At 66.0% G+C, this 56,652-nt stretch carries 52 protein-coding genes (1 of these 52 cut by a window edge); 30 read left to right on the top strand and 22 right to left on the bottom strand.

Annotated features, from left to right (window positions below):
* Positions 1 to 33: 33 nt before the first annotated feature.
* Entirely contained in the window at positions 34 to 1,470 is a 1,437-nt protein-coding gene (locus E2L08_RS11595) for a sugar ABC transporter ATP-binding protein (protein ID WP_240758216.1), read from the bottom strand.
* A gap of 263 nt (positions 1,471 to 1,733) precedes the next feature.
* Here E2L08_RS11595 and E2L08_RS11590 point away from each other — a divergent pair, with 263 nt between their 5' ends.
* On the top strand, positions 1,734 to 2,708 hold the full coding sequence (locus tag E2L08_RS11590; protein WP_206077007.1) for a sugar-binding transcriptional regulator: 975 nt from the start codon (positions 1,734 to 1,736) through the stop codon (positions 2,706 to 2,708).
* Between the two features lie 25 nt (positions 2,709 to 2,733).
* Here the strand turns inward: E2L08_RS11590 and E2L08_RS11585 are convergent, their stop codons facing one another.
* Positions 2,734 to 3,354, bottom strand: a complete 621-nt coding sequence (locus E2L08_RS11585) for a helix-turn-helix transcriptional regulator (protein WP_168771130.1) — start codon at positions 3,352 to 3,354, stop codon at positions 2,734 to 2,736.
* A gap of 115 nt (positions 3,355 to 3,469) precedes the next feature.
* Between E2L08_RS11585 and hslU the strand changes: the two genes are divergently transcribed.
* Both hslU and E2L08_RS11575 read left to right on the top strand, forming a co-directional pair.
* A complete protein-coding gene (gene hslU / locus E2L08_RS11580) occupies positions 3,470 to 4,780 on the top strand; it encodes an ATP-dependent protease ATPase subunit HslU (protein WP_133397245.1) in 1,311 nt (436 codons plus the stop codon).
* 59 nt (positions 4,781 to 4,839) lie between these two features.
* The gene (locus E2L08_RS11575) at positions 4,840 to 6,069 is read left to right on the top strand and encodes an MFS transporter (protein ID WP_133397244.1); all 1,230 of its coding nucleotides are present in this window, start codon (positions 4,840 to 4,842) and stop codon (positions 6,067 to 6,069) included.
* On the opposite strand, the gene E2L08_RS11570 is transcribed toward E2L08_RS11575, so the two are convergent.
* From E2L08_RS11570 to E2L08_RS11560, 3 genes are read right to left on the bottom strand one after another with little or no spacing between them, the layout of a single operon-like run.
* A complete protein-coding gene (locus E2L08_RS11570; RefSeq protein ID WP_133397243.1) occupies positions 6,046 to 6,642 on the bottom strand; it encodes a Smr/MutS family protein in 597 nt (198 codons plus the stop codon). The genes E2L08_RS11575 and E2L08_RS11570 overlap by 24 nt on opposite strands.
* The gene (mltA, locus tag E2L08_RS11565; RefSeq protein ID WP_133397242.1) at positions 6,642 to 7,676 is read right to left on the bottom strand and encodes a murein transglycosylase A; all 1,035 of its coding nucleotides are present in this window, start codon (positions 7,674 to 7,676) and stop codon (positions 6,642 to 6,644) included. Before mltA ends, E2L08_RS11570 begins: the two co-directional genes overlap by 1 nt.
* Positions 7,676 to 8,335, bottom strand: coding sequence for a Tim44/TimA family putative adaptor protein (locus E2L08_RS11560; RefSeq protein ID WP_133397241.1), 660 nt, complete (start codon positions 8,333 to 8,335; stop codon positions 7,676 to 7,678). Before E2L08_RS11560 ends, mltA begins: the two co-directional genes overlap by 1 nt.
* 103 nt (positions 8,336 to 8,438) lie before the next feature.
* On the opposite strand from E2L08_RS11560, the gene E2L08_RS11555 reads away from it, so the two are divergent.
* Both E2L08_RS11555 and secB read left to right on the top strand, forming a co-directional pair.
* Positions 8,439 to 8,960: an FxsA family protein gene (locus E2L08_RS11555; RefSeq protein ID WP_133397240.1), complete on the top strand. Its 522-nt coding sequence runs from the start codon at positions 8,439 to 8,441 to the stop codon at positions 8,958 to 8,960.
* 66 nt (positions 8,961 to 9,026) lie between these two features.
* Positions 9,027 to 9,560 (top strand): protein-export chaperone SecB, encoded by a 534-nt coding sequence (secB, locus tag E2L08_RS11550; RefSeq protein WP_133397239.1) that lies wholly within the window; start codon positions 9,027 to 9,029, stop codon positions 9,558 to 9,560.
* Here the strand turns inward: secB and dnaQ are convergent.
* From dnaQ to E2L08_RS11530, 4 genes are read right to left on the bottom strand one after another with little or no spacing between them, the layout of a single operon-like run.
* Entirely contained in the window at positions 9,551 to 10,243 is a 693-nt protein-coding gene (gene dnaQ / locus E2L08_RS11545; RefSeq protein ID WP_133397238.1) for a DNA polymerase III subunit epsilon, read from the bottom strand. The two genes, secB and dnaQ, sit on opposite strands and share 10 nt — an antisense overlap.
* A complete protein-coding gene (gene coaE, locus E2L08_RS11540; protein WP_133397237.1) occupies positions 10,236 to 10,832 on the bottom strand; it encodes a dephospho-CoA kinase in 597 nt (198 codons plus the stop codon). Before coaE ends, dnaQ begins: the two co-directional genes overlap by 8 nt.
* On the bottom strand, positions 10,832 to 11,668 hold the full coding sequence (locus E2L08_RS11535; protein WP_133397236.1) for a shikimate dehydrogenase: 837 nt from the start codon (positions 11,666 to 11,668) through the stop codon (positions 10,832 to 10,834). The genes coaE and E2L08_RS11535 overlap by 1 nt, the downstream gene beginning before the upstream one ends.
* Positions 11,665 to 12,258 (bottom strand): Maf family protein, encoded by a 594-nt coding sequence (locus E2L08_RS11530; protein ID WP_133397235.1) that lies wholly within the window; start codon positions 12,256 to 12,258, stop codon positions 11,665 to 11,667. Before E2L08_RS11530 ends, E2L08_RS11535 begins: the two co-directional genes overlap by 4 nt.
* A gap of 360 nt (positions 12,259 to 12,618) precedes the next feature.
* On the opposite strand from E2L08_RS11530, the gene hemJ reads away from it, so the two are divergent.
* The 7 genes from hemJ to E2L08_RS11495 all read left to right on the top strand — a co-directional run bounded on the left by hemJ (position 12,619) and on the right by E2L08_RS11495 (position 19,894).
* Positions 12,619 to 13,071, top strand: coding sequence for a protoporphyrinogen oxidase HemJ (gene hemJ, locus E2L08_RS11525; RefSeq protein ID WP_133397234.1), 453 nt, complete (start codon positions 12,619 to 12,621; stop codon positions 13,069 to 13,071).
* A gap of 119 nt (positions 13,072 to 13,190) precedes the next feature.
* A complete protein-coding gene (rho, locus tag E2L08_RS11520; RefSeq protein WP_133397233.1) occupies positions 13,191 to 14,462 on the top strand; it encodes a transcription termination factor Rho in 1,272 nt (423 codons plus the stop codon).
* 4 nt (positions 14,463 to 14,466) lie between these two features.
* On the top strand, positions 14,467 to 15,741 hold the full coding sequence (gene mnmE, locus E2L08_RS11515; protein ID WP_133397232.1) for a tRNA uridine-5-carboxymethylaminomethyl(34) synthesis GTPase MnmE: 1,275 nt from the start codon (positions 14,467 to 14,469) through the stop codon (positions 15,739 to 15,741).
* A gap of 2 nt (positions 15,742 to 15,743) precedes the next feature.
* Complete coding sequence (gene mnmG, locus E2L08_RS11510) at positions 15,744 to 17,618, top strand: tRNA uridine-5-carboxymethylaminomethyl(34) synthesis enzyme MnmG (protein WP_133397231.1); 1,875 nt, start codon at positions 15,744 to 15,746, stop codon at positions 17,616 to 17,618.
* Positions 17,615 to 18,202: a 16S rRNA (guanine(527)-N(7))-methyltransferase RsmG gene (gene rsmG / locus E2L08_RS11505; protein WP_133397230.1), complete on the top strand. Its 588-nt coding sequence runs from the start codon at positions 17,615 to 17,617 to the stop codon at positions 18,200 to 18,202. The genes mnmG and rsmG overlap by 4 nt, the downstream gene beginning before the upstream one ends.
* Positions 18,183 to 19,004, top strand: a complete 822-nt coding sequence (locus E2L08_RS11500; RefSeq protein ID WP_133397229.1) for a ParA family protein — start codon at positions 18,183 to 18,185, stop codon at positions 19,002 to 19,004. The genes rsmG and E2L08_RS11500 overlap by 20 nt, the downstream gene beginning before the upstream one ends.
* Positions 19,001 to 19,894: a ParB/RepB/Spo0J family partition protein gene (locus E2L08_RS11495; RefSeq protein ID WP_240758213.1), complete on the top strand. Its 894-nt coding sequence runs from the start codon at positions 19,001 to 19,003 to the stop codon at positions 19,892 to 19,894. Before E2L08_RS11500 ends, E2L08_RS11495 begins: the two co-directional genes overlap by 4 nt.
* A gap of 10 nt (positions 19,895 to 19,904) precedes the next feature.
* Here E2L08_RS11495 and E2L08_RS11490 read toward each other — a convergent pair whose 3' ends face one another.
* Both E2L08_RS11490 and E2L08_RS11485 read right to left on the bottom strand, forming a co-directional pair.
* Entirely contained in the window at positions 19,905 to 20,291 is a 387-nt protein-coding gene (locus E2L08_RS11490) for a rhodanese-like domain-containing protein (protein WP_206077006.1), read from the bottom strand.
* Between the two features lie 14 nt (positions 20,292 to 20,305).
* Positions 20,306 to 21,217 carry an MBL fold metallo-hydrolase gene (locus tag E2L08_RS11485; protein ID WP_133397228.1) on the bottom strand — a complete coding sequence of 304 codons (912 nt, stop codon included), beginning with the start codon at positions 21,215 to 21,217 and terminating at the stop codon, positions 20,306 to 20,308.
* Positions 21,218 to 21,409: 192 nt separating this feature from the next.
* On the opposite strand from E2L08_RS11485, the gene E2L08_RS11480 reads away from it, so the two are divergent.
* The 4 genes from E2L08_RS11480 (at position 21,410) to E2L08_RS11465 (ending at position 26,661) form a co-directional block, all read left to right on the top strand.
* Complete coding sequence (locus tag E2L08_RS11480) at positions 21,410 to 21,724, top strand: ArsR/SmtB family transcription factor (protein WP_133397227.1); 315 nt, start codon at positions 21,410 to 21,412, stop codon at positions 21,722 to 21,724.
* Positions 21,725 to 21,796: 72 nt separating this feature from the next.
* Positions 21,797 to 22,276, top strand: coding sequence for an EF-hand domain-containing protein (locus tag E2L08_RS11475; protein WP_133397226.1), 480 nt, complete (start codon positions 21,797 to 21,799; stop codon positions 22,274 to 22,276).
* Positions 22,277 to 22,417: 141 nt separating this feature from the next.
* Positions 22,418 to 23,551, top strand: a complete 1,134-nt coding sequence (locus E2L08_RS11470) for an efflux RND transporter periplasmic adaptor subunit (protein ID WP_133397225.1) — start codon at positions 22,418 to 22,420, stop codon at positions 23,549 to 23,551.
* A complete protein-coding gene (locus tag E2L08_RS11465) occupies positions 23,548 to 26,661 on the top strand; it encodes an efflux RND transporter permease subunit (RefSeq protein WP_133397224.1) in 3,114 nt (1,037 codons plus the stop codon). Before E2L08_RS11470 ends, E2L08_RS11465 begins: the two co-directional genes overlap by 4 nt.
* 31 nt (positions 26,662 to 26,692) lie before the next feature.
* Here the strand turns inward: E2L08_RS11465 and E2L08_RS11460 are convergent, their stop codons facing one another.
* The 5 genes from E2L08_RS11460 to otsB all read right to left on the bottom strand — a co-directional run bounded on the left by E2L08_RS11460 (position 26,693) and on the right by otsB (position 32,994).
* On the bottom strand, positions 26,693 to 28,681 hold the full coding sequence (locus tag E2L08_RS11460; RefSeq protein WP_133397223.1) for a tripartite tricarboxylate transporter permease: 1,989 nt from the start codon (positions 28,679 to 28,681) through the stop codon (positions 26,693 to 26,695).
* Between the two features lie 70 nt (positions 28,682 to 28,751).
* Positions 28,752 to 29,699, bottom strand: a complete 948-nt coding sequence (locus E2L08_RS11455) for a tripartite tricarboxylate transporter substrate binding protein (protein WP_133397222.1) — start codon at positions 29,697 to 29,699, stop codon at positions 28,752 to 28,754.
* A 76-nt stretch (positions 29,700 to 29,775) separates the two neighbouring features.
* The gene (locus E2L08_RS11450; protein ID WP_240758212.1) at positions 29,776 to 30,813 is read right to left on the bottom strand and encodes a hydroxyacid dehydrogenase; all 1,038 of its coding nucleotides are present in this window, start codon (positions 30,811 to 30,813) and stop codon (positions 29,776 to 29,778) included.
* A 130-nt stretch (positions 30,814 to 30,943) separates the two neighbouring features.
* A complete protein-coding gene (locus E2L08_RS11445) occupies positions 30,944 to 32,296 on the bottom strand; it encodes an alpha,alpha-trehalose-phosphate synthase (UDP-forming) (RefSeq protein ID WP_133397221.1) in 1,353 nt (450 codons plus the stop codon).
* A complete protein-coding gene (gene otsB, locus E2L08_RS11440) occupies positions 32,293 to 32,994 on the bottom strand; it encodes a trehalose-phosphatase (protein WP_168771129.1) in 702 nt (233 codons plus the stop codon). The genes E2L08_RS11445 and otsB overlap by 4 nt, the downstream gene beginning before the upstream one ends.
* Before the next feature lie 277 nt (positions 32,995 to 33,271).
* Here otsB and E2L08_RS11435 point away from each other — a divergent pair, with 277 nt between their 5' ends.
* The 10 genes from E2L08_RS11435 (at position 33,272) to E2L08_RS11390 (ending at position 47,578) form a co-directional block, all read left to right on the top strand.
* Positions 33,272 to 35,236: an alpha-1,4-glucan--maltose-1-phosphate maltosyltransferase gene (locus E2L08_RS11435; protein ID WP_133397219.1), complete on the top strand. Its 1,965-nt coding sequence runs from the start codon at positions 33,272 to 33,274 to the stop codon at positions 35,234 to 35,236.
* Positions 35,233 to 38,535, top strand: a complete 3,303-nt coding sequence (gene treS, locus E2L08_RS11430; RefSeq protein ID WP_240758211.1) for a maltose alpha-D-glucosyltransferase — start codon at positions 35,233 to 35,235, stop codon at positions 38,533 to 38,535. The genes E2L08_RS11435 and treS overlap by 4 nt, the downstream gene beginning before the upstream one ends.
* A gap of 363 nt (positions 38,536 to 38,898) precedes the next feature.
* Positions 38,899 to 39,723 carry an oxamate carbamoyltransferase subunit AllH family protein gene (locus E2L08_RS11425; RefSeq protein WP_168771128.1) on the top strand — a complete coding sequence of 275 codons (825 nt, stop codon included), beginning with the start codon at positions 38,899 to 38,901 and terminating at the stop codon, positions 39,721 to 39,723.
* The gene (gene fdrA / locus E2L08_RS11420) at positions 39,723 to 41,276 is read left to right on the top strand and encodes an acyl-CoA synthetase FdrA (RefSeq protein ID WP_133397217.1); all 1,554 of its coding nucleotides are present in this window, start codon (positions 39,723 to 39,725) and stop codon (positions 41,274 to 41,276) included. Before E2L08_RS11425 ends, fdrA begins: the two co-directional genes overlap by 1 nt.
* Before the next feature lie 60 nt (positions 41,277 to 41,336).
* Positions 41,337 to 42,704 carry a YlbE family protein gene (locus E2L08_RS11415; protein ID WP_206077004.1) on the top strand — a complete coding sequence of 456 codons (1,368 nt, stop codon included), beginning with the start codon at positions 41,337 to 41,339 and terminating at the stop codon, positions 42,702 to 42,704.
* Between the two features lie 53 nt (positions 42,705 to 42,757).
* Entirely contained in the window at positions 42,758 to 43,744 is a 987-nt protein-coding gene (arcC, locus tag E2L08_RS11410) for a carbamate kinase (RefSeq protein WP_133397215.1), read from the top strand.
* A 170-nt stretch (positions 43,745 to 43,914) separates the two neighbouring features.
* Positions 43,915 to 44,838, top strand: coding sequence for a LysR substrate-binding domain-containing protein (locus E2L08_RS11405; RefSeq protein ID WP_133397214.1), 924 nt, complete (start codon positions 43,915 to 43,917; stop codon positions 44,836 to 44,838).
* 268 nt (positions 44,839 to 45,106) lie between these two features.
* Positions 45,107 to 45,772, top strand: coding sequence for a cysteine hydrolase family protein (locus tag E2L08_RS11400; RefSeq protein WP_133397213.1), 666 nt, complete (start codon positions 45,107 to 45,109; stop codon positions 45,770 to 45,772).
* Positions 45,773 to 45,855: 83 nt separating this feature from the next.
* On the top strand, positions 45,856 to 46,239 hold the full coding sequence (locus E2L08_RS11395; RefSeq protein WP_133397212.1) for an allophanate hydrolase-related protein: 384 nt from the start codon (positions 45,856 to 45,858) through the stop codon (positions 46,237 to 46,239).
* An 82-nt stretch (positions 46,240 to 46,321) separates the two neighbouring features.
* Positions 46,322 to 47,578, top strand: coding sequence for a cytosine permease (locus E2L08_RS11390; RefSeq protein ID WP_133397211.1), 1,257 nt, complete (start codon positions 46,322 to 46,324; stop codon positions 47,576 to 47,578).
* A 95-nt stretch (positions 47,579 to 47,673) separates the two neighbouring features.
* On the opposite strand, the gene E2L08_RS11385 is transcribed toward E2L08_RS11390, so the two are convergent.
* From E2L08_RS11385 to nikB, 4 genes are all read right to left on the bottom strand, one after another.
* Complete coding sequence (locus E2L08_RS11385) at positions 47,674 to 48,435, bottom strand: glutamine amidotransferase (protein WP_133397210.1); 762 nt, start codon at positions 48,433 to 48,435, stop codon at positions 47,674 to 47,676.
* Between the two features lie 92 nt (positions 48,436 to 48,527).
* Positions 48,528 to 50,033: an ABC transporter substrate-binding protein gene (locus E2L08_RS11380; RefSeq protein ID WP_168771127.1), complete on the bottom strand. Its 1,506-nt coding sequence runs from the start codon at positions 50,031 to 50,033 to the stop codon at positions 48,528 to 48,530.
* A 28-nt stretch (positions 50,034 to 50,061) separates the two neighbouring features.
* Entirely contained in the window at positions 50,062 to 50,913 is an 852-nt protein-coding gene (locus tag E2L08_RS11375) for an ABC transporter permease (protein ID WP_133397208.1), read from the bottom strand.
* A complete protein-coding gene (gene nikB, locus E2L08_RS11370; protein WP_168771126.1) occupies positions 50,910 to 51,854 on the bottom strand; it encodes a nickel ABC transporter permease in 945 nt (314 codons plus the stop codon). Before nikB ends, E2L08_RS11375 begins: the two co-directional genes overlap by 4 nt.
* Before the next feature lie 134 nt (positions 51,855 to 51,988).
* On the opposite strand from nikB, the gene E2L08_RS11365 reads away from it, so the two are divergent.
* Positions 51,989 to 53,005: an ABC transporter ATP-binding protein gene (locus E2L08_RS11365; RefSeq protein WP_133397262.1), complete on the top strand. Its 1,017-nt coding sequence runs from the start codon at positions 51,989 to 51,991 to the stop codon at positions 53,003 to 53,005.
* On the top strand, positions 53,002 to 54,078 hold the full coding sequence (locus E2L08_RS11360) for an ABC transporter ATP-binding protein (RefSeq protein WP_133397206.1): 1,077 nt from the start codon (positions 53,002 to 53,004) through the stop codon (positions 54,076 to 54,078). The genes E2L08_RS11365 and E2L08_RS11360 overlap by 4 nt, the downstream gene beginning before the upstream one ends.
* Positions 54,079 to 54,084: 6 nt before the next feature.
* Here the strand turns inward: E2L08_RS11360 and rbsK are convergent, their stop codons facing one another.
* Positions 54,085 to 55,017 (bottom strand): ribokinase, encoded by a 933-nt coding sequence (gene rbsK / locus E2L08_RS11355; protein WP_133397205.1) that lies wholly within the window; start codon positions 55,015 to 55,017, stop codon positions 54,085 to 54,087.
* Between the two features lie 206 nt (positions 55,018 to 55,223).
* On the opposite strand from rbsK, the gene E2L08_RS11350 reads away from it, so the two are divergent.
* Positions 55,224 to 55,646, top strand: coding sequence for a DUF2383 domain-containing protein (locus E2L08_RS11350; RefSeq protein ID WP_133397204.1), 423 nt, complete (start codon positions 55,224 to 55,226; stop codon positions 55,644 to 55,646).
* A gap of 41 nt (positions 55,647 to 55,687) precedes the next feature.
* On the opposite strand, the gene E2L08_RS17025 is transcribed toward E2L08_RS11350, so the two are convergent.
* A complete protein-coding gene (locus E2L08_RS17025; RefSeq protein WP_168771125.1) occupies positions 55,688 to 55,864 on the bottom strand; it encodes a hypothetical protein in 177 nt (58 codons plus the stop codon).
* A gap of 100 nt (positions 55,865 to 55,964) precedes the next feature.
* Between E2L08_RS17025 and E2L08_RS11345 the strand changes: the two genes are divergently transcribed.
* Positions 55,965 to 56,652, top strand: the 5' portion of a protein-coding gene (locus E2L08_RS11345) for a LysR substrate-binding domain-containing protein (RefSeq protein WP_133397203.1). Its footprint extends 212 nt past the window's final position; only the first 688 of its 900 coding nucleotides appear in the window; it begins with the start codon at positions 55,965 to 55,967; its stop codon lies off the right edge, out of view.

Genomic DNA, 56,652 nt, shown 5'->3' with positions numbered 1-56,652 from the left:
GGATCGGTCCGGTCCGTCATTCGATGATCTCCGTCATGCGGCTAAATGCAATAGCGCGGGCGCGGTCATCTCCGCCCCGTCGAGGATGCCGGCCACTCGTCCGTCGCGCATGACCAATGTCCTGTCGGCCATGCCAAGCACCTCTTCGATCTCGGACGAGACGAGGATGACCGCCCCGCCCTCCGAAGCGAAATCCGAGACGATCTGATAGATCTCGCGTTTGGCGCCGACATCGACACCGCGCGTCGGCTCGTCGAGCAAAAGGATCCGGGGCTCGGTCAGGTACCATTTGCCCAAGACCACCTTTTGTTGATTACCGCCCGAAAGGTTCGACACGCCGAGGCGGTCGGATGCCGTTTTGATGCCGAAAAGGTCGATGACACGGCGGGCGGCATCACGCTCGGCCGAGGTCGACATCATCAGGGGCGAGGCCTGCAGCTTTTCCAGTCGCGCGAGGCAGGCATTGGCCCGCACGTCCTGCGTCATGACCAGCCCCGAGCCCTTGCGATCCTCGGTCACGAGGGCAAGCCCGGCACGGATGGCATCGCGAGGCGCTCGCGCGGCAAGATTGCGCCCCTCGATGGTGATCCGCCCGGCTACGGAATCGGGGGAAAGGCCAAAAATACGTTCCAGAATCTCGGTTCGGCCCGAGCCCATCAGACCGTAGAACCCAAGGATCTCGCCGCGTCGCAATTCGAAGGAAACGTCGCGCACGCCATGCGCGGCGTCGATGCCCTCGACCTTGAGCACGATTTCGTTTTGTGGCTTGTTTCCCTTGGCGAACTCTTCGGTCAGGGGACGGCCGACGATCAGCTCGACGAGGCGGGTCTTGTCGATATCCTCGATCCGTCCCTCCTCGACGAATGCCCCGTCGCGCAGCACGGTATAGGTGTCGGCCACGCCGAAGATCTCGGTCAGACGGTGCGAGACGTAGATCACGCCCTTGCCCTCGTTCTTCATGACCTTGATCGCCTCGAAAAGGTGATCGGCCTCGGCCTCACCCAGCGCCGAGGTCGGTTCATCCATGATGATGACCTCGGCATCGTAGGAAATAGCCTTGGCGATCTCGACGAGCTGCACCTGTGCCACAGTCAGGTCCATCATCAGCGCGGTCGGTGCTATGGAAAAGCCGAGCCGATCCATCAGGTCGCTTGTCGCGGCATTCATCTTCGCGAAATCGATCCGCCCGAACAGGCCCACCGGTTCGCGCCCGAGAAAGACGTTCTCGGCCACGGTCATGGCGGGGACGGGGCTCAACTCCTGCTCGATGATCGAGATACCCGCTGCAAGCGCGTCGCGGGGCGAAGTAAAGGAAACCGCGCGCCCGTTCAGTCGGATAGTGCCGCCGTCTCGTGGCAGAATACCCATGACGATCTTGAGGAAGGTGGACTTTCCCGCACCGTTGCCCCCGCAAAAGGCATGAACCGACCCGCGTTCGAGGCGGAATCGTCCGTCGCGCAGGGCAGACACACCGCCGAACGACTTTCGTAACCCTTCGACTTCAAGCAACGGTGACGACACGAAACCCCCTTTCGATTGATCCGACCGTTGTTCATCTGCACAGAGTCGTCAATGGAAAGTTTTCGCTGCGCATGCGAAACAAATGTCTGCTTTAATGGCGCCGGAACGATATCTTTCGCCCGCCCGTCCGTTTCGTGCTAGCGATGACCCGTGCATTCGGGCGATCTTCTGATCGTCGAGACCCGTTCGACGGTCATTGAGGAGGGCGCCTCATGTCAGAGCGTGTATTCGATCCCGCGGCGCGACCCGATGGCGGTCTGTTGTCCGAGGTCGCGCGCCGCTATCACATCGAGGGCGAAACCCAGGATGCGATCGCCCGGTCGCTTTCCATGTCACGCATGAAGGTGAACAGGCTTCTGCGTCAGGCTCTCTCGGAAGGCGTAGTCGAGGTTCGGGTGAGGTATCACTCGTCGCGGACCCGCGAGATCGAGGAAGCGTTCCGCGAGGCTTTCGGGTTGCGCCATCTTCTGGTCGCGCCGACCGTTGGCGCGCCTGAACGACAGCGTCGAGCCGTCGCGACGGTCGTCAGCGCCTATCTTGAAACCAACCTCAGGGAGGGGCTCGTCTTGGCGGTGGGTATGGGGCGCAACGTGGCCGAGATCGCCCGCGTCCAGACGCAGGTGCGGTTCGACAACCTGGTTTTCGTTGCAGGCTCCGGCGGTGCGACCGAGGCTGGCGCACTCGGCAATGCGGACCATATATGCCGCGCTCTTGCCGAGCGATTCGGAGGACGGGCCGAAACGCTCTATGCCCCGGCCTTCGTCCCCGATGCCGAACTGCGCGAACGTTTGATGAGCCATGACACCGTTCGCCGAACCCTCAACCTCGCACGCAGCGCGGATCTGGCCCTTGTCGGCGTCGGCGATCTCGGGGCCGATAGTCATATGGCGCGAATGGGCTGGTTCTCGGTGGACGAATTGCAGGCGGTGCAGGCCGCGGGCGCGACCGGCGACCTTTTGGGATACGACTTCTACGACGATGCCGGTCAGCCCACCGGCGGCAACCTCTCAGGCCGGGTGGTCGGCCTCTGTCGCGAGGATCTCAAGCGGATCAGCACGACGATCGCGATCGCATCGGAGGAAAGCAAGGCGCGCGCCATTCTGGGCGCGCTCAGGACCGGCGTGATCGACGTTCTGGCCACCAGCCTCGCCAACTGCGAGACGGTGATGCGCCTGGCAAGGATCTGACGGGTCGGCCGAAAACACGGCCATGTCAGACCCCGGCCCCACCCTCGAGCAGCTCGTCGATCAACGCCTCGCGGCGGTGGGCGAAACTGTCGTCGTGGATCGCAAGGTCGCTCATCGCGTGGAGGAAGAACTTGCGATGCGCGTGGCGCAGGTCGCACCATGCCAGCAGCAGGATGCCCGAGGGCGGGTGGACGACCTCGATGGGCAGGACGCGGCGGCGGGTCTCGCGCCCGGCGAGGTCACGATAGGCGAAGGAGATCGGGCGCGAGCGGTGGGCCGCGCCGTGGATCAGCGCCGCATCGACCGCCAATTCGGGGCGAAAGCCGCGATCGGACATGTTGCGCGGATAGTCGCGATGCAGGGCGCAGAGCTTGCGCGCCAGCGGCGTCTCGGCCTCGAGCCGGTCGAGCGCGGCCTCGATCGTCGCGGCAAAGGCGGGGTCGGCCCCGCGCGACAGGGCCGCCAACCCGCGGATCGCGGCCGAGAGATCGACGGGCGTCATCGGCGCGGGGGGCGGCGCGGCCCGTGCCGCGACCGGCAGCAAGACCCCTGCCCCGGCCAGCCGCACCAACTCGCGTCGACCGATCAGCGCGCCGCTTTCGCGGGCGGATGCGGGGCGGAAGATGGCTTTCAATCGGGCGAGCATGGTGGGTCCTGTCTGGCCGGGGAACGTCTGTAGATCCCCGGCCGCCCTTGCGTCAAGCGGCGCGACACCGGCAATCGGGATTGCGAATCCGCGCGGGGGTCTTACATGCGCTCGCATGACAGACCTGACCCCCCGCGAGATCGTCTCGGAACTCGACCGTTTCATCATCGGCCAGAAGGACGCCAAGCGGGCCGTGGCCGTCGCCCTGCGCAACCGTTGGCGCCGCAGGCAGCTTCCTCCCGAGCTTCAGGAGGAGGTGTATCCCAAGAACATCCTGATGATCGGCCCCACCGGCGTCGGCAAGACCGAGATCAGCCGCAGGCTGGCCCGACTGGCGCGCGCGCCCTTTCTCAAGGTCGAGGCGACCAAGTTCACCGAGGTCGGCTATGTCGGCCGCGATGTCGAGCAGATCGTGCGCGACCTGGTCGAGCAGTCGATCACCATGACGCGCGACCACATGCGCAAAACCGTCAAGGCCAAGGCCGAGGCCAATGCAGAAGAGCGCGTGATCGAGGCCATCGCCGGCGAGAACGCGCGCGAGGGCACGCGCGACATGTTCCGCCACAAGCTGCGCGCGGGCGAGTTGAACGAGACCAAGGTGACGCTGGACATCGCCGACACGTCGAACCCCATGGGCGGGATGATGGACATTCCGGGGATGCCGCCCGGCCAGGGCGGCATGATGAACCTGGGCGACCTGTTCGGAAAGGCGATGGGCGGGCGCAAGGTGCGCAAGACGCTGACCGTCGCTGAAAGCTACGACATCCTCGTCAGCGAAGAGGCCGACAAGCTGCTCGACGACGAGACCGTGACCAAGGCCGCCATCGAGGCGGTCGAGGAAAACGGCATCGTGTTCCTGGACGAGATCGACAAGGTCTGCGCGCGGCAGGATTCGCGCGGGGGCGAGGTCAGCCGCGAGGGCGTGCAGCGCGACCTGCTGCCCCTGATCGAGGGTACGACCGTCGCCACCAAGCACGGTTCGGTCCGCACCGATCATATCCTGTTCATCGCCAGCGGGGCGTTCCACGTCGCCAAGCCCAGCGATCTGCTGCCCGAGCTTCAGGGGCGTCTGCCGATCCGGGTCGAACTGCGGGATCTGACCGAGGACGATTTCGTGCGTATCCTGACCGAGACCGACAACGCGCTGACACGGCAATACAGCGCGCTTCTGGGCACCGAGAACGTCACCGTCGAGTTCACCGAGAACGGCATCGCGGCGCTGGCCCGGATCGCCGCCGAGGTGAACCGGTCGGTAGAGAATATCGGCGCGCGCCGGCTCTACACGGTGATGGAGCGCGTGTTCGAAGAGCTGTCCTTTGCCGCGCCCGATCGCGGGGGACAGACGGTCACGGTGGACGATGCCTTTGTCGAAACCCACCTGGGCGAACTCAGCCGCTCGGTCGACATGAGCCGCTACGTGCTCTGACGCGCGTGGGGCGCCGATTGCCCCTTTCCATCGGCGCGGCTTGGCGCAAATGAAGGCGGATGAGTTTCTTCGCCTTCCTCCGCGCCAATGCGCCCTTTCTGCTTGTCGGCGTGCTGCTGACCTTTTGTTCGTCCTTCGGGCAGACGTTCTTCATCTCGGTCTTTGCCGGCGAGATCCGCGCCGAGTTCGGCCTGTCGCATGGCGACTGGGGCGCGGTCTATTCCATCGGAACGCTGGCCTCGGCGGCGGTGATGGTCTGGGCCGGGGGGCTTACCGACCGGTTCCGCGTCCGCAGCGTCGGGCCGGCCGTTCTGGGGTGCCTCGTGCTGGCCTGCGTCGGCATGGCGCTGACCCCCAATGTCGCGCTCTTGACGGTCGCGGTGTTCGGGTTGCGGTTTTTTGGCCAGGGTATGTCGATCCTGATCTCGACCGTGGCGATGGCACGGTGGTTCGTCAGGTCGCGCGGCAAGGCGCTGTCGGTGTCGATGGTCGGCATCGAGATGGGGCAGGCGTTCCTGCCGATGATCTTCGTCGCTGCCATGGGGGCCCTGTCCTGGCGCAGCCTGTGGCTTGTCTGCGCGCTGATCGTCGCAGCGATCCTGCCGCTGCTCTGGCCGCTTCTGAGGCTTGAACGGACGCCGCAATCCATCGCCGCCGGGCCGCAGGGCATGGGGATGGGGGGGCGCGAGTGGCGCCGCCCCGACATGCTGCGGCATTACCTTTACTGGCTCCTGATCCCGGCGCTGCTGGGTCCGGCGGCTTTCGGCACGGCGCTGTTCTTTCACCAGGTCCACCTGGCCGAGACAAAGGGGTGGGAGCATCTGAACCTCGTCACCCTGTTCCCGGTCTTTACCGCCGCGGCCATCGTGTCGGTCTTTACCTCGGGTTTCGTGATCGACCGGATCGGCACCGCGCGGATGATGCCGCTCTACCAGCTTCCCATGGCAGCGGGGTTCGTCGTCTTCGGCCTGACCGATACGCTGGGCGGGGCGGCGGTGGCGCTGGGGCTCATGGGGCTGTCGCAGGGGATGAACTCGACCGTGCCCAACGCCTTCTGGGCCGAGTTCTACGGCACGCGGCACATGGGCGCGATCCGGGCTCTGGCGCAGGCCGTCATGGTGATGGGAACCGCCATCGGGCCGGCCCTGACCGGGGTGCTGATCGACATGGGCGTTCCGTTCGAGGACCAGTTGACCGGGATCGCGGTCTATTTCGTCCTCGCGGCGATCTGCACGGGAATCGGCATCGCGCGGGCCAAGCCCACGCTACCGCGGCCGTCCGAGGCGTAGGACCAACGCACCGTCGCCGCCGAGATTGGCAGGCGCGATATGCCAATCCCGCACGGCCTGCGCCAGCGGCGGCTGCGCCAGCCAGACCGGGGTGAACCGGCGCAGGATGCCCGCCGGTCCCTCGCCCCGCGGCGGTCCCGAGCGGCCTTTGCCGGTGATGACGAGAATCCGCGTCAGCCCCCGTTGCTGCGAGCCGAGGACGAAGCTCGTCAATTCGGGGCGCGCCTCGGCCAGCGTATAGCCGTGCAGGTCGAGCCGTGCCTCGATCCGGTGCTTTCCCCGCCCAAGGCGCGGCGGCTTCTTGGACCCCGGCCGCGGCTGGCCCGCATCCGCGGACGGTGCCGTGAACTGCGTCACCGGCGCCCCGGCGCGCACGCCGATGCCGAAATCGGTGGGAATGGCGGTGCCGGCGCGGGCTGCGGCGGGGGGCGCGGGGCGCGACGGGCGCGGCGCCGGTTTCGGCGCCGCGGGGGCGGGGCGGCCCGGCGCGCTGGTGACGTGCCGGGTATAGCGGTGCCATTCCTCGACATCGTCGCGGCTGAGCCCGCGGGTCCGTCGTCCACCCCCCGCCATCACAACCCCGTGGCGAGCGAATAGGCCCTCTGGATCGGGAGGAGGACGACCATGCGCCCGCCGTCGCGGATCGTCCCGGCCTTGCGCCCGGCGCTTTCGCCCGTGCCGAAAAAGATATCCGCCCGCTGCGCGCCCTTGATCGCGGCGCCGGTATCCTGGGCGACCATGAGGCGGCGCATCGGCTCGGCGCCGTCCTTTTCGATCCAGACCGGCGCCCCGAGCTTGACGATATCGGGGTCGATGGCAACGGATCGCATCGCCGTCAGGGAACGGTTCATCGCCCCGAGCGGCCCGCGCGACCACGGAACCTCGTTCACCTCGCGAAAGAAGACGTAGGAGGGGTTGTGATGCAGCGCGCGGCGGCCTTCGTCGCCGCGCTCGCGGACCCATTGGCGGATGGCGCTGGCCGACACCTTGTGCGGCTCCATGTCGCCGCGGCGGATCAGCTCCTTGCCGACCGAGCGGTAAGAATGGCCGTTCTTGCCGGCATAGCCGACGCGCAGCGCGGTCCCGTCGGTCAGGCGGATGCGCCCCGAGCCCTGAACCTGGAGGAAATAGACATCGACCGGGTCCGAGAGCCACGCGATCTCGAGCCCGCGCCCGTCGAGCAGGCCCAGCTCCTCGATCTCGGCCCGGCTGGCGAACGATCCCTCGGCGGCCTCGGGCGGCAGACGATAGAGAGGGTAGCGATAGAACGGCGTCTGGACCCGCGAACCGCGCAGTTCGGGCTCGTAATAGCCGGTGAACAGCATCTCGGCCCCGTCCTCGATGAGGACCGGGCGGAAAAAGGCGCGGAAATAGGTGTCGCCGTCCAGCCCCTCAGCCGCGCCGGTCTTGCCCACGCGGCAAACGGCCCGCCAGTCGGGATCGCGCAGATCGCCGCAGGTCTCGAGAAAGACGCGCATCGCCTCGTCGAGATCGTCCTGGGACCACCCGTCGATCTCGGACCAGTCCAGAACGTCATGCACGGTCCCGGCCCTGAGCGGGCCGGCGGTCGCGGCCAGCAGCGCGAGGACCGCAACCAGGTAACGCATCACTCGCCCGTGGCGACAAGCAGCCAGTTCGGATCCTGCGCGCCCATCTCGCGCGCAAAGGACCAGGTGTCGCGTTGCCGCTTGATCTCGTTCGGATCGCCCTCGACGATGCGGTTCTCGGCATCCTTGACGACCGTGGTCAGCTCGGCCTCGAAACGGACCGTCAGTTCGCCCTCGCGGCTGTCGCGGTCAAAGCTCGCGCTGCGCAGCACGACATCGCGCACGCCGACGATGGAGCTTTCGATGGTCAGGCCCTTTTCCGCGCGCTCGGCGATCACGGCATCGAAGGCCTGCGCCACCTCGGGGTCGAGGAAATCGCGCACACCCGAGATATCGCCCCGCTCGAAGGCCATGAGGATCATTTCGTAGGCCTGGCGCGCGCCGGTAAGGAACTCGCTCACGTTGAAGCCCGGCTCGGCCAGTTTCATCGCGGCAAGCGCCTTGGCGCTTTCCGAGCCGTCGGGAACATGGTCGGTTATGTCATGATCCGGCCCGCCCTCGATCACTTCGAGTTCGGGACGGCCGGGGCGGGCGGGGGCATTGACCTTGTCGGGCGCCTTTTCGAACCCTTCGCGCGTGCCGAGCACGCTGCGCAGGCGCAAGATCAGGAAGACGGCAATGCCCGCCAGGACAAGAAGCTGAATGGCAGCGGAACTCATGGCGCCTCGCGGGACTGGAAATGGTATCGGGCTCGGTTCGTCCCTATCTAGGAACCATCAGGGGCCAAGTCCACTGTTCAGCCCACCTATGGAGGGAATGCCCATGTGGCTGCTCGCCGCATTCATATTGATCCCGCTGATCGAGATCGGCCTGTTCATCCAGGTCGGCGGGGCCATCGGCCTCTGGCCCACGTTGCTGATCGTGGTGCTGACCGCCATCGTCGGCACCTCGCTCGTGCGCTCGCAAGGCGCCGCGGCGATGTCCGACCTGCGCCGGTCCATGAACGAGCTACGCGATCCCAGCGAGCCGCTGGCCAACGGGGCGATGATCCTTGCCGCGGGGCTGCTGCTGCTTACGCCCGGCTTTTTCACCGATGCCGTCGGTCTGTCGCTGCTCATACCCGGCGTGCGCCGCTACATCTTTCGAGAGGCGCGCAAGCGTATCCGCGTGCAGACCTTTACCTATGGCACCGCCACGCACGGCGCGGGCACCATCGACCCGCGCGGGCCGCGGCCCCGGCCGGGGGCGCGGGGCGATGTGATCGAGGGCGAGGCCGAAGAGGTCGAGACCGGCCCCCGCGACCCCCGCGCGCCCCGATCCGGCTGGGAGACGCGGAACGATTGAGGCGCCGCCGCCGCTCTGATACGTCCGGGCGGCAGTCGAGACGACAGACACAGCACGGAGAGCCCCATGGCCGAAGACGATCAGACCCCGACAGAGACGCCGCAGCCCGCCGCCCAGAACGGAAGCGCCCCGGCCTCGCCGCAGATGCGCCCGCTGGGCCAGTATGTCCGCGACATGTCGTTCGAGAATATCGTGTCGCGCAAGGGCGTTCAGGGGCAGGTGACGCCCGACGTATCGGTGCAGGTGTCGCTCGACGCGAAAAAGCGGGCCGAAGAGAACCGTTTCGAGGTGATCGGAAAATTCACCATCACGTCCAGGAACAAGGAATCGCAGGACACGCTGTTCCTGCTCGAGCTCGAATATGGCGGCATCTTCGAGGTGTCGAACGTGCCCGAGAACCAGCTTCACCCGTTTTTGCTGATCGAGGGGCCGCGGTTGATGTTCCCCTACATCCGGCGGATCGTAAGCGACATCACCTCGGATGGCGGGTTCCCAGCGCTCAATCTCGAGCCGATCGATTTCGTCCAGATCTATCGCCAGGGCATCGCCAAGCGCCAGCAGGCGCAGGCCGAGGCGGCCGAGGGCGCCGGTCAGGCCTGATATCGCCTCCAGACCGCGTTTTCTCCAAGGCCCGCGACAAAGGCGTCGTGGGCCTTTTTCTCGTCCTCGGTAAGGCGCGAAGGCAGCGGGGCAGGGCGGGGCTGCGGGCGCCAGGCGGGATCGGGGCCCGAGACCGCCGCCTTGGCCGGTCCGCCAAGCCCGAAATCGGGCTGACGGCCGCCGACGAGCTCGAGATAGACCTCGGCCAGGATCTCGCTGTCGAGAAGCGCACCGTGCAGCGTGCGCGAGGTGTTGTCGATCCCGAAGCGGCGGCACAGCGCGTCGAGCGAGACCGGCGCGCCGGGAAACCGCCCCTTTGCAATGGCCAGCGTGTCTATCGCCTGCTCCCAGGGAAGCTGGCGGAAACCGGCCCATTTCAGTTCGGCATTGAGGAATTTCATGTCGAAGCTGGCATTGTGGATCACCAGCTTGGCGTCGCCCACGAAATCGAGGAAGGCGCGCGCGACATCCTTGAACAGCGGCTTTCCGCGCAGGAAATCGTCGCCGAGCCCGTGCACCGCAAAGGCGCTTTCGGGCATGGAGCGTTCGGGATCGAGATATTCGTGGAAAGTGCGGCCGGTCGGCACATGGCCCATCAGCTCGACCGCGCCGATCTCGACGATGCGGTCGCCCGTCGCGGGCTCGAACCCCGTAGTTTCGGTATCCAGCACGATTTCACGCATCGCCGGCCTCTTTCCTCGCGCGCGCCACCACCTCTGCCACCGCCGCGCGGGCGGTCGCCATGTCGTCGGTCGGGATGACCACGTCGGCGCGTGCCCGTTTCTGCGCGTCGGGAAGCTGGCGCGCAAGGATCGCATCGAACCTTTCGGCCGTCATGCCGGGTCGCGACAGGACACGTTCGCGTTGCCGGGCGGGATCGGTCGACACGACGGCAACGATATCGACGCGGGCATCGGCCCCCGTCTCGAACAGAAGCGGGATATCCAGAACGACCGGGCCGGGCGGCGCCGTGGCGATGAACGCGGCCCGGTCGGCCGCGACGAGCGGATGCACGACCGCCTCGATCCGGGCGAGCGCCTCGGGATCGGCGGCGATCCACGCCGCGAGCCGGGGTCGCGACACCGCCCCGTCGACGATGGCCTCGGGGCAGAGCGCGCGGATCGGCTCGACCCCCGCGCCCCCTGTGGCATAGAGACGGTGCACCGCGGCATCGGCATCCCAGACCGGCAGGCCATGTTCGGCAAAAAGCGCGGCGGTGGTCGATTTCCCCATCCCGATGGAGCCGGTCAGCCCGATGACAACCCGGCGCATCAGCCGTCGAGAACCGCGGCACGGGTGGCCGCGTCGACCTCGGGGCGGGTGCCGAACCACCGCTCGAACCCCGGAACGGCCTGGTGCAGCAACATGCCGAGCCCGTCGACCACGGTGCAGCCGGCCGCCCGCGCCCCGGCGAGGAGCGTCGTTTCGAGCGGGGAGTAGACGATATCGGTCACGACCGAACGGCGATCGAGCCCGTCAAGCGGCACCCGGAACGGCGGCTTGCCGGTCATACCGAGCGAGGTGGTGTTCACGACCGTGGCGGCATCCTCGACGATATTGCCGGCCTTGACCCAATCCACGACGGTGATCCGGTGCCCGAACTCGGTCCGCAACCCTTCGGCGCGGGCGCGGGTGCGGTTGGTCAGCAGGATCTGCGGCACCCCCGCATCCAGCAGCGCCACGATCACCGCCCGCGCAGCCCCGCCAGCCCCGAACACCGCCGCGGGCCCGGCGCTCGCCTGCCAGTCGGGCGCGTTGGCCCTGAGATTCTCGAGAAAGCCCACGCCGTCGGTATTGTCGGCATGGATCTTGCCATCCTCGCGGAAGATCAGCGTGTTGGCCGCCCCGATCAGGGCCGCGCGGTCGGTGATGACATCGGCGATGGACAGGATCGCCTCCTTATGGGGGATCGTCACGTTGCAGCCGACGAATCCCAGCCGGGGCAGCATCCCGATGGCCGGGGCGAGGTCGCGCGCGCTCACGTCGAGGGGGACATAATGGCCGGGCAGGCCGTATGTCCTGAGCCAATGCGCATGAAGGCGCGGCGACAGGGAATGGTTCACCGGCTTGCCGAGAACCCCGGCGAGCGGAATGGGGGCTTGGGTCATGTATCGAGATAGCCACGGAGCGTCAGCCACGACAAGAGCGGCAGAAGCGGCATTCCCAGGACGGTGAAGTAATCGCCCTCGACCGCCGTAAAGAGCCGCGCGCCCTCGTCCTCGAGCCTGTAGGCGCCTACGCATTCGCCGATGGCGGGCCAGTTGCGCGCGACGTAGCCCTCGATCCAGCCCGGCGAAAGAGCGCGCATGGTCATGCGGACCTCGCCCACATGGCGCCAGACGGGAGCGCCGTCCTCATAGGCCACGCAGGCCGACAGCAGGCGGTGCCTGTCGCCGGCGAGCCGTGCGATCTGGGCGCAGGCGGCCTCGGGGTCGGCGGGTTTGGACATAAGCCGCCCGCGATGCTCGAGCACCTGGTCGCAGCCCAGAGCGACCGCGCCGGGATGGCGGGTGGAAACCTTTCGCGCCTTTGCCTCGGCCAGCGCATCGGCGATGTCGCGTGGCGCGGCATTCTCGGCCAGCAGGGCAGCCTTTACCGTTTCTTCATCAACGCGCGGGACAACGGTCTCGAAGGGAACACGGGCGGCAGTCAGCAGGGCCGCCCGCGTCGCGGAGCCCGAGGCGAGGATGAGACGCATGGCATAACCCTGTGGATGGAATGGCGCGACTCGGCGGGCGGAACCGGGTCGGGGCCGGGACGGTGCATGACGGGGGCAAGCATACGCATTCCATCCCCGTGGAAAAGTATGAAGGGCAAGGGTTGGGGTGTATCCGCTTGCGCGTCGGGTGTTCATGATATGTCTTTTCACCGTTCGCGGCAGGTATTTGGATTTTCAAATGCAATCAGTGGGTTGAATGGCCCGTTCGAGGGTCGGGACACCTGCATCCCGGCTTGGGACGCGGATGTGGATAATTGGGGGGATCGGGGATCCGTCCCCATGATCCCCACGACAACAAACAACTTCCCTTTAAGAATCTTTCCTTATTAGAAGGGGGCGATGTCGGGACTTCTTTCTCTTGCCTATCCGTGGACGCTGTCCCTGCACGTGATCTCGATGGTCGCGTGGATGGCAGGCCTGTTCTACCTGCCGCGCCTCTTCGTCTACCATGTCGAGGATGCGGCCGGGGACGCGGGCAAGCAGGGGCTGTTCGAGACCATGGAACGCAAGCTGCTCAAGCTCATCATGAACCCGGCAATGATCGCGACATGGATCTTCGGACTGGTGCTGGTGGCGACGCCGGGCATCGTCGTTTGGGGGGCCGTCTGGCCTTGGACCAAGGCGGCGGCCGTGATCGGGATGACGGCATTCCACATGTGGTGCGGCGCGCAGCGAAAGGCGCTGGCGGCCGATCCGGCGCATCGCGCGGGGCGGCATTACCGCATCATGAACGAGGTGCCCACGATCCTGCTGATCGTCATCGTCGTGTCGGTGATCGCCCGCCCGTTCTAGGGCGGCAGGTTGACGCGCGCGCGTCCTGCGCCTAAGTGAACGACCAAGCATTCGTCCGAATGCCCGTTTTCCCCTTTTCGATATTCAGCTTCGGATCCTGCCGAAGCGGCCGAGGTGTCATGGATCAAGATCGCGTAAACCTGTCCGACCTCAAGGCGCAGAGCCCCAAAGATCTTCTGGCCTTGGCCGAGGAGCTCGAGATCGAGAACGCCTCGACCATGCGCAAGGGCGAGATGATGTTCTCGATCCTCAAGGAACGCGCGGACGAGGACTGGATCATCGGCGGCGATGGCGTGCTCGAGGTGTTGCAGGACGGGTTCGGGTTCCTTCGCTCTCCCGAGGCGAACTATCTGCCCGGCCCGGACGATATCTATGTCAGCCCCGAGATGATCCGCCGTTTCGCACTGCGCACGGGCGATACGGTATCGGGCGTGATCCGGGGCCCCGATGACAGCGAGCGGTACTTCGCGCTGACCGGCGTGGAATCGATCAATTTCGAGGATCCGCAGAAGGCCCGGCACAAAGTGGCCTTCGACAACCTCACGCCGCTATACCCGAACGAGCGGCTCAAGATGGAGATCGAGGATCCGACGGTGAAGGACCGTTCGGCCCGCATCATCGACCTCGTCGCGCCGACGGGCAAGGGCCAGCGATCGCTGATCGTGGCGCCGCCGCGCACCGGCAAGACGGTGCTGTTGCAGAACATCGCCCATTCGATCGAGGCTAATCACCCCGAATGCTACCTGATCGTCCTGCTCATCGACGAGCGGCCCGAAGAGGTCACGGACATGCAGCGTTCGGTCAAGGGCGAGGTCGTCAGCTCGACCTTCGACGAACCGGCGACGCGGCATGTCGCGGTGGCCGAGATGGTCATCGAAAAGGCGAAACGACTGGTCGAGCACAAGCGCGACGTCGTGATCCTGCTCGACTCGATCACGCGTCTGGGCCGGGCCTATAACACCACCGTGCCGAGCTCGGGCAAGGTGTTGACCGGCGGTGTGGATGCCAATGCGCTGCAACGGCCCAAGCGGTTCTTCGGTGCCGCGCGGAATATCGAGGAGGGCGGGTCGCTCACCATCATCGCCACCGCGCTGATCGACACCGGCAGCCGCATGGACGAGGTGATTTTCGAAGAGTTCAAGGGAACGGGCAACAGCGAGATCGTGCTCGACCGCAAGGTGTCCGACAAGCGGGTTTATCCGGCCATGGATATCCTGAAGTCCGGCACGCGGAAGGAAGAACTGCTGACCGACAAGGTCGATCTGCAGAAAACCTATGTGCTGCGGCGTATTTTGAACCCGATGGGCACGACCGATGCCATCGAGTTCCTGATCTCGAAGCTGAAACAGACCAAGAGCAACGCCGACTTTTTCGACTCCATGAACACCTGAGGCCATGGACACGATCTTTGCCCAGGCCACGGCACCGGGTAGGGCGGGCGTTGCGGTCATCCGCGTGTCCGGCCCCGAGGCAACGCGGGCCTGTCGGGATCTGTGCGGCGATCTTCCCCAGTCGCATCTCGCGAGCCTGCGGACGCTGCGCGATGTGGACGGGTCTGTTCTGGACCGGGGGGTGGTGGTCTACTTTCCCGCCGGGCGGAGTTTTACCGGCGAAGATGTCGTGGAATTTCAATTGCATGGGAGCATCGCAGTCGTCAATGCGGTGAACGCGCGGCTTGCGGCGATGGAGGGGACGCGACCGGCCCTGCCGGGCGAATTCACGCGCCGCGCGCTTGACAACGACCGAATGACCCTCCCCGAGGTCGAAGCGCTTGCCGATCTGATCGATTCCGAGACTGAATTGCAGCGTCGCCAAGCCCAGCATGTCATGGGCGGCGCATTGGAGTCGGCGGCCCTGCGTTGGCGGTCCGCCTTAGTCGAAGCGGGCGCCTTGGTTGCGGTGACGATAGACTTTGCCGATGAGGAAGTTCCGGTCGATGTATCCCCGCAGGTTCGGGATCTGCTGACGGGCGTCCTTCGGGATCTGAAGGCCGAGATCGACGGGTTCGGCGCGGTCGAACGGTTGCGCGGGGGATACGAAGTTGCGATCCTCGGGGCGCCGAATGCGGGAAAGTCGTCTTTGTTGAACGCGATAGCCCGGCGGCAGGTCGCGCTGACCTCGGAAATCGCGGGGACGACGCGCGACGTGATCGAGGTGCGCGTCGATCTGGGTGGGCTACCGGTGACGCTCCTGGATACGGCAGGGCTGCGCGAGACGGAGGATCGGATCGAACGGGCCGGGATCGAATTGGCGCGGGCGCGGGCGAGATCTGCGGACCTGCGGGTGTTCCTCTCGGATGACGGGATATTCCCAAGTGAAGCCGGGGAAGATGATCTCTTGTTGCGCAGCAAAAGCGACTTGCATGGCGCGCGTGGTATATCTGCAACGACCGGCGAGGGGATCGAAGAACTGTTGGAAACCATACGTGCCCGGCTGGTATCCCTCCTGCCCGGTGTCGGACTTGCGATCAGAGAGCGGCATCGTGACGCTATGGCGGGTGCGGCGACGGAACTGCATATGGCCCTGAATGCGATAGATAGCGCTGACCATACGGAACTTGTGTCTCACCATATCTCGTTGGCATGCCGGGCGCTCGATGAACTGATGGGTCGCGTCGATGTCGAGGATCTGTTAGATACGATTTTCTCTAGTTTCTGTATCGGCAAGTAGCGGTGTTTCACGTGAAACAATCCCACATCATCGTTGTCGGCGGAGGGCATGGCGGCGTCGAAGCGGCCGCTGCCGCCGCGCGGATGGGTGTGCAGGTATCCCTTGTTACGTTGGATATCGATGGGATCGGGGCGATGTCCTGCAATCCGGCCATCGGAGGGCTGGGAAAGGGCCATCTTGTCCGCGAAGTCGACGCCCTCGACGGCATCATGGGAATCGCCGCTGACGGAGCGGGCATCCAGTATCGCCTTCTGAACCGCCGAAAAGGCCCCGCGGTCCAAGGACCGCGTGCCCAGATGGATCGGCAGCTCTACCGCACCGCCGTTCAGAATGCGGTTCGCGGGATGGCCGGTATCGACGTGATCGAGGGCGAGGTCGCTGATCTGCTCGTCGGGAATGGCGCTGCGCGGGGTGTCATCCTCGCAGATGGCTCGGAGATCCCGGCGGATGCCGTCATTTTGACAACAGGTACATTCCTGAACGGGGTCATCCATATCGGGTTGGAACGAAAGGCCGGGGGGCGGATGGGGTCGCGGGCGAGCGTGGCGCTCGCGCAGCGGCTCTATGACCTCGATCTCCCTATGGGGCGTCTCAAAACGGGTACGCCGCCGCGTTTGGCCTCGGATTCGATCGACTGGTCGCGATTGGAGGAACAGCCGGGGGACGACGTTCCGGTGATGCTGTCCTTCCTGTCCCGCGAACCTGTCGCACGCCAGGTATCTTGCGCCATAACCCATACGAACGAGGGAACCCACGATATCGTGCGGCGGCATCTGCACGAATCCGCCATGTATGGCGGGCAGATCGACGGTAAGGGTCCGAGATATTGCCCGTCGATCGAGGACAAGATCGCGCGCTTTGCCGACAAGACCTCGCACCAGATTTTCCTCGAACCCGAGGGGCTGAACTGCGGAACGGTCTATCCGAACGGGATCTCGACATCTCTTCCCGAGGCCGTTCAGCTTGAATATGTTCATTCGATTGAGGGGCTTGAGGCCGCGCGGATCGTTCAGCCTGGCTATGCCATCGAGTATGATTATGTCGATCCGCGGGCGCTCGATCGGGGCCTGCAGGTTCGTGCTCTGCCGGGATTGTGGCTTGCCGGCCAGATCAACGGAACGACGGGCTACGAAGAAGCCGCTGCACAGGGTCTTTATGCGGCGGTGAACGCCGTGAATGCCGTGCGGTGGGACGATCCGTTCCATCTTTCGAGAACCGAATCCTATATCGGCGTGATGATAGACGATCTCATTACCCGGGGCGTTACCGAACCCTATCGCATGTTCACGTCGCGGGCCGAATTTCGCCTATCTCTGCGCGCGGATAACGCGGACCAGCGATTGACGCCGAAAGGCTGCCGGATAGGACTTGTGGGGCAGCACCGCGCCGAGGCGTTCGACGAAAAATGCCGGCGACTGGAGGCCATCCGGTCCGTCCTGCACGGAGCCCGGATCGGAGCCGCCAAAGCGCACGAGGCGGGGCTTCCGGTTTCGGAGAGCGGACCGGCGCGCAGCGCGATGGATCTCCTTGCCGTGGCGAATGTCGGGATCGACGATCTGGATGCACTTGTCCCTGAACTTTGCGGGTTCGACGACGAGACCCGCGCGCAGGTCGGCCGCGAGGCAATCTATGCGAATTATCTCGACCGGCAGGAAACCGAGGCCGCGCATCTCCGTCGCGATGAGGCGACCGTGATCCCGGCCGATCTCGATTACGCGATGTTGCGGGGGCTTTCGCACGAGCTGTCCGAGAAACTGACCGCAACGCGTCCCGATACGATCGCGGCGGCCGCTCGTATCGAGGGGATGACGCCGGCGGCGCTGAACGTGATCCTCCTGGCGATCCGGGCAGGGCGCAGGCCCGCCCGATCCGCATGACCAAGGCACAGGTTACTGCCACGGACCGGGAACACCGGTTTGCGGCCTTGGTGAAACAATGGAACCGGACGATCAACCTTGTTGCGCGCGGCGATGAAACGGAGCTTTTCGACCGTCATTTCGCCGATTCGAGGCAGGTCGCGACGCTCCTTCCGAATTGGTCGACATGGTGCGACCTCGGCTCCGGCGGCGGATTTCCGGGCGTTCTTGTAGCTATTTATGCGCCTCCATCGGCGCAAACCACTCTGATCGAGAGCGATACGCGGAAATCCGTGTTCCTGAGAACCGTGATTCGCGACCTCGGTCTGCAGGCACAGGTTCTCAACGAGCGGATCGAGGCGGCAGCTCCGCAATATCCCGACGTCATCAGTGCACGGGCCCTGGCTCCGCTGACATCCCTTTTGAGCCTGGCGGAACGTCATGCACGCCCCGATACGGTCCAGGTTTACCCCAAGGGCGCACGCGCCGAGGCCGAGATCGAGGATGCGCGCCGTGCTTGGGACTTCTCAATCGAGCATGTCCCGAGTAGATCTGACCCCAGCGGAACGATCCTGGTCCTGAGGAATGTCAGACGTGTTGGATGAAACTCCCCGTGCCCCAAGGATCGTGGCGGTCGTCAATCAGAAGGGCGGCGTCGGCAAGACGACCACGGCGATCAATCTTGGCGCGGCGCTTGCCGAGATCGGGTGCAGAACCGCGCTGATCGACCTCGATCCGCAGGGAAACGCATCGACCGGGCTCGGGATCGGCAAAGCCGAGCGCGAAAAGACCTCTTATGACCTGCTTACGGGCGATGCCGATTTTCACGCGGTTCTGGCACCGACCCACGTCCCCGATCTCCTGATCTGCCCCGCGACCGGGGATCTCAGCTCTGCCGATATCGAGATTTCCACCACCGCCCGGCGCAGTTTCCTGTTGCGTGACGCCCTTGCGGCGGATCGGCTGAGGGGGACGGGGCTCGAGGTGGTGCTGATCGATTGCCCTCCATCGCTGTCGCTTTTGACGCTGAACGCGATGGTTGCCGCCGATTCGGTTCTCGTGCCGCTGCAATCCGAGTTTTTTGCCCTCGAAGGGCTGTCGCAGCTCATGCTCACGATCCGCGAGGTGCGCGCCTCGGCGAACCCCGATTTGCGGATCGAAGGGGTGGTCCTGACGATGTATGACGGGCGCAACCGGCTTGCGCAGCAAGTTCTGGCGGATGCGAAGGACGCCCTTGGCGATCTCGTGTATGACACGATCATCCCGCGCAACGTCCGCCTGAGCGAGGCGCCGTCCTATGCCCAACCGGTGCTCGAATACGACCCCCTGTCAAAGGGCAGCATCGCCTATCGCGCATTGGCGCAGGAATTCATGGCCCGCGCGGACTGGAAGGAGCCGATCTCGTGACCCAAAACCGTCCCCGCGGCCTCGGACGTGGTCTGACCGCCCTGATGGCCGATGTTTCGGTCGATGAAATCCCCGGTGCCGAACGACGGCAGGCCGAAACCACCATTCCGATCGAGCGGATCGCCCCGAACCCCGATCAGCCACGGCGCAGTTTCGCGCCCGAGGCGCTACAGGAACTTGCCGATTCGATCTCGGCCAAAGGCGTGATCCAACCGCTCGTCGTTCGCCGCCATCCTGAGAAAGCCGGGCATTACCAGATCGTTGCAGGCGAACGGCGCTGGCGTGCCGCGCAGATGGCCAAGCTGCACGAGCTGCCGGCGCTGGTCCGGGATTTCGACGATACGGAGGTTCTCGAAATCGCGATTATCGAGAATATCCAGCGCGCGGACCTGACCGCGGTCGACGAGGCGCGCGGGTATCGGCAACTCATGGATCGGTTCGGGCGCACGCAGGAACAGATGGCAGATGCGCTGGGGAAAAGCCGCAGCCATATCGCGAACATGCTGCGGCTGCTGACATTGCCGCCCGCCGTTCAGGACCATCTCGATGCCGGGCGCCTGTCGGCCGGTCATGCCCGTGCGCTCGTGACCGCCGCGGACCCGGCGAGCCTCGCCGATGAGGTCATCGCGGCCAACCTGACCGTTCGCCAGACCGAAGATCGCGTGCGCAAGGCCAAGGCCGGTCAATCGCCTCGGCAGGAACGCGGCCGCGCGAACGGGGACAAGGATGCAGATACCCGCGCGTTGGAGCGTGACCTGTCCACAGCCCTTGGGCTCAGGATCACCATCGACCACAAGCCCGGTGGAGAATCGGGAACGATGACGATTTCCTACAAGCATCTCGCCCAGTTGGACGATCTATGCCGACTTCTGTCGCGGGATGTTTTCTGACCGTTCGAGCCTAGCCTGCAACCGGAAGACCCGCCTTTTTCCACCCCTCGAGCCCACCCTCGATGACGGTCGCCCGGTATCCCATGACCCGCAGCGTATCCGCCGCCATCGCGGCGCGCGCGCCCGAGGCGCAGAGGACATGCACCCGTCCCTCGCTACCCCGCAGGCCGGTCAGCCGCGCGTTGCTCTTTCCGGTATCCGGATCGGCCTGCATCTCGAGCATTCCGCGGGGCACGTGAACGGCGCCGTCGATGGCACCGTCGCTTTCCAACTCGCTCGGTTCGCGCACGTCGAGCACGATGTCCTCGCCGCCGGTCGCCTCATAGACGTCAGCGGGATCGACCGTATCGACGCGGGATCGCGCCTCTTCCAGCAGGTCATTCATGGATTTAGCCATGCTTCTTGCTTCTTTCAGAACTTGTTCACCGGCATCTTGAGGTAATGCGCGCCGTCGTCCTCGGCTTCGGGCAACTGCCCGGCGCGCAGGTTCATCTGCAACGCGGCCAGCATCCGGTCGGGCAGCGCCAGGGTCGCGTCGCGCTTGTTCCGCCGCTCGATGTACTCCCATTTCGTACCACCGCCCTTCAGATGGATGTTCTCGGCCTTGTGGGTCGCAACGCTTGCCTCCCATTCGGGTTCATCCCGTCCCTCGGCACCGTAGTCATGGCCGATGAACAGGCGGGTCTCGTCGGGCAGGGAAAGGATCGCTTGCAGCGAATTCCACAGATCCTCGGCGCTGCCGCCGGGAAAATCGGCCCGTGACGTCCCGCTATCGGGTTGCATCAGCGTGTCATGGACGAATGCGGCATCGCCGCAGACGAAGGTGATCGAGCCCAGCGTATGGCCCGGCGACAGCATGACCCGCATCTCGAGATCGCCGAGCGCAAAGCGGTCGCCATCGGCGAACAGCCGATCAAAGTCGCGGTCCGGGTCGAACGCGTCAGGCGTGTTGTAATATCCCCGCCAAAGCTCCGCGATATCGCGTGTCCTTTCGCCAATTCCGTTCGGCGCCCCGGTGCGCGATTTCAGCCGGGACGAGGCCATGACATGGTCCGCATGGGGGTGCGTATCGAGGATCCATTCGACCTCAAGCCCTTGCTTATCCACGAGATCCAGAACCTGATCCATGCTGCGCGTATCCAACGCGAAACTGGCAGGGTCAAAGTTCAACACGACGTCGATCAGCGCGGCCTTTTTCGTCGCGGGATCGGCACAGACATACTGGATCGACCCGGTATCGGGCTCATAGATGCCCCAGACATCGGGGCTGTCGGCGCCGCGCGATGCGGAGTGTCGGATGATGGGCTCGTTCAGTTTGGACATGGTCGTGCTCCGTCTGGCATGGAGGTCGGCGAAATCGAGACGGGATCGAAGACCGTAAACGTCGACCGCGACCCTGAACCTTCGGGGCGGGGCAGGGGGGCTGCGACGATGCGGCATCTTTCCGATGGCTTCATTGCGTCGTTCTGCATCATGGCCCATAGGTAAGCCATGTCTAAATTAGTCAAACCTGATATGGATGCGGGCCGTCCCCCGCTCGATGTGCTTTATCGGCGTGCGGGCGAGGTTGCCGGTCATCTCGCGCTTCTGTCGAATGCGAACAGGCTGATGGTGCTCTGCCACCTGCTCGACGGAGAAAGGTCTGTGGGCGATCTGCGCGCCCAGCTCGATCTCAGCCAGTCCGCGCTGAGCCAGCATCTGGCGCGATTGCGCGCCGCCGGCATGGTCGAGACGCGGCGCGACAGGCAAACGATCTATTACAGCATCGCTGACCCGCGCGTGCACCGCATGATCGGGGCGCTTTATGGCATTTATTGCGCGGATGGATGAAATGCGACCCGAGGAAACTGTCCACGTTCGAGGCCGTTGATGGGGCGGACCACCTGACAAAGGATCACTCCGATGAAAACGACTTTGGGAATGGGCGCCGTTGCGCTCGCGCTGATGGGAACCGGGGCGTTGGCCGATCAGCATCGCCAGGGCAACATGGCCGGACCGGCCGACCGGCAGGAGATGCAGGGCATGACCGGCATGCAGGGTATGCACGGGATGGACGGTATGCAGGGCATGTCGCATCACGGCCGGATGTATGGCGACGGCTCGGGAATGCGCGGCCGTATGGGCAATTCGATGATGCCGGCCATGATGATCGCCATGCTGGACGCGAACGGCGACGGGGCGCTGTCGCTCGACGAACTCGAGGCCGTTCTGGGCCGGATGTTCGCCGTTGCGGATGCGGACGATAACGGCCGTATCAATGCAAAAGAACTGCGCGCCTTCATGGGGCATGACGATCGCATGATGCCCAAGCCCCGCAAGGATGGCGAGAAAAAGGGCAAGACCCGGCAGGATCGCCAGAACTCCGACCGCGACGCGAACTAGAAGGTTTGCGCGAATGGCCGGCCCGCCGACATGGTGGCGCCGGCCTTTCTGGCGGCAAGGCTACCTCCCCGCGTGGCTTGCGCTATACCAAGCCGGAACGGTGCGCCCCCTGTCGCCCGTGTTGCACAAAGGACCGGCGGCATGACGGATAGCGAACAAGGCCCCCGGCCGATGCGTTTCGAGGACGATCCGGGCGCGAAACGTTCGGCCTGGATCGCGGGCATCCTCGCCGTCGCCATCATCGCCTGGATGGGCAGCGGCTATCTGTTCCCCTCCGACGACGACGCACCGGCCGAGGGACCGGTGGAAACTGCGCCCGTATCGGTGGCGGTCCGGCCCTCGACGGCCGAGACGGTCACGCTCTATTTCCGGGCCGAGGGTCAGGCCCAGCCCGACCGCGATACCATGGTCCGCGCCGAGACGTCGGGCGACGTGGCCGAGGTGCTCGTCCCCAAGGGCGCCCGCGTCGAGGAGGGCGAGGTGATCGCGCGCCTTTCAGCCGACCGGCTCGACGCCGATCTTGCCGGTGCTCGCGAGGAGGCCGCGCGCGCCCGCCGCGAGCTCGAGAACGCGCAGCAACTGCTCGACCGAGGTGTGTCGACCGAGGATCGCGTCGCACAGGCCCGCGCCGCCCTGGCGGCTGCCGAGGCACAGGTCGTCGCCGCGGAAACCGGATTGGAAAGCACTGAAATCGTTGCACCTTTCGGTGGGAGGCTCGAGACGATGACGCTCGACAAGGGCGAGTTCGTTTCCGCCGGCGCCGAGGTCGCGCGGCTCGTCGACAACCGCCCGCTGACGGTGGCGGTGCAGGTGCCCCAGCAGTCGCTCGGCGCGATCCGCGACGGCCAACCGGCCGAGGTCCGCTTCATCACCGGCGAGACCCGCGAGGGGCGCGTGACCTTTGTCGGAACCGCCGCCGCCACGCAGACCCGGACCTTTCTGGCGGAAATCGAGGTGCCGAACGAGGATGGCGATATCCCCGCAGGCATATCCGCGCGCGTCGTGATCCCAACCGGCGAGGCGCGCGCGCATTTCGTGCCGTCCTCCATCGTGTCGCTGAACGAAGAGGGCGAGACGGGCGTCAAGACGGTCGAGGACGGCCGGGTTGTCTTTTACCCCATCGAGGTGGCCCGCGCCGAGATTGGCGGGATCTGGGTCACGGGGCTGCCCGATCAGGCGGATCTCATCACCGTGGGTCAGGGTTTCGTGCGCGGCGGCGAAGAGGTTCGCGCCCGCCCCGAAACCGCGTCCGCCTCGGCGGAGGCGCAACGATGAACGCCATCATCGACGCGGCCTTTTCCCGCTCGCGTGTCGTGGCGATCTTTCTCGCCTTCCTTCTGGTCATCGGGGGCATCGCCTATGTCGCCATCCCCAAGGAATCGACGCCCGAGGTGCCGCTGCCGCTGGTCTATGTCTCGACCGCGATCGAGGGGATCAGCCCCAGCGATGCCGAGCGTCTGCTCCTGCGTCCAATGGAGACCGAGTTCGGCGCCATCGAGGATCTGCAGGAAATGCGGTCAGAGGCGGCCGAGGGGTTCGCCTCCGTCCAGCTCGAATTCGCCGCGGGCGGCGATGTCGACGAGGCGCTGCGCCGCGTGCGCGAGGCGACGGACCGGGTGCAGGGCGAATTGCCCGACGATGCCACCGACCTGCGCGTGACCGAGATCAACACCGCCCTGTTTCCCATCGTCACGGTCGTTCTGTCCGGCCCCGTTCCCGAACGCACGCTGAACGATCTGGCCGATGAGGCGTCCGAGGCGCTCGAAGGGCTGCCCGGCGTGCTCGAGGTCGATATCGGCGGCCAGCGCGACGAGTTTCTGGAGGTCCTGATCGATCCGACCGTGTTCCAGACCTACAATCTCAGCTTCGACGAGCTGATCAGCCAGCTTCAGCGCAACAACCGCCTGATCGCCGCCGGCGCCATCGAGACCGGGGGCGGGCGCATCGTGCTCAAGGTACCGGGGCTGATCGAGGATGCCTCGGACGTGATGGATCTGCCGGTCAAGGTCAGCGACGATGCGGTTGTGACCTTTGCCGACGTGGCGCAGGTGCGCCGCACCTTCGAAGAGCCGGACGGTTTCGCCCGGATCGACGGCCAGCCGGCGCTGTCTCTCGAGATCGTCAAACGCTCGGGCGCGAATATCATCGACACGGTCGCGCAGGCCCGCGCCGTGATCGAGGATTTGGCACAGGATTGGCCCGACACCATCGAGATCACCTATCTCCAGGACCAGTCCGAACAGGTCGAAACGCTGCTCTCCGATCTCGAGGCGAACGTGATTGCCGCGGTGATCCTCGTCATGCTGGTGGTGGTGCTGGCCCTCGGTCCACGCTCGGCGCTGCTGGTGGGGCTCGCCATTCCGGGTGCGTTCCTCGCGGGTGTCGCCGCGCTCTGGTTCATGGGCTACACGATGAACATCGTCGTGCTGTTCTCGCTGATCCTCGTCGTGGGGATGCTGGTCGACGGGGCCATCGTCACGGTCGAGCTTGCCGACCGGCGAATGCAGGAGGGGGCCGACGCGCCCGAAGCCTATGCCGCCGCCGCCAAGCGCATGGCATGGCCTATCATTGCCTCGACCGCGACGACGCTCAGCGTGTTCTTCCCGCTGCTGTTCTGGGGGGGCGTGACGGGCGAGTTCATGAAATTCCTGCCCGTGACGGTCCTTTTGACGCTGACGGCATCGCTTTTCATGGCGCTGATCTTCATTCCCGTGATGGGTGGGCTGATCGGGCGGCGGCAGGCGCAATCGGCCGCGGCCAAGAGGGCGCTTTTCGCGGCCGAGCAGGGCGATCCGCGCGAGATCGGCGGCCTGACAGGGGCCTATGTCCGCGTGCTCGAATGGGCCGTGCTTCGGCCGCTGACGACCGTGTTGATGGCCGTCGCGCTGCTTTTGGGGGCCTTCGCCGCCTATGGGGAGTTCGGCCGCGGCGTGACGTTCTTTCCGTCGGTAGAGCCCGAGTTCATGTCCGTCGAGGTGCGGGCGCGCGACAACCTCTCGATCTGGGAGCGTGACACGCTGGTGCGCGCGGTCGAACGGCGTCTTCTCGGTTTCGACGAGGTGGCGACGGTCTATGCCCGCACCGGGCAGGGCGGGCAGGGCGGCGACGAAGAGGTGATCGGCACCGTCCAGCTCGACCTGATCGACTGGGATACGCGCCGCACCGCCGCCGAGATCGGCGAGGACGTACGCGAGGCCGCCGCCGATATCGCCGGGATCGACGTGCAGGTGCGCACCGTCAGCGGCGGGCCATCCGTCGGAAAGCCCGTGAACCTCCAGATCCGGGCGCAGGATCCGGCCGCGCAGGACCGGGCCGTCGACCGCGCCCTGTCGCTGATGGAGGAGCTTGGCGGGTTCACCGATATATCGGACAACCGGTCCCTGCCGGGTGTCGAGGTGTCGATCCTCGTCGACCGGGCCGAGGCCGCGCGTTACGGGGCCGATGTATCGCTTTTGGGGCAGGCGGTGCAACTTTTGACCCAGGGCATCGCGGTGGCGGATTACCGCCCCTCGGACGCGGATGGCGCGCTCGATATCCGGGTGCGCTTTCCCCGCGACGCGCGGTCGCTGGCCGAGCTTGCCGACCTGCGCGTTCCGACCTCGGCGGGGCTGGTGCCGATCTCGAACTTCGTCACCTTTGCGCCGACCGACCGCGTCGGCGCCATCCGCCGCATCGACGAACGCCGCGTGGTCACGATCGAATCCGACGTCGCGCCCGGTGCGCTGGTCAGCGAACGGATCGCCGCGCTCGACGCGGCGCTGACAGAGGCGGATCTGCCCGACGGGGTCGAATGGACCTTTGGTGGCGAGGCCGAAGACCAGCAGGAGGCCGCGAGCTTCCTTATCGGGGCCTTCGCGGCGGCGGTGGTGGGGATGCTCCTCATCCTGGTGTTGCAGTTCAACAGCTTCCGGCAGGCCTTCATCGTGATGAGTGCCATCGTCTTTTCCGTCGCGGGTGTGTTGCTGGGGCTGGTGGTCACGGACCGTCCCTTCGGGATCGTGATGGGCGGGGTCGGCGTGATCGCGCTGGCCGGGATCGTGGTGAACAACAACATCGTCCTGATCGACACGTTCAACGATCTCAGGCGCGGCGGCATGGCCCCGCGCGAGGCGGCGATCCGCACCGGCGCGCAACGCCTGCGGCCGGTCCTTTTGACCTCGGTGACGACCGCGCTGGGCCTCATGCCCATGGTGCTGGGCATGAACCTCAATTTCGCGACACGCGAGATCGCGTTCGGCGCGCCCTCGACCCAGTACTGGACCGAGCTTTCCTCGGCCATCGCCGGGGGGCTCGTTGTCGCGACCGTTCTGACGCTGGTCGTCACCCCGGCCATGCTGATGCTGGGCCGGGGCCGCGCGGCGGCCAAGGCATCCGCCCCGGCGTGACATTCCCGTGTCGCGCCGGGGCGCGGGGCGGCTAGAACAGCGTCCCGCCCGGCAGGGGCACGGCCAGAAGCTCGCGGAAGGCCAGCGTGACGCCGATCACGACCGCGACGACGCCCGCCACGCTCACGATGGCCCGGCCGCCTTCGCCGTCGCGGTGATAGGCGGCGGCCATGAGGACCAGCGCCAACGCGACGCCGCCGACGAGGAAACCCACCGCCGGGATCAGGGCGACCGCCCCCAGCATCGCCACCGGCACGATGGCGGTTCGCGCGCGCCCCCGCGCCGGGGCGGGCCGCGCCGCCCGTTTCAGCACCACCAGCCGGATCGCGGCCAGCGCGACGAAAGCCAGCATGGCCCAGGCGACGGTGCGCGGGAACACGGCCGCATCGGCGTTCAGCCCCCGCGCCTGCACAATCACCACGATCGCGACCGCGCCGAAAACCGATAGCGCCAGCGCATCGGCAAGCCGCGCGCGCGGCGGTGCGGTTTCGCCCGCGCGGGGGGGCGGGGCCGTGGCGGGCCCGGGGTCGCGACGCTGTGCGATCAACCGTCGCGCCCATGGAAAGGCGGGGTAAGCGGCACTCAGGATCGCCAGGACGATGATGACCTGCGCCAGCGGCCGGCCGAAGAACTGGCCCCAGACGTTGCCCATCGCGTCTCCGATGGTCCAGCCCTGCACGAACCCCTTTTCGGCGATGGACCCGAGGATCAGCCCCAGCACGATGGGCGAGACGTCGAACCCGCGCCGCTGGACCGTCCAGCCGATCACGCCCAGCACGATCATGATGCCCACGTCCGACAGCGAGTTCCGGATCGCGAATGCACCGATCACCGTCATGAAGGCCACCACCGGCACCAGGGCCATCTTGGGCGCCTGCACGATGGCCCCATAGGCAAAGCGGCCGATCAGGAGCCCCACGGGCAGCATCAGCAGGGTGGCGAGGAACAGGCCGAAGACGAATGTATAGACGATGCTCGAGCCATCGGCGAAAAGAGCGGGCCCCGTCCGCACGCCCTGCACCAGCAGCGCGCCGAGGATCACGGCATCGGGCGGCGTGCCCGGAATCCCCAGCACCAGCGTCGGGATGAAGCCGCCGCCCACGGTCGCGTTGTTGGCGGATTCCGTGGCGACGATGCCGCCCGGATTGCCCTCGCCATAGCGTTCGGCGCCCTTGCCGGAACGCCGCGCCTCGGAATAGGCGACGAGTCCCGCGATCGAGCCGCCGGCGCCGGGCAGCGCCCCGACAAGCGTGCCGATCACCGAGGACCGGATCACGTTGACCTTGTTGCGCATCAGTGCGGAGACGGCCTCGGGCAGGCGAAAGCCGCGGGTCGCCTCGGGTTTCGACAGGTGCCGGTCCGAGGTCGCGACGAGGTCCATCAGCACCGGTATGCAGTAAAGCCCGATCAGCGCCGAGACGATCTCGATCCCGCCCAGGAGGGTGTTCGAGCCAAAGGTGAACCGCACCTGCGCGCTCGTCTCGGAAATGCCGATGGTCGCCAGCAGCAATCCGAAACTCGCCCCGATCAGCCCCTTGATGACGTTTCCGGTCGACAGGGCCGAGATCAGCGACAGCCCGAACACGGCCAGCCAGAAATATTCCACCGGGCCAAAGGCCAGCGCCGCGCGGGCCAGCGGCGGCGCCAGCAGCAACAGGGCGGCGGCGCCTACCAGCCCGCCGATCAGCGAGGACAGGCAGGCGATCGACACGGCCAGATCCCCGTCGCCCCGCTTGGCCATCGGGTAGCCGTCAAAGGTCGTCGCGATGGCCGACGGCGTGCCGGGGGTGTTGAGCAGGATCGCGGCATAGGCGCCGCCATAGATCGCGCCGGTATAGATCGCGCCCAGCAGGATCAGCGCGCTGGCGGGGTCCATGGCGAATGTGATCGGCACCAGCACTGCGACTGCCATGGTCGCGGTCAGGCCGGGTATCGAGCCGATCACCGTGCCCGCCGCCACGCCGCCCAGGGCGAACAGCACGTTCAGCGGCGTCAGCGCCTGCGCAAGATAGTCCAGCATGGGCACCCCCCGCATCGCGGGCTGAAGAAACGGGAACCGGCCGGGGGCATGCCGCCGGCCGGCCGGCGGTTCACTCGATCACGCCGCCTGCGCGGGCCGCCTCGAGATACTCGTCGGCCTTTTGCGCCATGAAAGCGTCCATCTCCTCGCCATAAGAGATGTCGGTCAGGGCGAACCCGTTATCGAGCATGGTCTGTCGGAACGCCTCCTGGTCGTTGATCTGCTGGATCGCGTCGGCGACCTCGGCGCGCATGTCCTCGGACGTGTCCTTGGGCACCGCGATCCCGCGATAGGCCCCCGAGACGAGGTCGTAGCCCAGTTCCTTGAAGGTCGGCACATCGGGAAAGGCGGGGTGGCGTTCGTCCATCGCCACGGCGAGCAGCCGCACCTCGTCGCCCTGCGCCGCGCCGACGGTGGTATAGCCCCACTGCGCCTTGACCTGCCCGCCGAGATTGGCGGTGGTCGAGGACCCGGTCCCGTCGAACGAGACATAGGTGGTGTCGATCCCGGCCATCTCGTCGAAACGAAGCTGGGCGATATGGTTCGCCGTTCCCTTGCCCGACCCCGAGAACGTGACCTGCCGCGGGTTCTCTTTCGCGTCCGAGATCAGGTCGTCGAGCGTCTGGTAATCGCTGTCTGCGCGCACGACGATGGCGTCGGGGGTGTAGTGGAACATGTGGACCGGCACGATATCGTCGGTCTGGAAACCGACATTACCCTGCATGGGTTTGACGATGATATGGGGCAGGTTGATCCCCATGATCGCCGTGCCGTCGGCGGGCATGGTGTTGAGCTGCGACCAGCCCACCGCCCCGCCGCCGCCGGGCTTGTAGCTGATGACGAGGTCTTCGCCAAAAAGCTCCTTGAAATGGGGCTGCTGGAACCGCGCGGTGATGTCGGATTCGCCTCCGGGGCCGAAGGGGATGACATAGCTGACCGCCCCCGAGGGGAAATCCTGCGCCGTGGCCGGCGCGGCGGCCAGTGCGAGCGCGATGGCGGCGAGTGTGCGTCTGAACATGGTAATCCTCCCAGATCGTTCATGGTTGCGGGCCCGTTCCGGTCCGAATGACCGCCGGTGGACCCGGTCCGGGCGGTCAGGGCGTCGTGTCCGCGTCGGTCCGATGCGCGTTGCGGCCGTCCTCCCCGCCCGTGCCGAGCGCCCGCGCGACGTTGGCCACCGTGACCTGCGACACGCGGGCATTGCCTTCGTGGGTGACGCCGGCGACATGCGGCGTCAGGATCAGGTTCGCGAGACCATCGAACACCGCCCCGGCCGATGCGTCCAGCGGCTCCTGCGCGAAAACATCGAGCGCGGCGCCGCCGATGCGGCCCGCGCGCAGCGCTTGGGCCAGGGCGTGTTCGTCCACGACGCCCCCGCGCGCGGTGTTGATGACGATGGCCCCCCGCGGCAACCGCGCCAGAGCCTCCGTCCCGACCAGCCCACGGGTGGTGTCGGTCAGCGGAACGTGGATCGACAGCACGTCCGAAAGGCCGAACAGGTCCTCGGGCCGGGCGCAGCGATGCACCCCGGTCCACGCCGGATCGTCCGCGGCAAGATGCGGATCGTGGGCGGCGACGGTCATGCCCAGCGCCCGCGCCCGATCCGCCACCATGCGCGCGATGCCACCGAGCCCCAGCAGGCCCATCGTCCGCCCCGAGATCTCGCCCCCGATCAGACGATTGCGCGGCCACGCGCCCGCGCGCAGTTCGTCCGTGGCCATGTAGGCGCCCCGGACCAGCACCAGCGCGGCCGCTATGACGTATTCGGCTACCGAAAGCGCATTGGCGCCCGTCGCCGGAAGAACGTCGATCCCGCGCGCCTCGCAGGCGGCGAGGTCGATATTGTCGAGCCCTACACCCAACCGGCCCACCGCGCGCAGCCGCGGCGCGGCGGCGAGCAGTTCGGCATCGACCTGCGTCCGGTTGCGCACGATCACCGCATCGGCGCTGCGCAACGCGTCGAGCAGCCGGGCGCGATCCTCGACCAGGTCGGGGGCATAGACGACCCCGATGCCGGGGCCGAACCCGGCCAGCGCGGTTTCGTCCATGAACTCGGTGACGACGACCTGCATCACGCCATGCGCTCGCGCGATGCGGCGAAAGCGGCGGCGATGGCCGTCTCTGCACCCCATGTCAGGCATTCCACGGCGTTCCCCCCGACGTCCCCGTTCGCCCCGATCCTGCCCTTGCACGGTCCTGCATTGCAAACACCGTCTTTCGCCGCGGGCGTGGATTTCGCCCCCGCGCGGCGCGGCAATGGGCTCAGGCGCGGCGCAGGCAGTCCATGAACCGCTCGGTCCAGGTCGCCACGTCGCTGTCGCGCACCACCTCGAGAAGCGCGGCATGGCGGCGCCTGCGTTCGGCCAGCGGCATGTTCAGCGCGGTGGCAATGGCCTCGGCCATCTCGTCGATATCGAAGGGGTTGACGAGCAGCGCCTCGGTCATGTCCTCGGCCGCGCCCGCCATCCGCGACAAGATCAGCACGCCCGGATCGTCGGGATCCTGGGCCGCGACATATTCCTTGGCGACCAGGTTCATCCCGTCGACCAGCGGCGTGACAAGACCCACATCGGCCATGCGATAGAGCGCGGGCAGGTCGGCCCGTCGAAAGGCGCGGTGGATATAGGTGATCGGCGTCCAGTCGAGCCGCGCGTTCTCGCCGTTCACCCGACCGGCGATGGCTTCGAGTTGCAACCGCGTCTCGCGATAGGCGGGCACCTCCTGTCGGCTCGGCGGCGCGATCTGGAGAAAGCTCGGCCGCTTGGTCTTGTCCTCGCGCGTATCGAGATAGCGCCCGAAGGCGGTAAAGCGGTTCGGCAAGCCCTTGGAATAGTCCAGCCGGTCGACCCCGATCAGGTAGGTGTCGCCCGGCCCGAACCGCGTTTCGGAGGGGCCGTCCGAACGTGCGGCGGCATCGGCAAAGCCCTGCGTGTCGATCCCGATGGGAAAGGCCCGCAGGCTGAACACGCTGTCGCCGTGTTTCACCCGCCCGTCGAGCAGGATCTCGCCCCTCGGGTGGTGGCGGAACAACTCGAGACAGCGGGCGACGTCGGCGCGGGTCTGAAGCCCCACCAGATCGAAGGCCGCGATCCAGTCGTGAAAGATCTCGCGCTCGGGCAGGGCCTCGAGCAGGCTCAGCGAGGGAAAGGGGATGTGGAGGAAGAACCCGATCCGCGCCTGCACGCCGAGCTTGCGCAGCTCGTAGGCCAGCGGAAGGAAGTGATAGTCCTGCACCCAGATCAGGCTGTCGGGCCCTGCCGCCTGCGCGATATGGCGCGCGATCCGGCGGTTCACGGCGACATAGGTTTCCGCAAAGGCCCGGTCGATCGCCAGCAGGTCCGTGCGGCGGTGGCAAAGCGGCCAGAGCACCGAGTTCGCGTAGCCCAGGTAGTAGCGGTCATATTCTTGCTGGTTGAGGCGGAACGCCTTTTTCTCGTAGCCCTCCGCAGGCAGGGACATGAGATCGTCGGTTTCGTATTCCTCGGGTTCGGCGGCGGCCCCGAGCCACAGCCCGCCCTCGCGTTTCAGCGTGGCGTCGAGCGCCACGACCAGCCCGCCGGACGGGGTATCGCCGGCCGGCAGCCGGTTCGAGACGACGATAAGATCCTGGCTCATGGGCGGTGTCCGCCATCGTCCAGCCAATCGCGCAGAAGCGCGCGCACCTCGCGGGGGGTCGAAAGCCGGCAAGAGGCGGCGGTGGGGCCGTCGCCGACCTTCACGCCGATGCCGCCCCGCTCGACGGCATAGCGCAACATGCCTTCGTCGGTCCGGTCGTCGCCGATGGCGATGGGCGTCGTCCCGTCCCCCCAGAGACTGTGCAGATCGGCGACCGCGCGGCCCTTGGACACGTCCGACAACATGATCTCGAGCGCCATCTTGGCGCGGTGCAGGGTCAGCCCCTCCCAATCGGCGACGAAAGCCTCGAGAAACCGCTCGACTCCGGGCATCGCATCGGGCGCCTGGCGGAAATGCAATGCGGCGGAATAGGGCTTTTCCTCGTAGAGCACGCCGTCGCGATGATCGGCATAAGTGCGCAGCACCTTGCGGATGCACCCGAAATCCGACGGCAGCTCCGAGGTGACATCGGGCAGGCCGCCGCCGCGCCGCTCGGCCCCGTGCGAGCCGACCATGACGCCGCGAAACCCCGGCAGGAACCCCTTTAATGTTGCGGTATCTCGCCCCGACACGATGGCCGTACGCCCGTCGGTCCGGTCGAGCAGATCGTCGAGAAGCGCGCCGAGGTCGGGCGAGATCGCGATGCCGTCGGGGCGGTCGGCGATATCGACCAGCGTGCCGTCCATATCGAGGAACACGCAGGCATCGCCGGGCGGGGGAAGTCGCGGCTTCCCCGGATCCGGTTCGGGCATTTCTTCGGAAAATCCGATCAACTCATAAAAATTCATCTCGATACCCGGTTCCGCAGACTGGGACAATTTGACCTACAGGGGATCAATGGCCCGGATGCCGCTTCGGTTCCCCCGGTGCCGCCCCGCGTTATTCGGGGACAAGGGGAACCTGTCGGCGTGCCACGGGTGTTCTAGAGTTCACAGCAAGGCTATCGCACCGACCGGAAACGGGGAGGGACTGGACATGAAATCGGAACGGCCCGCCAAGGCCTCGACCCCCAAGCTCGCCGAGCTGGCGCAGCACCGCCTCGCCATCACGGCGGTCGATCCCTGCATCGACGGCGGGCGCTTTGCCGCAAAGGCGGTCGCGGGTTGGCCCGTGACCGTCTCGGCGGATGTGTTCGGCGACGGCCACGAGGTCATCGGCGCCGAGATCGTCGGGCCGGGCGGCAGGACGGTTCCCATGACCCACGAGGTCAACGACCGGTGGTCGGGCGAGATCGTGTTCGACGGCCCCGGACCGGCCGGTTTCATGCTCGCCGCCTGGCGCGACGCCTGGGGCACCTGGGCGCGCGACACCGGCAAGAAGCGCGCCGCGGGGCAGGATATCGCGGTCGAACTTCAGGAGGCGCGCGAGATCCTCGACGCCACGCGGGCCGGACGGGGCAACGCGTCGGCGGTGCAACGGCTTCGCAAGGCCGCAAAGGCGGGCGAGGTCGAGGTTCTGCTGTCCGACGAGACGACCGAGCTGATGGCCCGGATCGGGCCGCGGGCGAACCTGACACGGACGGATACCTTTCCGATCTGGGTCGACCGCGAACGCGCGGCGTTCTCGGCGTGGTACGAGCTTTTCCCGCGCTCGACCGGGGCGCCGGGCCAGCACGGCACGTTCCGCGACGTGATCGGGCGGCTCGACTACGTCAAGGATCTGGGCTTCGACGTGCTGTACTTCCCGCCCATCCATCCCATCGGCGCGACCAACCGCAAGGGGCGCAACAACGCGCTCAAGGCGGTGCCGGGCGATGTCGGGTCGCCCTATGCCATCGGATCGCCCGCCGGCGGGATGGACGCGCTGCACCCCAATCTCGGCGATTTCGACGATTTCGACGCGCTCGTCGCGGCGGCGGCGGAAAAGGGGCTCGGGATCGCGCTGGATATCGCGCTGAACGCCTCGCCCGATCACCCCTGGATCGAAGAGCATCCCGACTGGTTCGAGCGCCGCCCCGACGGGTCGATCAAGTTCGCGGAGAACCCGCCCAAGAAATACGAGGATATCGTCAATTTTCGCTACTATGACGGGGACGAGCCCAACACCCCGTTCTGGCGTGCCATCCGCGACCTGTTCCTGTTCTGGATCGGGCACGGGGTGACGATCTTTCGCGTGGACAACCCCCACACCAAGCCGTTCCCGTTCTGGGAGTGGATCATCGCCGAGGTTCGCCGCCGCTGCCCCGAGGCGATCTTTCTCAGCGAAGCCTTCACCCGGCCCAAGGTGATGCGCCACCTCGCCAAGATCGGCTTCAACCAGAGCTATACCTACTACACCTGGCGCGACACCAAGGCCGAGCTGACCGAATACCTGACCGAGCTCACCACCGAGCCGTGCCGCCATTACATGCGGCCGAACTTTTTCACCAACACGCCCGACATCAACCCGATCTTCCTCCAGACCTCGGGGCGGCCGGGGTTCAGGACGCGCGCGCTGATGGCCGGTACGCTAAGCGGGAACTGGGGGCTCTATTCGGGCTTCGAGCTTTGCGAGGCCGCGCCGCTGCCCGGCCGCGAGGAATATCTCGATTCCGAGAAATACCAGCTCCGCCATCGCGACTGGGACGCCGAGGGGCATATCAAGGACGATATCCGGCTCGTGAACCGGATCAGGTCCGAAAACCCCGCGATGCGCGATTTCACCAACCTGCGTTTCTTTCCGGCCTTCGACGACCGCGTGCTCTATTACGGCCGGTTCGACGAGGCGCACCGCAACTACCTGCTGTTTCACGTGCTGATCGACCCCCATGCGGGCGCCGAGTTCGGGTTCGAGCTGCCCCTTTGGGAGTTCGGCCTGCCCGACGACGCCGCGATCGAGGCCGAGGACGCGATCCACGGCAACCGCTTCACCTGGCAGGGCAAGAGCCATACCCTGCGTCTGGATCCGCATGAGCGGCCCTATGCGATCTGGAAACTGCACCCATCGGGAGACGCCCATTGACCCTGCTCGACAAGACCGCGATCCGCGATACGCCCGTGGGCGATGTCGAGGACTGGTATCGCGACGCCGTGATCTACCAGCTTCACGTCAAGGCGTTCATGGATTCCAACGATGACGGCATCGGCGATTTCGCCGGTCTGATGCGGCGGCTCGACCATGTGCAGGATCTCGGTGCGACGGCGATCTGGATCCTGCCGTTCTACCCTTCGCCGCTGCGCGACGACGGCTACGACATTTCCGAGTTCAAGGCGGTCAACCCCTCCTACGGCACGATGGAGGATTTCGAGGCGTTCGTCGCCGAGGCGCACCGGCGCGGGCTCAAGGTCATCACCGAGCTCGTCATCAACCATACCTCGGATCAGCACCCGTGGTTCCAGCGCGCCCGCCGCGCGCCCAAGGGCAGCCCCGAGCGGGATTTCTACGTCTGGTCCGACGATCCGACCAAGTGGATGGACAAGACGCGGGTGATCTTCAACGACACCCATGACAGCAACTGGTCCTGGGACCCGGTGGCCGAACAGTTCTACTGGCACCGGTTCTTCGACCACCAGCCCGACCTCAATTTCGACAACCCCGAGGTTCTGGCCAGCGTGCTCGACGTGATGCATTTCTGGCTCGACAAGGGAGTCGACGGGCTGCGGCTGGATGCGATCCCCTATCTGGTCGAGCGCGACGGCACCAATAACGAGAACCTGCCCGAGACCCATGCCGTCCTCAAGGCGATCCGGGCCGATCTCGACAAGCATTACACCGGCCGGATGTTGCTGGCCGAGGCGAACCAGTGGCCCGAGGACACGCGCCCCTATTTCGGCGATGGCGACGAATGCCACATGGGCTTTCACTTTCCGCTCATGCCGCGGATGTACATGGCCGTCGCCCAGGAAGACCGCTATCCGATCACCGATATCCTCCGCCAGACGCCGCCGATCCCCGAAGGCTGCCAGTGGAGCATTTTCCTGCGCAACCACGACGAGCTGACGCTCGAGATGGTGACGGATCGAGAGCGCGATTACCTCTGGGATTTCTACGCCTCGGACAAGCGGGCGCGGATCAACATGGGCATCCGCCGCCGTCTCGCGCCGCTGTTGCAGAACGACCGCCGCAAGATCGAGCTTTTGAACTCGCTGCTGTTGTCGCTGCCGGGAACGCCGGTGGTCTATTACGGCGACGAGATCGGGATGGGCGACAACTACTATCTCGGCGACCGGGACGGCGTGCGCACGCCGATGCAATGGTCGGCCGACCGCAATGCGGGCTTCAGCCGCGCGACGCCCCAGCAGCTTTACCTGCCCACGATCCAGGACCCGGTTCACGGGTTCCAGGCGATCAACGTCGAGGCGCAGCATCACGCCCCCGCGTCGCTGCTGAACTGGATGAAGCGGATGATCGCCGTCCGCCAGCGCCATCCGCTGTTCGGGCGGGGCGAGATCGAGCTGCTCTATCCCCGCAACCGCAAGATATTCGCCTATCTGCGGCATGACGGCGAGGAAACCGTGCTCTGTGTCGCCAACCTGTCGCGGCAGGCCCAAGCGGCCGAGATCGACCTTCCAGCCTATGCCGGGATGGTACCCATCGAGTTGACGGGCGCCTCGGCCTTTCCGCCGGTGGGCGAGCTGCCCTACCTGCTGACGCTGCCGGGATACGGGTTCTACTGGTTCCAGCTCGCGGCCGAGGATGCCCCGTCATGGCACCAGCCCATCGCGGCCATGCTGCCCGATTTCGTCACCCTCACGACGCGGGACGGGCGCGTGTCCACCGCGCTCGACGATGCCACGGCGCGCCAGTTCGCGACCGGAACCCTGGCCGAGTACCTGCCGCTGCAACGCTGGTTCGGCGCCAAGGATGCCCGGATCGAGCGGGTCGCGCTCGACCGCCTGGTCGAGATGTCCGAGGGCCGGCATATCCTGTCGGTCGTCGATGTCACGCTGAGCGACGGCGCCGCGCAGCGCTATTTCCTGCCGCTCTCGGCCGCCTGGGGCGAGGACGCGCTGATGATGGGGCCGCGTCTGCCCGCGACGCTCGCCAAGCTGCGCCGGGCCAACACCATCGGGGCGCTGCGCGACGCCGCCATGGACGAGGATTTCGCGCGCAGCCTGCTGGCGGCACTGGCCGCGGGCGAGACGCTCGAGGGCGATGGCGGGCGCATCGTCTGTCGCGGCTCGGACCGCCTGTCCGAGCTCGAGCCGCCGCTCGAGCCGCGGCTCCTGTCGGCCGAACAGTCCAACGCCTCGATCGCCTTCGACGACAAGCTGATCGTCAAGCTCTACCGCCGCCTGCGGGCGGGCGTGCAGCCCGATATCGAGATCGCGCGCTTCCTGACCGACGAGACCGATTTCGACGCCAGCCCCGCGCTTCTGGGCACGATGGAATGGGAGGCCGAGGACGGCACCGTGACCACGCTGGCCGCCGCGACCGAGTTCGTGCGCAACCAGGGCGATGCGTGGACCTATGTCACCGAGGCGCTCGAGCGCGACATGGAGCGTCTGGACCTCGCCGGGCCCGATGCGAATGCCGACGAGGAAAACGGCGCCGCGATGGGCGGGCCGCTCGACCTCGGCCGGGTTCTCGGCCGGCGCACCGCCGAGCTGCACCTGGCCCTGGCCAGCGGCAAGGAAGGCACCGCCTTTGCGCAGGAGCCGATGGGGTCGCAGGACTTGCAGGCGCTCGCGCGCGAGGTCGAGGCCGAGCTTTCCGCCACGCTCGACGATCTCTCCCGCGCCGCGCCCTCCCTGCCCGAGGCCAGCCGGGATCTGGCGCGCGAGGTGCTCGACCGCCGCGAAAGGCTGATGGACAAGCTGCGGCGCGTGGTCGATCTGCCCGCCTCGGGCGGGCGCTGCCGCATACATGGCGACTATCACCTCGGGCAGGTTCTCGTCGTGCAGACCGACGTGATGATCATCGATTTCGAGGGCGAACCCTCGCGCAGCCTCGACGAACGCATGGCCCGGACCTCGCCCCTGCGCGACGTGGCGGGGATGCTGCGCAGCTTCGACTATGCGCTGTGGTCGACGCTCCGCCGCCGGGTCGAACTGGGCGCCGATCCCGCGCGCAGTCTCGCCGGAATCAGCCGCTGGCGCGAGGCGACGCATGGCGCGTTCCTCGCCGCCTATCGCGAGGCGATGGAGGGCGCATCCCTGCACCCGGCCGACCGGGCGCTGGAAACCGCGCTTCTCGACCTCTTCCTCGTGCAGAAGGCGGCCTATGAGGTGGCCTACGAACTGTCGATGCGCCCCGACTGGCTCGACATCCCCCTCCGCGGCCTCCACGCCCTTGCCGAGGACACCGCGCCGCAGAAATAAGCGGCAAATCGGGGGCAAGGCCGATTACTGCCGCGCGCGCCGGGCCCCAAAATCGGCCCGGCGCGGGATCGCAGTCGCAGCCGCGTCGTTTCCATCCCGTGCCAAATCGACGGCCTGTAAAACTTGTCGGCTCACCATGCCTGTTTGGATGAAAAAATCTCGCACCCGGCGCGCCCTCTTCGACATCGGCCCGATTTACGCGTGATCTGACGGCCGATCGTGGTGAGATCAACGAATCTGATTTGATGCCAGCAAAACTCTTCGTTTCCTGTCCCCGCACCCCGTTCCTAAATTCAAGCTCGCAAGACCGGCTATCGCGATGTCGGCAAGTCTTGATCTCCGGGCCTTTCGGGTATGACGCGGATGCATTTTGCGGTTTCCATCGGATATCTTGCACAGCCGGCCTTGCCCGGCTGGTCGGTGCATAGCTCCTTCGACAACGCGGTGAACCTTTGCCGTGCGGGTGATAGGCAAATGCTGGCGCTGGTATCTGAGCGGTATCCGGACGGTCCAAGCGCGGTTCGCATCGCCGCCCCGGTCGGATGGGGGCGGTGCTTTCAGCGCGGACAGACGATCGCACTGCGCAACGGCGTTCTATGTGCCGAAGGCGTTCGTGACGCGGCCATCGGCATGCGTGGCGCGCGGATCTGGAGCCGGCCGGACCTGCCATGCGGCCGTGTCATCGAGGATGCGGGTTGCCGCCTCGAAAGCCTCACGGGGCTGCTGGGCCAGCAACAAGCCTGGCTGATGACATCCGCCGAAGCAGAAATGCCGGATAATACGGATGCGCTATCGGCGCTTGTCGGGATGGGGCAGGGCTTGACGCCGGCGGGTGATGATTTTCTCGTCGGCTATCTTTGCCTGGGACGGGTCTTCGCCGCCATGGGCGACAGGCCGCGCGTCGAATTGAACCGGCTCGCCGGTTCGCTGCGCCGGCGCCTGTGCCGAACCGGGGATATCTCGGAGCATCATTTGCGGCTGGCGCTCGACGGGCATTTCAATTCGGCGCTCTGCGATTTGCGCAGTGCCATGTTTCAGCCAGCGGCGAACTACGGCTCCATTCGTCTTGCCGCGTCGGACTTGGCCGCCATCGGCGCCAGTTCGGGACGTGACACCCTGGCGGGCGTCGCTGCCGCTTTCCGCCGTTTCGCGGCGTTTACAGTCCATGCTTATGCAGGAGTATCGTGATGACGACACGCATGAAAATCTACCGTGATCTCTATAAGGATTCGGTTTCCCTCATGCAGCTTTCTGCAGGTTTCGCGCAGCGCGATGGGGTCGAGCGCGCCTCGATCGTCATGGCGACCGAGACGAACCTGCGCCAACTCGAGGATGCGGGGTTCGACCCGGTCGATGGAGCGACGCCGAACGATCTCATCGTCGCGCTGATTGCCGATGATACGGTGATCGACGATCTCTTCGAACAGGCGGATTCCGCGTTGAAGGCGCGTCCGGCGGCGAATGGCGGCGATGGCCCGCAACCGCTCCCGCCATCGTCCTTCGAGATGGCTATTGAGGGTCAGCCCGATGCGAACATGGCGGTCGTTTCGGTTCCCGGACCCTTCGCCGCCGCCGAAGCGATAAAGGCGCTGCGGCTCGGGCTGAACGTCATGCTGTTTTCCGACAACGTGCCGCCGGCGCAGGAACTCGAGGTCAAAAAGCTGGCCCGTGAGCGCGGTCTGCTGGTCATGGGGCCGGATTGCGGCACGGCGATCATCAACGGGGTGCCGCTCGGCTTTGCAAATGTCGTCAATCGCGGAAAGATCGGCATCGTGGCCGCGTCGGGGACCGGGTTGCAGGAAGTGTCGTGCCGGATCTCCAACGCGGGCGCCGGCATCAGCCAGGCCATCGGGACGGGCGGTCACGACCTGGCCGCCGAGATCGGCGGGCTGTCGATGCTCACCGGGATCGAAATGCTGATCGCGGACCCGCAGACCGAAGTCATCGTCCTGGTATCGAAGCCGCCTTCGGCCGAGGTCGCAAAGGGCATACTGGGTGCCGCCTGTGCGGGCGGTAAACCTGTCGTCGTGCATTTCCTGGGGGCCGATGCCGCCGAACTCAAAGGGCATAACGTGATCGTGGCCGAAAGTCTCGCCGAGGCCGGTGAAAAGGCCGTGGCCGTCTTGCGGGGCGATGCGCCCGAACCACTTTGTCTCGACGATCTGCCGCAAGCTGCCATGCGCGCGGCCGAACGGCTCGTTCCGCAAGCGCAATATCTGCGTGGTGTGTTCTGTGGCGGAACTTTCTGCGCCGAGAGTCAGCTCTTCGCGTTGCGCGCGGGGCTCAAGGTTCATTCCAACGTTCCCGTCAGGGGGGCCGAGGCTCTGAACGACATCTGGATCAGCGAGGGTCATTCCATCGTCGATCTCGGCGATGACGATTTCACCCGTGGCAGGGCGCACCCCATGATCGATCCTACCTTGCGCGACGAACGCATCGTGAGCGACGGCACCGATCCCCTCACGGGCGTGATTCAGTTCGACGTGGTGCTGGGCTATGGCGCCTCGATGGAACCCATCGAGGGCCTGCTGGAGGCACTGCGCCGCGTCAAGGAGGCCCGGTCGGCCCCCCCCGTTTTCGTGGCCCATGTTTGCGGGACCGATCTGGACCCGCAATCGCGCCATGAAATCACCGCCCAGCTCCAGGCCGAGGGCGTGATCGCTGCGACATCGAACGCACAGGCATCTGTCTGGGCATCGGCAATCGCCGTCCAGTGCCAGACTGCCATGGCCTCGGCCTGACAAGGAGAGATCCGTATGAATACCCTGTTTGATTCCGAGCTTTCCGCGATCAACGTCGGCGTGCAGTCCTTTGCCGACAACATCGCCGCCGAAGGCGCCAAGGTCAGTTCCCTGACCTGGCAACCGCCCGCTGGCGGTGATGCCGATGCCGCCTTGACCCTTGCGCGTCTCGTCGGTGATGCCGGGATCGCCGATGCCAACCAAAGGGCGCTCGAGCGGTTTCTTTCGGCGAAACCGGTCGTTGTCGACGTGTCCACCGCTGGCAAGGCCCTGCCAGGCTTTACCGACCGCCGGCGACTTCTGCATGCCGGTCCGCCCATCCTTTGGGCGGATATGTGCGGCCCCATGCAGGGCGGATTGGCCGGTGCCGCGGTGCTCGAAGGATGGGCCGAAACGATCGACGCGGCGATGAAGCTGGTGGCCGATGGTGAAATCCTCTGCGAGCCTTGCCATCATTTCGACGCCGTGGCCCCTATGGCCGGGATCATCAGTCCGTCGATGCCGGTCTGGATCGTCGAGGATGCCGGGTCGCCCGACCGCCACCGGACTTACTCGAACTTCAACGAAGGTCTCGGTAAGGTCCTGCGCTTCGGGGCCAACAGCGAAGAGGTGCTCGAACGCCTGCGCTGGATGGCGGACGAGGTCGCGCCCGCCATGCGTGCCGCGATCGAGGTGTCGGGCGGGATCGAACTCAAGCCCTTGATGGCACAAGCCCTGCACATGGGCGACGAGGTGCACAATCGCAACACGGCCGCGACCGGTTTACTCATGAAGCGCCTCGTTCCGTCGCTGATGCGCGCCGAGATCGACGCAGGTCTGAAATCGCGCGTACTCGAGTTCATCTACGGGAACGATCATTTCTTTCTCAACCTCTCGATGGCGGCCTGCAAGAACATGCTGGACGCGGCGAGCGGCATCGACGGCTCGACCTTCGTGACCGTCATGGCGCGCAATGGCGTCGATTTCGGCATCCAGATGTCGGGAACCGGAAAACAATGGTTCCGGGCGCCCGCGAACCCGGTCGATGGTTTGTATTTCCCCGGCTTCAGCGCCGAGGATGCGGCCGCGGACCTGGGCGACAGCGCGATCACCGAGACCGCCGGGGTCGGAGGCTTTGCCATGGCATCGGCGCCGGCGATCGTGAAGTTCGTCGGCGGCACCCCGTCCGACGCGACGCAGAACAGTCGCAACATGCAGGAGATCACTGTCGGAACCAACTCGGCCTTTACGCTGCCGGCGCTGAACTTCGCACCGACCGCCACCGGAATCGATGCCATCAAAGTCGTGGATCGTGGGATCCTGCCGGTCATCAATACCGGGATCGCGCACCGCGAGGCGGGTGTCGGGCAGATCGGCGCCGGGATCACCACCGCGCCGCTGAAGTGCTTTGCCGACGCACTCGGCGCGTTTGCCCGGACCCGCGACTGATACCCGCCTTCAGCCATCCAAAACTTGCTTTTCCCTGACGAAAGGAAACACCGATGCGCGTTGTAGTAGCATTGGGCGGCAACGCCCTTCTCAAGCGCGGCGAGAAGATGTCCGCCGAAAACCAGATCGCCAATATGAAGAAGGCGGCCAAATCGCTGGCCGCCCTGGCGGAAAAACACCAGATCATCATCACGCATGGCAATGGGCCGCAGGTCGGCTTGCTCGCATTGCAAGCAAGCTCCTACAGCGAGGTCGACCCTTACCCTCTCGATGTTCTAGGCGCGGAATCCGTTGGCCAGATCGGGTATCTCCTTGAACAGCAGATGAAGAACGTCCTGCCGCCCGATCAGCAGGTTGCAACACTGCTCACCCAGATCGAGGTCGATCCCAAGGACCCGGCCTTCGACGATCCGACCAAGTTCATCGGCCCCGTCTTTACCAAGGAAGAGGTCGATCGCCTTGCGATTACCAAGGGCTTTACCTTCAAGCGAGACGGCGAACACTATCGCCGCGTCGTCGCATCGCCGCGGCCGCATCGCATTCTGGCCGAAAAGGTCATACGCTTTCTGGTCGAGAATAACACTGTCGTGATCTGTGCCGGCGGAGGCGGCTTGCCCACGGCCTATGGTGCGGACGGCGCACTTTATGGCGTGGAGGCGGTCATCGACAAAGACCGCTCGGCCGAGTTGTTGGCCCGGCAGATCGACGCAGATGCGCTGCTCCTTCTCACCGACGTCGACAGCGTTTACCTGGATTGGGGTACGCCTCGGCAGAAGCTCATCCGCAAGGTTTCGCCCAACCAGTTCGCCGAGTTCGACTTTCCCGACGGCTCGATGGGCCCCAAGGTCGAGGCAGCGTCCAACTTCGCACGTGCGACCGGTAATATCGCATGCATTGGAAAGCTCGATCAGGCGCTCGAGATGCTCGAAGGCACCGCGGGAACCACGGTCAGCAGCCGGGTCACGAAAACCGTGCTGCTCGGTCCCGACGGTGCCGAGACGAGCGCGGCGCAGTCCGCCGAGGCCGAACAGAACGCGTGATCCTACGCCGACAGGACCGCGAGGCCCCGCATTGCCCATGTGGGGCCTTTTTCCGTTCGGCCATCGGCGCATGGCAAGCGTGTATCACTGGCCATATATGCGAAACTTGCAACTGGTCGGTGGCGCGGCACGTCCCGAGCCCGCATAACGGCCCGTGAGGAGGCAGAATCTTGTACGTTGTTTCAAACGAGGCGATGCTGACCGTCCATTTGGTCGCGGAGTTCGGAAGCTTCTCACTGGCGGCCGCGCGGCTTAACAAGGTGCCGTCGGCCGTCAGCTATTCGGTTCGCAAGATCGAAGAGCAGCTTGGCGTCAAACTGTTCGAGCGACGCCATCGCGAGGTCGTTCTGACCCCCGCCGGCGAGTTTTTCGTCCAGAAAAGCCATTTCATCCTGCGTGATATCGAGGAGCTACGCCGCAAGACGCAGATGGTCGGATCCGGGGTCGATACCGTTTTTCGCGTGTCGATCAACAACATCATGAAACGCGAATGCGTCTCGGATTTTGCCCGTTCCTTCTGTGCGCGCTTTCCAACGACCGAACTGCGCATGCAAACGGATGTCTATAACGGGTGCTGGGACGTTCTGGACAGGCGCGAGGCCGATTTCGTCATCGGCGCTCCACATGCCGCGCCCGATCCGGAGGGGCTGATGATCGACGAGATCGGGACGGTGAACTGGGATTTCGTCACCGGCCGCGACCATCCGCTTGCCGGCGTGACCCATCCGCTAAGCAATGACGAGCTGCGCGAGCATACCGCCATCGTCGTGCAGGATACGTCGGTCGGGCTGTCGCCGAGCCTTGCCTGGCTTTTGGACGGGCAGAACGCGATCTATGCGCCGGATCTGCACATCCTGATCCGGCTGGTCAAACAGGGCGCCGGGGTGGCTTTCGTCCCGCATCACAAGGTCGCATATGAACTCGATCACGGCGATCTCATCAAGAAGGCCGTGGTCGAACACAAGGTGGGAACGCGCGTGTCCTATGCGTGGCGCACCAACCCGCAAAGCGTCGTGCTGCAATGGGTCGTCGAATATCTTGGCGATCCGTCGATCCGTCAGAGCTGGATCTCGTCCTCGAACGAACCGGCCTGAACGGGCCATCGCCGTCCCACAGACGGCGGCACGCGCGCAAATCTTTTGATCGACAACCGCCGTTGGGTTGAAATCATTTTCCAGGGAGATGGCGTTACCGGGTGATTGCGCGGTTACGTCGCGCTTTTTTTGCCACCAAGACTGCCCAGCGAAAATTTGTGATACGCCGGTGCAAATCGTTGCATTAGCCACGAAGCCGCAATTTTGGTAATTCTGACGCCAGCCGCGGACATGCGGCGCCTGTTTCCAATAGCAAGGAGCGCGGAATATGGCCAAACGCGAAATCGCCGCAGAACCCTTCAATTATGAGTTCGACCCGGAAACGACGGCACTCGTCGTTATCGACATGCAAGCCGATTTCGTTGAACCCGGCGGGTTCGGCGAGGCTCTCGGCAATGACGTATCTCTCGTTCGCAACTCGATCGAGCCGACGAAGAAACTGCTCGAAGCCTGCCGCGAGGCGGGCATGTTCATCGTTCACACCCGCGAAGGGCACCGCGCCGACCTAGCCGATTGTCCCCCCGCCAAGCTGACACGCGGCGGCCAGACCTTCATCGGCACGCAGGGGCCCAAAGGCCGCATCCTGGTGCGGGGCGAAAAGGGGCATGACATCATCCCCGAGGTCTATCCGGTCGAGGGTGAGCCGGTCATCGACAAGCCGGGCAAGGGCGCGTTCTGGGATACCGATCTCGATTTGATCCTGCGCAACAGGAATATCAAATCGCTAATCATCTGCGGCGTCACCACCGAAGTATGCGTGAACACTACCGCCCGCGAAGCCAATGACCGCGGCTACGAGATTATCGTGCCCGAGGATTGCACCGACAGCTATTTCCCCGAATTCAAGACGGCCACGCTCGACATGATTAAGGCGCAGGGGGCCATTGTCGGGTGGGTTAGCAATTCGGACAAGATCATCGCGGCGCTCGACTGATCTGCCTCGCGGCCGCGTGCGTTCGCACCACGGCCGCGTTCCCCCTCACCTTACGCGACGATGCGAGAGAGAGAGACCTTGATATGAGCGATACAACGACCCTCGCCGTCAACGGCACGTTGATGCGCGGCCTGGAACTGAACCCCAACCTGCTCAAGGTAGGTGCCGAGTTCAGGGTCGAGGCGCGCACCGACAGGCATTATCGGCTGTGGTCCATAGACGATGTGCATCCCGCGATGATCCGCACGGCCGAGGAAAACAATTCGGTCGAACTCGAACTCTGGGATGTGCCGAACGGCGGTCTTGCCTCCATCCTGCAAAGCGAACCCGCCGGCCTTTCGATCGGCAAGGTCAAGCTCGAGGATGGCAGCGAGGTTCTCGGCGTGCTGGGCGAACCTTGGCTTGTCGAGGGCAAAATTGAAATCACGTCCTTCGGATCCTGGCGCAAATACATCGCCAGTCTCTAGGGGACGCGGCGCGGGCGCGCGGCGGTGATGCCGCGATGCCGAGGCGCGTCCTTGTCGATTCATCTTTATGGAGCACGGAACCATGGCTTCCGAAAGCGAAGACAATGCCAACACCGCCTCGGGTATCAGTGTCGCGCTGATCATGCTGGGGATCGTTCTGACCCCTGCATTGCTGGCTGCCGCCGGCGTCGGATCGAGCTTGGCGCCCGGCGATATCGTTCCCGTCGTGCTGACCGGCGGTGTCATTCTTGCCGTCCTGTCGATGATCACGCTTACGATCGGCGCGGTCTCGCGCAGGACGACCTACGAACTCGTCAAGTTTCCCTTTGGCCGTAAGGGATCCGTCGTCATCAACTGGGTCATGGCGATCTCGCTCAGCGGTTGGATCGTCGTTACCTCGTCGAGCTTTGCGCAATCGCTTGCCGGGCTGACCGACGGCACGGTGCTGGACTTGCCCGCGCCGGTCTGGGTCGTGATCGGAACCGCGATCTTTGTCGCGGCGACGGCCTTCGGATTCGAGGCGCTGGGCAAGATCGCCCGGTTCGCGATCCCGGTCGCTGTCGTCATCCTAGCCTACATCATTTTCCAGGTGATCGGGTCCGATGCCGAGCTTGCCGCCGTGGATGCGACGATGCCCTTCGGCGTTGCGGTATCGTCCTTTGTCGGTACGGTGATGGTTCTCGTGACGCTATCGCCCGACATGGGCAGTTTTGCGCGCAACGGCAATCACGCCAGGCTGGCGGCCCTGCTGACGTTCGGCGTGGCCTATGTGCTCCTGTTCGCGGCGGTGGCTTATCCCAGCGCCCTGACCGGCGAAGGTTCCCTGCTCGGGTCGACGGCGCTTCTGGGCGGTGCGCTCGCCGCGTCGCTGCTGCTGGCATTTGCTTGCTTTACCAGCAACGCGGGCAACATGTTCCAGGGCACCCTTGCCTACAGCGCGCTGTTTCCCGGCATCGAGCAGAAATGGAAGATCACGGTCGGCCTCGGCGTGGCGACGGCGATCATCGCCTTCTTCCCGATCCTGTCCTACCTCGTTCCGTTCCTGCTGTTTCTGGGTATTGCAACTCCACCGGTGGCCGGCATCTACATCGCCGACTATTTCACCCACCGCAAAGGCGGATACCGGGAAACTGCCCTCGATAACGAGGCGGATCTCAAGCCGATCGCCTTTGTCGCGTGGCTGCTGGGATCGGCGACCGGGCTTGCCACGGTAAACGGCCTGTTCACCCTGACCTTGATCCCGTCGCTCGACAGCCTGTTGATCGCCTCGGCCAGCTACGTGGTTTTCGGCAAGCTCTTCGGCCAGAACGCCACGGCCTCGGCCAACTCGGCGAAGTAACCGGCCGACTAGGTTCGAGACGGCAGGTCGCCCCCCCGAAAGAGGGGGGCGATTTGCTGTTACCCCCGTGGGGACGCTCCCCCGGCCCGCCCCGCTCAACCCTTCGCGAGCCAGCGCAGCATGTTGCGCCAGAGGGTCGGGTAGCCTTCCCAGGCGAGGAACTCGGGCGGGAGCCAGTGGGGGGCCATGTCCGAGGCCCAGGCGATGGAGCGTCCCTTGCCGTATTCTCCGGCCACAAGCAGCGGGTGGCCGCCTTCGTCCTGGGGCAGGCGGGCCAGGATCTCTGCGCCGTCGCGGGGGACGATCTCGTTCGCACCGATGATGTAGGGCCAGTCGCCCGGCACGCCCTTCAGGATCGGGTGATCTGCGTCGCCCGTGATCTCGGCCTTGAAGCCGTCGGGAATCTCGAGCCGATCGTCATAGGGCAGGCAGGTGACGGGCAGGGCCTGCTCGACCGGGGTGCGGTGCCAACGCCCGCTGCCGTCGATCCCCTGAAAGGTCAGGTAGCCGCCGACCATCATCAGCCCGCCGCCGTCCTGTGTCCAGTCGCGCAGCAGCTTGAGCCGGTTGGGGCGGCGTTCGCTCTTGAGAAAGACCTCGGGCGGCAGCAGCAGCGTGTTCGCCCCGATATCGGACAGCATGATGACATCCCAGGCGTCCAGCCCGTCGCGGTCGAAGGGCAGGCCGCCCGCCGCCTCGTGCGAGGGCATGTAGGTCACGTCGAACTCGTCCCGTACGGCCTCGAGAAACGGCTCGGCGCCGGTGTGGTAATGGGCGCTCGAGAAATGGTCGAACCCTTTGAAATGGGTTTCGTTGGTGATCCAGCTTTCGCCGACCAGCAGCACTTTCTTCGTCATGGTTCAGTCTCTTTCGGGCTCTGTCGATAAAACCCCCGGACACGCGATGCGTCCGGGGGCGGGTCCGTGGATGCGGGCCGTGGCCCGCGGGTTCACTCCATCGTGGCGAATTGCAACCGGAACGCGCCGTCGGGCCATTGCGTCCAGTCAAGATCGGCCACCGAGGCCTGCAGCATCTGCGGGAACACCAAGAACAGCAACGGCGCTTCGTCGGCGATGATCTGCTGCGCCTGGCCGTAGAGTTCGGCGCGGGCGGCCTGATCGGTCTCGACCCGTGCCTCGTTCAGCAGGCGGTCGACCTCTTCGTTTTCCCAGCCGGGAAAATTGTTCGGCCCGTCGATGGTGAAATAGTTGAAGATGTTGCCATCGGGGTCCGACCGGCCCGACCATGGCGACATGGTCAGGTCGGACGTGCGTTCGCGCAGCACGGTGATGAGGCTGGTCGAGTCGATCTGGTTGATCGACACGTCGAACCCGACCTCGTTGGCCTGCGCCTGCAGGATCTGGGCGATCCGCACGTAGATGGGCGAGTTCGTGACCGTGATCTCGACGCTCACCGGCATCTCGACGCCGGCCTCCTCGAGCAGTTGCCGCGCGCCCTCGGGATCGTTGCGCGGGGCTTCGAGGCTGTCGTCATAGGCCCAGCCGATCGAGGGCGGGATCGCGCCCTTGGCCGGGGTCGCGGCGCCGAAATAGGCGGCTTGCAGGATGACCTCGGGATCGACGGCCATCGAAAAGGCACGCCGGACGCGCGCATCGTCAAACGGCGCGGCGGTGGTGTTGAACGAGAAGGCGTTGAACCCCAGCCCCGGCGTTTCCTTGAGCGTCAGCGACTCGTCGCTTTCGACCTGGGGAACGAGCTGCGGCGGCACCCCGTCGACAAGCTGCACCGTGCCCGAACGGAGGTTGTTGATCCGCACCGTTTCGTCGGGGATCGGGCGGAACACGACCTCGTCGATGGCGGGCTCTCCGCGCCAGTAATCCTCGAACGCCTCGAGCCTGAGTTCCGAGTTCTTGGTCCAGCTCGCCACCTTGTAGGGGCCCGCGCCGACCGCCTGCGTGGCGAAATCGTCGCCGAGCTCTTCGAGCGCGGTGGGCGAAACCATCATGCCCGCGCGGTTGGCCAGCACCTGCAGAAAGGGGGCGTAGGGCTCGCTCAGCTTCAGCGTCACCTCGAGCGGGCCGGTCACTTCGACGCTGTCGAGCGGCCCGAGTTCGCTGCCGCGGGGGCTGCCGGTCTCGGCATCCATGTAGCGGTCGAGATTGGCCTTGACCGCCTCGGCGTCGAGGGTCGTGCCGTCGTGAAAGGTCAGCCCGTCCTTGATTGTCAGCACATAGGTCGTTTCGTCCGGCATCTCGTAGGAGGCGAGGCCCGGCTCGATCTCGAGTTCGGGCGTCGTGTGCAGAAGCGGCTCGAAGATGTTGTATTGCACCGCCAGCTCGAAAAACGACGCCATCAGCGCCGGGTCGAGCGTCACCGGGTCCGATACGATGGCCACGTCGAGCGTCTGGCCGTCCTGCGCATGGGCCAGCACCGGCATCATGCCGGTGGCCAGTCCCGCGATCGCGGTGGCGGCGAGGAATGTTCTTCTGATCATTATCGTTTTCCCTGTTGCTTGTCGTCGGTCAGCCCGTCCGCGGGTCGAACAGGTCGCGCAGCGCATCGCCGACGACGTTGAACCCCAGGACGGTGAGAAAGATCGCCAACCCCGAGAACCACGCCATCCAGGGCGCAAGCTCGAGAAAGCCGATCGCGTCGCGCAGCATGTTGCCCCAGGTCGCGGTGGGCGGCTGCGCCCCGAGCCCAAGGAAAGACAGGTAGGACTCGGTGATGATCGCGGCCGCGAACAGCAGCGATCCCTGCACCATCATCGGCGCGGCGATGTTGGGCAGGATGGAACGGGCGAGGATATTGACCGGGCCGAAGCCCAGCGCGCGCTTGGCCTCGACGAAATCGAGCGAGCGCACCACCATCGTCTGCGCCCGCGCGATACGGGCGAACACGGGCAGGTTCACGACCGCGATGGCGAGGATCGCGTTGCCGAGGCTCGGCCCCAGAACGGCGGTGATGGCCAGCGCCAGCAGCACCCCCGGAAAGGCAAAGATCACGTCCATCAGCCGCATGATGATCGTGTCGGTCCAGCCCGACACGTAGCCCGCGATGCTGCCGATGATGCCGCCCACGACCAGCGAGGCCAGCACGCTGACCAGCCCGACGACCAGGGAAACGCGCGCGCCGTAGATCACGCGGGTCAGGATATCGCGCCCCAGATCGTCGGTGCCGAAGGGATGGGCAAGGCTCGGCGGCTGGAGGATGGCGAGGAAATCGGTGTCGTTCGGCCCGTAGGGCGTCAGGACCGGCGCAAGGATCGCGGCGAGGATCGCCAATGCGACCAGCCCGCCGCCCAGCAGCGCGCGGGGGCTGGACAAGAGGCGCGGCAGACGCGCCGAGGCGGGGGCGGAGGCCGCGGCGCTCATGACAGGCGCAGCCTCGGGTCGACGATGGTATAGACGATATCGGTCACGAGGTTGATGAACACGAACAGCCCCGCGGTCAGCAGAACCGCCCCCTGCACCACGGGATAGTCGCGGGCAAAGATCGCATCGACCGTCAGTTTGCCGATGCCCGGCCAGGAAAAGATCGTCTCGGTGATGACGACGCCGCCCAGCACCTGCCCGAACTGGATGCCGATCAGCGTGATGATCGGGATCTGGGCGTTGCGATAGGCGTGTTTCCAGATCACGGTGCGATGCGGCAGCCCCTTGGCGCGGGCCGTGCGGACGTAATCGGCCTGCAACACCTCGAGCATGGTCGAGCGCGTCATGCGCATGATCGCCGCGGCCAGCGCGGTGCCCAGCGTGATCGCAGGCAGTACGAGATGGGTGAGAAAGCGGCCCAGATCCTCGCCGGGGGCGACATAGCCCGAGGCCGGCAAGAGCGGCAGGTGGATCGAGAACAGCAGGATCAGCAGCACGCCGATCCAGAAGCTCGGCATCGACAGCCCGAACAGCGACAGCAGCGACGCGAAGGCGTCGGCGGCGGTGTCGCGGCGCGTGGCCGCGATGACGCCCGTCGGAATGGCGATGAGCAGCGAGACCAGCGTGGCCGCCAGCGCCAGCCACAGCGTCGGCAGCAAGGCCCCCATCAACAGGGGCAGAACCTCGCGGCCGCTTTGCACCGAGCGGCCGAAATCGCCGGTCAGCAGGTTCTTCATCCAAGCGAGGTACTGGACCGCCCAGGGGTCATCGAGCGCATAGCGCGCCCTGAGCGCCGCGACGGCCTCGGGCGTCGCCTCCATCCCCAGAAGCGCCACGACCGGGTCGCCGGGTATCAGCCGCACGAGCAGGAACACGACGACCGACACCCCGAACAGGATCGGGATCAGACTGACCAGTCGTCCGACAAGCTGACGCGCCAAGTTACCCCCCCATGCGCAGAACATGCGCCCTCGTGAAACGAAACCGGTTTACTAAACCGTTGCACCGTTACGATTGTAACTTTATGAGTCGATTCTACCATCTCTTGTCAACGGAGAATCCTGTCGTGCAGCCAATGACGCGCCCCGGTCCGACCGATCCGCGCGACGGGCCGGTCCCGGCGGATGACGTGCTGTCGATCCGCGGGCTTTCGGTCGGCTTCGCGGGATTCACCGTGCTGGACGGGATCGACCTGACCGTGCGGGCGGGCGAACTGGTCTGCATCGTCGGCGAAAGCGGATCGGGCAAGAGCCTGACCGCGCTCGCGACCATGGGGCTTGCCCCGCCGGGCGCACGCATCGCGGCCGATTGCCTGCGTTTCACCGGGCGCGACCTGCTGCCCCTGACCGAGCGCGAGCGGCAGACGCTGCGCGGCAACGAGATGGCGATGATCTTTCAAGAGCCGATGACCTCGCTCAATCCCGTGATGACCGTCGGCGAACAGATCATGGAACCGCTGCGCCAGCATCGCCGTATGGGCGCCCGACAGGCGCGCGAGACCGCGCTGGCCATGCTGTCGCGCGTTCAGGTGCCCGCGCCCGAGGCACGGTTCGACCAGTATCCCCACCAGCTTTCGGGAGGCCTGCGGCAGCGGGTGATGATCGCCATGGCGCTGGTCTGCCGCCCCAGGCTGCTGATCGCGGACGAGCCGACCACCGCGCTCGACGTCACGATCCAGGCGCAGATCCTGCGGCTGGTGGACGAGCTGCGCCATGAAATGGGAACCTCGATCCTGTTCATCACCCACGACCTTGCCGTGGTGTCCGAGATCGCCGACCGGATCGCCGTCATCTATGCCGGGCGCATCGTCGAAGAGGGCACCCGCGACGACATATTCGACGATCCGCAGCACCCCTATACCCTGGCGCTGTTCGCGGCCCTGCCCCGCCCCGAGGACAAGGGGCGCGATCTCGCCTCGATCCGGGGGCAGGTTCCCGGCCCCGACGCCATGCCGGGCGGATGTCGTTTCGCCCCGCGCTGCCCCTTTGCCATCGAAAAATGCCGCGCCGAACGCCCGCCGCTGCTCGACATGCCGGGGCGCGCGCACCGCGTGGCCTGCTGGCGCGCACCGCTCGAGGAGTCGGTTCGATGACGCGCCCCCTGCTCGAGGTCTCTCACCTGTTCAAGAGTTTCGGCGGGCGCGACGGGCTGTTTCGCGCGGGGCGCCGGGCGCGGGTCGTCAACGATGTCGGCTTTACCATAGGACGGGGCGAGACCTTCGGGCTGGTCGGGGAAAGCGGGTCGGGCAAATCGACCATCGGGCGCACGATCCTGCGCCTGCTCGAACCGGATTCGGGCGAGATCCTGTTCGACGGGCAGGATATCGCCGGACTATCGCGCGGCGATCTGCGGCGTCTGCGGCGCCGCATGCAGATCGTCTTTCAGGATCCGTTCAGCTCGCTCGATCCGCGCGTGCGCGTGGGCGAGGTGCTGGCCGAGCCCATCCGCCTGCACGGCCTGCGCGAGGGCGCGGCGATCGAGGCGCGGGTCGACGAGTTGCTCGAGACCGTGGGGCTGGCACCGCATCACAAGACGCGCTGGCCGCACGAGTTCTCGGGTGGGCAGCGGCAGCGCATCGCCATCGCGCGCGCGCTGGCCGTCGAGCCGGACCTGATCGTGTGCGACGAGGCGGTGTCGGCGCTCGACGTGTCGATCCAGGCGCAGGTGCTGAACCTGCTGGCGCGGCTGCGCGACGATCTGGGCGTGTCCTACCTGTTCATCTCGCACGACATGTCCGTCGTGCGGCACATCGCCGATCGGGTGGGCGTGCTTTATGCCGGGCGTCTGGTCGAGACCGGGCCGGTGGGTGCCGTGTTCGACCGCCCCTCGCATCCCTATACGCGGATGCTGCTGGCCGCGACGCCCAGCCTCGCGGGGCGTAGCCGCGCGCCCGCGCAGGATATCGCGGGGGCGCCGCCAAGCCCGTTCGACGCGGTGACGGGATGCGCCTTTGCGTCGCGCTGCGCCTTTGCGTCGGATCGCTGCCGGACCGAGGAGCCGCCGCTCGACACCTTTCAGGCGGAGGATCACCGCGCCGCCTGCTGGCATGTCGCGGAGCTGCCGCCGCTTGGACCCGAGGCCGCGCAGGGCGATGCGGCCATGTCACCCGCCTATCGCCGCCGGATCGACCTGCTGCGTCGCGCGCAGGCGGGTTCCCCGGCCTGAGCGCGGTCAGCCCAGCCCGCGCGCCTTGCAGAACGCGTCGAACGCCTCGGCATTGGCATAGGCGGCCTGCGTGCCGCGCCGGGTGATGGAATCGGCCGCATAGACCGCGGCCCGCGCCAAGGCGTCCCGCGGGCTCGCGCCGCCCGACAGGAACCGCGCGAAACTGCCGATAAAGGCGTCGCCGGCGCCGGTCGTGTCCACGGGATCGACCGCGACCGGGGCGATCTGGTGCACATCCTCGGCCGTGACCAACCGCGCGCCACGCCCGCCCAGCGTCACGATCACGTTGCGGATGCCGCGCCCGATCAGAGACCGCGCCGCCTCGAGAACCGCATCGTCGGTATCGGTGGGCATGTCGGACAACAGCGCAAGCTCGGTCTCGTTGGGGCAGAACCAGTCGAGACCGTCGAGCCGCGAAAGGTCGAGTTCGCGGTCGGCCGGCGCGGGGTTGAGGATGGTCTGGATCCCGTGCCGCGCGCCGAAGGCCACGGCGTGATACACCGTCTCGAGCGGCACCTCGAGCTGCAGCAGGATCGCGTCGCACCCTTTCAGCGTCTCGGCCGCCGCGTCGATATCATCGGGTGAAAGATGCGCGTTGGCGCCTTTCACGATGAGGATCGAGTTCTCGCCGTCGGGCTCGACAAAGATGGGTGCGACGCCCGATGCGACCCCCTCGACCCGGCGGACATGGCGCACGTCGACCCCGTGATCCGCGAGGTTCTTGAGCGTGGCCTCACCAAAGGTATCGTCGCCCACGCAGCTGACCATTGCGACCCGCGCGCCGAGCCGCGCGGCGGCGACCGCCTGGTTGGCGCCCTTGCCCCCGAAGCCCTGCATGAAATCCGGCGCTTCGAGCGTTTCGCCGCGATTGGGCATCCGGTCCACATAGGTCACGAGGTCGATCATGTTCGAGCCGATAACGGCGATACGGTCCGTCATCGCGCCACCCCGCCTGATACACCGCCCAACGCTGTCTTGCCATGTCGCATCGCGATCCCCCCGGTTGTCGCGCGGATGCCCGCCCGAGACGGCAGAAAAGCGGTTTACGGCGCGGGTTTCAATAGCATGCGCATGGTGCGGCCGGCCATGGAACCGCCCCGCCCCGGTCTGCCGTTGATCGCACGACCCACAGAACGGAGACACCCATGTCCAGCCATGACGACACGCTGACGAAACTGCACACCCGCCTCGTCGACAGCGTCGACGGGTACGAACAGGCCCGGTCGCAACTCGACGGCGATCACGGGCATTTCGTCGACCGCGTGTTAGAAGAACGGCGCGCGATGCATCGAAGCGTCCATTCCAAGCTGTCCGAGGCCGGGATCTCCGTGGACGATGACGGCTCCACCGCCGCCGCGCTGCACCGGCAAGTGTTCAAGCTCCGCGATGCCATCGCCTCGGGCGATGCGAACGTGTTGGCGGAATGTGCGCGGGGCGACGGCTACCTGGTCGAAGCCTATGACGACGCCATCGAGGCGACCGAGGGCGAGCCGAACTGGAACTTCCTCGTCGAGCAGCGCGCCCGTGCCGCCGCCGCGCGGCAAGAGGCCGAAACGCTGTCGTCTTGAGGATACCGCGCCCCGGCACCGGGCCGGGGCGCGACGCCGGTTCAGCCGCGGGCGGCCGTGCGTTCGGGCGCGGCCCGCGACGGCGCGGCGCTGTCATTGGCCGGCTTCTGCTGCGGCGCGGCGTAACGGCGCTGGAAAACCGGCTCTGCCGCCTTGGGGGCGGCGGTCTTGTCCATCGAGGTGGCGGTGCGGATGACGTTCGCGAATATACCCAGCATGACAGATCTCCTTGCAAGCTGAGGGCCGTCTAGCCCCCGGTGGCAAGGCAATGCCACTCAATGCGGTTGCGTCACTGTAAGCAGGGCTTACATCGACACCATGGATTGGAGCGCCGTCCCCTCACTCGCCAGCCTGCGCGCCTTCGAGGCCGCCGCCCGTCTCGGGTCCCATTCTGCGGCTGCGAGGGAACTAAACGTCACCCATGCCGCCATCGCGCAGCATGTCCGCAAGCTCGAGGACCGGTTCGGCTGCGTGCTGTTGGAGCGCCGCGGCGGGGGCATGACCGCGACCGATGCGGGCGCCGCGCTGTCGGCGGGGCTGCGCGACGGCTTTTCCGCCATCGCCGAGGCCTGCCGCGATCTTGACGCGCGCGAAACCGCGCGCCCGCTCAGGATTTCGCTGACGCCGTCCTTTGCGGCGAACTGGCTCATGCCGCGGATCGGCGATTTCTGGACACGTCATCCGGGCATCGAGCTCGACCTGACCCCGTCGCCCGACGTGGCCGATCTCAGGACGGGCGGGTTCGACATGGCGGTGCGCTATGGGCGCGGTCCCTGGCCCGGCCTGCGCGCCGAACGGCTGATCGACGCCGCCCATGCCGTGATCGCGGCGCCGGGGCTCGTTGCCGGGCCGGTCGACGACCTGTCGGGGCTGCACCGTCATGTCCTGCTCACCGAACGCAACAATGTCGAGGAACTGCACTGGGCCGAGCTGCACGGGCTGCGGATGGACCGGGTGCGCGTCATCGGGTTCGACTCGCTCAGCATGGTGATCGAGGCGGTCCGCG

This window comes from Palleronia sediminis (assembly GCF_004358695.1).
GTDB classification, from domain to species: Bacteria; Pseudomonadota; Alphaproteobacteria; order Rhodobacterales; family Rhodobacteraceae; genus Palleronia; species Palleronia sediminis.
Note: the sequence above shows the minus strand (reverse complement) of the source record. Positions and strands in the feature narration are given on the sequence as shown.

Excerpts from the sequence above, each read along its gene's own strand:
- E2L08_RS11590 (WP_206077007.1), top strand. The coding sequence starts at position 1,734 with ATGTCAGAGCGTGTATTCGATCCCGCGGCGCGACCCGATGGCGGTCTG.
- E2L08_RS11585 (WP_168771130.1), bottom strand. The coding sequence starts at position 3,354 with ATGCTCGCCCGATTGAAAGCCATCTTCCGCCCCGCATCCGCCCGCGAA.
- hslU (WP_133397245.1), top strand. The coding sequence starts at position 3,470 with ATGACAGACCTGACCCCCCGCGAGATCGTCTCGGAACTCGACCGTTTC.
- E2L08_RS11575 (WP_133397244.1), top strand. The coding sequence starts at position 4,840 with ATGAGTTTCTTCGCCTTCCTCCGCGCCAATGCGCCCTTTCTGCTTGTC.
- E2L08_RS11570 (WP_133397243.1), bottom strand. The coding sequence starts at position 6,642 with ATGGCGGGGGGTGGACGACGGACCCGCGGGCTCAGCCGCGACGATGTC.
- mltA (WP_133397242.1), bottom strand. The coding sequence starts at position 7,676 with ATGCGTTACCTGGTTGCGGTCCTCGCGCTGCTGGCCGCGACCGCCGGC.
- E2L08_RS11560 (WP_133397241.1), bottom strand. The coding sequence starts at position 8,335 with ATGAGTTCCGCTGCCATTCAGCTTCTTGTCCTGGCGGGCATTGCCGTC.
- E2L08_RS11555 (WP_133397240.1), top strand. The coding sequence starts at position 8,439 with ATGTGGCTGCTCGCCGCATTCATATTGATCCCGCTGATCGAGATCGGC.
- secB (WP_133397239.1), top strand. The coding sequence starts at position 9,027 with ATGGCCGAAGACGATCAGACCCCGACAGAGACGCCGCAGCCCGCCGCC.
- dnaQ (WP_133397238.1), bottom strand. The coding sequence starts at position 10,243 with ATGCGTGAAATCGTGCTGGATACCGAAACTACGGGGTTCGAGCCCGCG.
- coaE (WP_133397237.1), bottom strand. The coding sequence starts at position 10,832 with ATGCGCCGGGTTGTCATCGGGCTGACCGGCTCCATCGGGATGGGGAAA.
- E2L08_RS11535 (WP_133397236.1), bottom strand. The coding sequence starts at position 11,668 with ATGACCCAAGCCCCCATTCCGCTCGCCGGGGTTCTCGGCAAGCCGGTG.
- E2L08_RS11530 (WP_133397235.1), bottom strand. The coding sequence starts at position 12,258 with ATGCGTCTCATCCTCGCCTCGGGCTCCGCGACGCGGGCGGCCCTGCTG.
- hemJ (WP_133397234.1), top strand. The coding sequence starts at position 12,619 with ATGTCGGGACTTCTTTCTCTTGCCTATCCGTGGACGCTGTCCCTGCAC.
- rho (WP_133397233.1), top strand. The coding sequence starts at position 13,191 with ATGGATCAAGATCGCGTAAACCTGTCCGACCTCAAGGCGCAGAGCCCC.
- mnmE (WP_133397232.1), top strand. The coding sequence starts at position 14,467 with ATGGACACGATCTTTGCCCAGGCCACGGCACCGGGTAGGGCGGGCGTT.
- rsmG (WP_133397230.1), top strand. The coding sequence starts at position 17,615 with ATGACCAAGGCACAGGTTACTGCCACGGACCGGGAACACCGGTTTGCG.
- E2L08_RS11500 (WP_133397229.1), top strand. The coding sequence starts at position 18,183 with ATGTCAGACGTGTTGGATGAAACTCCCCGTGCCCCAAGGATCGTGGCG.
- E2L08_RS11490 (WP_206077006.1), bottom strand. The coding sequence starts at position 20,291 with ATGGCTAAATCCATGAATGACCTGCTGGAAGAGGCGCGATCCCGCGTC.
- E2L08_RS11485 (WP_133397228.1), bottom strand. The coding sequence starts at position 21,217 with ATGTCCAAACTGAACGAGCCCATCATCCGACACTCCGCATCGCGCGGC.
- E2L08_RS11480 (WP_133397227.1), top strand. The coding sequence starts at position 21,410 with ATGGATGCGGGCCGTCCCCCGCTCGATGTGCTTTATCGGCGTGCGGGC.
- E2L08_RS11475 (WP_133397226.1), top strand. The coding sequence starts at position 21,797 with ATGAAAACGACTTTGGGAATGGGCGCCGTTGCGCTCGCGCTGATGGGA.
- E2L08_RS11470 (WP_133397225.1), top strand. The coding sequence starts at position 22,418 with ATGACGGATAGCGAACAAGGCCCCCGGCCGATGCGTTTCGAGGACGAT.
- E2L08_RS11465 (WP_133397224.1), top strand. The coding sequence starts at position 23,548 with ATGAACGCCATCATCGACGCGGCCTTTTCCCGCTCGCGTGTCGTGGCG.
- E2L08_RS11460 (WP_133397223.1), bottom strand. The coding sequence starts at position 28,681 with ATGCTGGACTATCTTGCGCAGGCGCTGACGCCGCTGAACGTGCTGTTC.
- E2L08_RS11455 (WP_133397222.1), bottom strand. The coding sequence starts at position 29,699 with ATGTTCAGACGCACACTCGCCGCCATCGCGCTCGCACTGGCCGCCGCG.
- E2L08_RS11450 (WP_240758212.1), bottom strand. The coding sequence starts at position 30,813 with ATGGGGTGCAGAGACGGCCATCGCCGCCGCTTTCGCCGCATCGCGCGA.
- E2L08_RS11445 (WP_133397221.1), bottom strand. The coding sequence starts at position 32,296 with ATGAGCCAGGATCTTATCGTCGTCTCGAACCGGCTGCCGGCCGGCGAT.
- E2L08_RS11435 (WP_133397219.1), top strand. The coding sequence starts at position 33,272 with ATGAAATCGGAACGGCCCGCCAAGGCCTCGACCCCCAAGCTCGCCGAG.
- E2L08_RS11425 (WP_168771128.1), top strand. The coding sequence starts at position 38,899 with ATGCATTTTGCGGTTTCCATCGGATATCTTGCACAGCCGGCCTTGCCC.
- fdrA (WP_133397217.1), top strand. The coding sequence starts at position 39,723 with ATGACGACACGCATGAAAATCTACCGTGATCTCTATAAGGATTCGGTT.
- arcC (WP_133397215.1), top strand. The coding sequence starts at position 42,758 with ATGCGCGTTGTAGTAGCATTGGGCGGCAACGCCCTTCTCAAGCGCGGC.
- E2L08_RS11400 (WP_133397213.1), top strand. The coding sequence starts at position 45,107 with ATGGCCAAACGCGAAATCGCCGCAGAACCCTTCAATTATGAGTTCGAC.
- E2L08_RS11395 (WP_133397212.1), top strand. The coding sequence starts at position 45,856 with ATGAGCGATACAACGACCCTCGCCGTCAACGGCACGTTGATGCGCGGC.
- E2L08_RS11390 (WP_133397211.1), top strand. The coding sequence starts at position 46,322 with ATGGCTTCCGAAAGCGAAGACAATGCCAACACCGCCTCGGGTATCAGT.
- E2L08_RS11385 (WP_133397210.1), bottom strand. The coding sequence starts at position 48,435 with ATGACGAAGAAAGTGCTGCTGGTCGGCGAAAGCTGGATCACCAACGAA.
- E2L08_RS11380 (WP_168771127.1), bottom strand. The coding sequence starts at position 50,033 with ATGATCAGAAGAACATTCCTCGCCGCCACCGCGATCGCGGGACTGGCC.
- E2L08_RS11375 (WP_133397208.1), bottom strand. The coding sequence starts at position 50,913 with ATGAGCGCCGCGGCCTCCGCCCCCGCCTCGGCGCGTCTGCCGCGCCTC.
- E2L08_RS11365 (WP_133397262.1), top strand. The coding sequence starts at position 51,989 with ATGACGCGCCCCGGTCCGACCGATCCGCGCGACGGGCCGGTCCCGGCG.
- E2L08_RS11360 (WP_133397206.1), top strand. The coding sequence starts at position 53,002 with ATGACGCGCCCCCTGCTCGAGGTCTCTCACCTGTTCAAGAGTTTCGGC.
- rbsK (WP_133397205.1), bottom strand. The coding sequence starts at position 55,017 with ATGACGGACCGTATCGCCGTTATCGGCTCGAACATGATCGACCTCGTG.
- E2L08_RS11350 (WP_133397204.1), top strand. The coding sequence starts at position 55,224 with ATGTCCAGCCATGACGACACGCTGACGAAACTGCACACCCGCCTCGTC.
- E2L08_RS17025 (WP_168771125.1), bottom strand. The coding sequence starts at position 55,864 with ATGCTGGGTATATTCGCGAACGTCATCCGCACCGCCACCTCGATGGAC.